Genomic DNA, 55,912 nt, shown 5'->3' with positions numbered 1-55,912 from the left:
TCACGCCCATCGGATTGGTCTTGCAGGGCACGTTGTGGGTCTCGAACACGAAGGCCGGCCCGTCCGCCGCGCGCGGCAGCGCATAGTCCATGAAGGTCGCGGTGATGAGCTGCCCGTCGGTCGGTCCATACACCACCTGCTCCATCAAGGCCTGGCCGATGCCCTGCATGGCGCCGCCATGCACCTGGCCGGCCAAGAGCAGCGGATTGAGCGTCTTGCCGAAATCGTCGACGATCACGTAGTTGACGATTTTGATGATGCCGGTCGCCGGATCGATCTCGACCTCGGCAACATGGGTGCCGTTGGGATAAGTGCCGTCGGCGCTGGCAAAGGTCGCGCTGCCGTTCAGCTTCGACGGATCGGCCCCGGGCCGCTTGGCGAGATCGGCAAACGAGATCGAGCGGTCGGTGCCGGCGATCCGCACCACGCCTTCGGAGATTTCGAGGTCGCCCGCGCTGGCTTCCAGCGCCTGCGCCGCGATCTCCTTCAGCCTCGAACCGAGCTCGCGCGTGGCACGTTCGACACTGACGCCGCCGGAGGGGATCGAGGCCGAGCCGCCGGTGCCGAGGCCGGTTGCGATCTCGTCGGTGTCGCCCTGCCGGACATGCACGCGCTCGGGCGCCACGCCGAACTGTTCGGCGACGATCTGCGCATAGGCGGTCTGATGGCCCTGCCCGCTCGATTGCGTGCCGATCAGCACGGTGACGTCGCCATTGGCATCGAGGCGGACGTTGGCCGTCTCTTCACCCATCACGCCGCAAATCTCGACATAGCTCGCAAGCCCGATGCCGCGGATCAGGCCGCCCTTCTTGGCCGCCTTGGCGCGCTTGGGGAATTCCTTCCATTCCGCTATCTCCATCGCGCGCTTCAGGTGCGCGGCGAAGTCGCCGGAATCGTAGACCTTGCCGGTCGCGGTCTTGTAGGGCAGCGCTTTCGGCGGGATGAAATTCTTGCGGCGGATCGCATCCGGCGTCATGTCGAGCTTCCGCGCGCAGGCATCGACGAGGCGCTCGATGACATAGGCAGCTTCGGGCCGGCCCGCGCCGCGATAGGCGTCGACCGGCACGCTGTGGGTGAAGATCGTGCGGACCCGGCAATGGAAGGCCTGGATGTCGTAGAGGCCCGGCAGCATGCCGGCGCCGCCATGCGGGATGTAGGGCCCGAAGGTTGACAGATACGCGCCCATGTCGCCCATGAGGTCGCAATCCATCGCGAGGAACTTGCCGTCCTCGGCCAGAGCCATCTTGGCGGTGGTGACGTTGTCGCGGCCCTGCGCATCGCCCATGAAATGCTCGGAGCGATCGGCCGCCCACTTCACCGCCTTCTTCAGCTTTCGTGCGGCGACCGCCATCAGGGCATATTCCCGATACGGAAACAGCTTTGTGCCGAACCCGCCGCCGACGTCGGGGCAGATCACCCGCATCTTGTCGGTGGGGATGTTGAGCACGTTCTGGCAGAGGATGTCGCGCAGGCGGTGGCTGCCCTGGCTGCCGACCGTTAGCGTCAGATGGTCGCGCTTGGAATCGTATTCGCAGACGGCAGCGCGGGTCTCCAAGAAGCTTGCAACCACGCGCGGATTGACGATGGAGATCTCGGCGACCGCATGCGCTTTCGCGAAGGCAGCTTCCGTCGCCGCTTTGTCGCCGATCGAGACGTCGAACAGCACGTTGCCCGGCTTGTCCGGCCAGACCAAGGCTGCGCCTTTCTTCACGGCGTTGACGACGCCGGTCACCGCGGGCAGCGGCGACCATTTGACCTCGATCGCCTCGATCGCGTCGCGAGCCTGGTCGATGGTCTCGGCGACCACGAAGGCGATGGCGTCGCCGACATGGCGCACCTCGTCCTTGGCCAGGATCGGGTAAGGCGGGCCGGTGAACGGATCGGTCTCGAGGTTGAACAGGCAGGGCAGATTGCCGAGATCCCCGACGTCGTCGGCCGTCAGGATCAGCGCAACGCCCGGCAGGCCGAGCGCGCGGCTCGCATCGATGCTGTATTTGGCATGCGCATGCGGCGAGCGCAGCACCAGGCAGCGGAGCGCGGCCTGCGGCGCGTAATCGTCGGTATAGCGGCCCTTGCCGCGGATGAGCGCGTCATCCTCCTTGCGCAGCACGCTTTGGCCAACGCCGAACTTGATGGGAGCCGCCATTTTATCTTCCCGTTCTCATGGTTGTTTTGTGGGCATATTGCCGTGGAAAAACTGGCAAGGCAAACGGGTTTAGGCGGGCGCAGGGGTCGCAGGTTCAATCGCGCCACGCGTGCCTCACGGGAATGCTCGGCAAGGTCCCAGCGTGATCGTGTGACGTTGACGGCGAGAGCCAAGCGCTCCCACTTAGCTGTTCTCGTGCTCACCCCGAGCTTCAAATAGCTGATGAGCATCGGAGGCCGTGAGCGTCAGCCCGTACAAATCTTTCAGCGTCGAAATGCGTTGCAGCGTCGCAGGCTCGAACGGAGTCTTGCCTTCGAACGAATGCAGGAGAACGCCCTCCAGCAAATCACCGAGGCTCATATCCAGGTATTCGGCGAGGCCCTTCGCGACCTTGAGAATGCGCTTCTCGATCCGAACTCCCGTCTGTACGCGTTGGACTGAATGTTTGTGAGCTTCTGAGTTCATAATGTGTGACCTCGATCGGAAGACGGGGGTTTAGTCGCATCATGCCATTGCCGGACTTGCTCGGGCATCGGTCTCCAGCCCTGCAACTCACGTCCTCAGAGACCAGGTGAATCTTGGATTCGTTCGGACGCCTGCGGGGGTCGACGCTCTGACCGAGGAACGATTGTTGTCACAGAGGCAGAGCCTGGGCGGCCGAGTTGACCGATCCCAATTTGCCTTTTCCGTTCTAGAATGTTACCTTGGTACCACGGTAACATGGGACGCCACCATGAGCAACAGACGTAGCTGCACGGATGCTGCAGAGGTCGCCGAACTGAGCGAGGGCTTCCTCGCGCGTACACTTCCGGGGGCACGTTTCAGCCATCGTGAACATCTGATCGTGACGAGCTACTTGCTCGCCACTGATCCGGCTCGGGACTGGCGGGTCGAACTCCCCGAGATGATCCGCGCCTACAATGTTGCCGCTGGCGGCGTGAACGACGATGTGCGTGGCTATCACCACACGATTACGATGGCTTTCTTGATGATCATCGAAGGAATTCTTGCGGAGGTCGGCCGCCGCGACATTGTCGCCGCCTGCAACGCGGTGCTGGCGTCCCCGGCAACCGAAAAGGATGTACTCTTACGTTTCTGGAGCCGCGAAGCGCTGTTCTCGCGGGAGGCCCGGCACGGCTGGATTGAGCCAGACCTTGCCGAGTTCAACCCGCGCGCGGCAGGTCATATGCCGGCGTGAGGATCGTCGATTACTCACATCCCGCGGCTCAACAGATACCTCGTACTATCTCTGAGCGCATCGATCTCCCGCCCAGGTGCGAGATAGTTGATCTCGGCGCGCGTCAGGCCGATGTCCATCAGCTCCCTGTCGCTCAGATCCAGCAAACTGCACCGCGGGTGCAGGCGCCACTTCCCAAGAGCAGACCAATATCGCTTGAGCAGGCCCAGGAGGCTTTGCGCCGGCGCGGCTGCGGCAGCTTCTCTCCCCGACAAGGCTTGGCCCGGCGTTGCAACGGACACGTTGAGACGAGCCGCTGCCGCCAGAACCTCGTCCATGGCCTGCTTCGCGAGCGCAATGGATCGATCGAGGCGAAGCACTGCGGCATCGTGCTCGGCCTCGGATGAAATGCTGGTCAGTTGTGGTGGCATCGGACGCTCCTGCTGTTGAGCCGGCAGGGAGCGTGGCCAAACAAAAGGCCCCGTCCGATGCCGGCGGGGCCTGGTGGAAAAGATGTCGTCGAAATCCTAGCGCACGACTCCTCCCACCGCCCAGCCGAAGCGGGTGATGTGATTGCTGGAGACTTTGCGCGAGCATTTGATCATGAGCGACTCCTACCACCGCAATCGCGCAAAATCAAGAGATGTGCCGATGTTGGCTGCAGCCTGGAGGCGAATGCCGTGCTCTCTAGCCACGCAGCAGCGAGACCAGCCACTTGCGGCCGAACAGCACGAGGATCGCGAGCGCGTAGACGATCGTGCCGCCGACGGCGAGCAGGACCAGCATCAACTCATCCCGGAAGTGCATCGCGCCCAACCAGGGGCCGCTGAAACGTGCAATCAGCCAGAACGCGGCGGCGAGGATGAGGCCGCTTAGCAAGAACTTGGCGAGCGACAGCAGCCAGGCGCGGTCGAGCACGAGAAAGCCGCGCCGCACAGCGAAGAACAGCACCAGCAAGAGATTGGTCCAGACGCCGACGGCGGTCGCCAGCGCGAGACCGATCTGGGCGAGCGATCCCATCAAGGCAACCTTCAGCGCGACGTTGACGGCGATGCCGGTCAGCGACGCGCGGACCGGCGTTGCGGTATCCTTGCGGGCATAGAAGGTCGCGACCGCACTGCGGATCAGCACGAACGGGATGAGGCCGATGGCATAGGCCGCGAGCGTCGCACCGGCGGCGGCGGCATCGGCCTTGGAGAACGCACCGCGGGCGAACAGTGCGCGCATGATCGCATCGGGCACGGTGAGGAAGGCCGCGACGAACGGGATCGAGAACAGCAGCGTGAAATCGAAGGCACGGCGCTGCGCGCTCAGCGCACCGTCGTGGTCGTTTGCGGTGATCCGCCGCGACATCTCCGGCAGCAGCACCGTGCCGATGGCGATGCCGATGACGCCGATCGGCAGCTGGTTGAGCCGGTCGGCATAATAGAGCGCCGACAGCGCACCGGCGGGCAGGAACGTCGCAATGATGGTGTCGGCGAACAGCGCGAGCTGCGTGCCCATCGAGCCCAGCGTCGCAGGTCCGAGCGCTTTGAAGAAGCCGCGAACGTCCTCATCAAGCTTCAAGGGCGCAAAGCGCGGCAGGCCGCCATGGCGGGCGAGATCGCCCGCGAGCAGGAAATATTGCAGGAAGCCGGAGATCAGCACGCCCCAGGCCGCGGCATGGCCTGCGGTCGGAAACCAGACGGCAACCGCCAGCGTCATCATCATCGCGACGTTGAGGAAGATCGAAGCGGCCGCGGCGCTGGCAAAGCGCTGCATCACGTTGAGCATGCCGCCATAGAGCGTCACCAGCGTGATCAAGAGCAGATAGGGAAAGGTGATGCGGGTCAACTCGATCGCGAGCTTGCGCTGCTCGGCATCCTCACCAAAGCCTGGCGCCAGGATGCTCATGGCCTGCGGCATGAACAGCCAGGCGGCGATCAGCAGCACCACCTGCGAGGCCAGGAGCAGCGTGAAGATGCGGTCGGCGAATAGCTTTGCCGCCGCCTCCCCCTTCTCGCCATGGACATGGGCATAGGCCGGCACCCAGGCGGCGTTGAAGGCGCCCTCGGCGAAGATCGCGCGGAAATGGTTGGGAAGCCGCAGCGCCACGAAAAAGGCGTCGGCCACCGGCCCGGCACCGAGGATCGCCGCGAGCATGATGTCGCGGGCAAACCCCGTCAGCCGCGACAGCAGCGTGTAACCACCGACCGTGAAGATGCGTCCGAGCATGCGGATTGTTGTAGAGACTTATCGGACGGAGGTCGATGCATCTTGCGATGCGCATTACTGCGCCCTCTCCCCTTGCGGGAGAGGGCAGCACCGCAGGCAGATACAGACTCAATCGGGTGAGGGGTATCTCTCAGCGCATGCCGTGCGGAGAGAGACCCCTCACCCGGCTTCGCTTCGCGAAGTCACCCTCTCCCGCAAGGGGAGAGGATAAGAAATTAGCCCGCCAGCGCGCCGCTGATAGCGGCGATGATTCGCTCCTGGTCGGCCTCGGTCAGGTAGGCATGCATCGGCAGGCTGATGACGTCCTGCGACAGGCTCTCGCAACCGGGCAATCCGCCCTCGGCGACCGGGTACTGTTTGTAGGCGGTCTGCTGGTGCATCGACTTGCCGTAATAGATCGCGGTCGGCACTCCCTGGGCTTTTAGCGCGGCAGCGAAGCCGTCGCGGTCGATACCCTTGGGAAGACGAATGGTGTACTGCGCCCAGACTGAGGTATTGCCCGGCGCGATGCGCGGCACGGTGACGACATTGGACAGGCCGCGCGCATAGCGCTCGGCGACCCTGTTGCGGGCGGCGATCTCGTCGTCAAAGATCTTCAGCTTCTCGATCAGGACCGCGGCCTGCATAGTGTCGAGCCGGCCGGTCAGGCCGAGGCGGACGTTGTCGTATTTGTCGACGCCCTGCCCGTGCACGCGGATGCTGCGCAAGGTGGCGGCGAGCTCGTCGTCATCGGTGAAGATGGCGCCGCCGTCGCCGAAGCAGCCGAGCGGCTTTGCCGGGAAGAAGCTGGTCGCAGTGGCGTGGCCGAGGGTGCCGAGCTTGCGCCCCTTGTAGCTCGCGCCAAAGCCTTGCGCGGCGTCGTCGAGCACGAACAGGCCCTCGGCCCTGGCGATCTCGGCGATGGCATCGTGATCGGCGGGCTGGCCGAACAAATCGACCGGAATCACCGCGACGGGCTTGAGACCGGCCTTGCGGGCGGTGGCGATGCCGCGCTTGAGCGATTCCGGGCTCATGTTGAAGGTGGTCTCGTCGACGTCGACATAGACCGGCGTCGCGCCGGTCCGCGCCACCGGCGAAGCGGTCGCGATGAAGGTGAAGGACGGACACAGCACGGCATCGCCGGGCCCGACATTCCTGGCCATCATCACCATCAGGATGGCGTCGGTGCCGCTGGCGCAGCCGATCACGTGCTTGGCGCCTGAGTAGGCCGCAAGCTGCTTCTCGAGCTCGAAGACCTCCGGCCCGTTGACGAACTGGCAATGGTCCATCACGCGCTTCACGGCGGCATCGAGCGAGGCGCCGAGCCGGCGGCGCTGCGAGGCGACGTCGATGAAGGGAATGGGTTCGGAACGCAAGTGCTGGTTCATGACGCCTTGTGACGTTTGAGCGGTCGACATGGAAGGGATCAGCCGGCGACGCGGCGCGGCCCCTTGCGCGCGGGTGACGTCGCCGCAGGACGCGAGGGCCTCTCCAGGCATTGCGTGGCGATCTCGAGGCTGGCGACGCCCTCGTCGCCCGTCACTGCCGGCGTCTCGCCGTTGCGCACCGCCTTAAGGAATGCGATCAGCTCGGCGCGAAGCGGCTCGTCATGGCCGACCGGCAGATGCCGCATCGAGTAGCTGCCGTCCGGCTTGAAGCCGAAGCATTCGGTGACCTGGCGCGTCAAGAGATCGCCCATCACGTATTTGCCGCGCGTTGCGACCGTGACGCTGCGCGCCTTGAACGGCGTCAGCCAGTTGGTGTTGATGTGGGCGAGCACGCCGCTCTCGGTGCGGAACTGCAAGAGCGCGATGTCCTCGCGCTCGGCGACCGCGCTCGACAATTGCGGCTGCACCTCGACGATGTCGGATTCGGTGAACCAGCGGATCAAATCGATGTCGTGCACGGCAAGATCGATGACGACGCCGACATTGGACATGCGCGGCGGGAACGGGCCGACGCGGGTGATCGCGATGGAGAGAATGTCCTCGCCCGCGATCGCCTGCTTGACCGCGGCGACCGCCGGATTGAAGCGCTCGACATGGCCGATCATCAGCGTGACGCCCGCCTTGTGCGCGGCGGCGACGATCTCGCGGCCCTCTTCCACCGTGGATGCGATCGGCTTCTCGACCAGCACGTGGATGTTCTTGGCGATGCATGCGAGCGCGACCTCGTGATGCAGATGGGTCGGTGCCGCGATGGTGACGGCATCGACGCCTTCGGCGAACAGCTGGTCAAGCGTCTCGAAGCTTTCGCAATTGGCGAGCTCCGTGGCCCGCGCACGATGTGCCGGCGAGGGATCGACGACGCCGACGAGGCTGACGCCGGGCAGGCCGCTGAGCACGCGCGCATGGTTGCTGCCCATCACGCCGGCGCCAATGACACCGACGCGCAAGCCGGCCTTTGCCGGTGCAGATCCCCTGGAAGTCATCTGAGCAAACCCCGATTCAACGCAAATCCCCGGGCCGCTTCTAGCACGGACGCCACATTTGTGGCGAATGCCGCCCTGGCGGGCCGGACACGATTTGATTCAAAAAGTTACACGTTCCCCGGGCCTTAGGCCGAAAAAGATACCGCTTCTCGGCCCGGGTCGCGTGATTCGGAGTTTGCTGGTTACGACCTTTGATAGTCGTCTTCAATCCGGATGATGTCGTCTTCCCCCAGATAGCTTCCAGTCTGGACCTCGATCAGCTCCAGCTGGATCTTGCCGGGATTCTCCATCCGGTGGACGGCGCCCATCGGGATGTAGATCGACTCGTTCTCGTGCACCGTCTTCACGGTCTCGTTGACGGTGACCTGCGCCGTGCCGCGGACCACGATCCAGTGCTCGGCACGATGATGGTGCTTTTGCAGCGACAGCCGCCCGCCCGGCTTCACCACGATGCGCTTGACCTGGTGGCGCTCGCCATTGTCGACGGATTGATAGCTGCCCCAGGGCCGGTGCACCTTGAGATGCTCTTCGGTGACTTTCGGCGCGACCGACTTCAATTTCGTCACCAGGCGCTTCAGCCCGTTGGCATCCTTCTGCCGCGAGACCAGCACCGCGTCCGCGGTCGCGACGACGACGAGATCGTCGACGCCTTCGAGCGCGACCAGCGCGGAATCCGTGGTGACGTTGCAATTGCGGGAATCCTCGAACACGGCGGTGCCGTGCGCGGCATTGCCTTGCGCGTCCTTCTCCGACAGCTCCCACACCGCATGCCATGAGCCGACGTCGGACCAGCCGCACGACACCGGCACGACGGCGGCGCGCGAGGTCTTCTCCATCACCGCATAGTCGATCGAGATCGCCTTGGCCGCGCCGAACGCCTCGGGCTCCAGCGTGACGAAGCCGAGATCGCGGCCGGCATTGTTGACGGCATTGGTGACGGCCTCGACGCTTGCCGCATCGACCCTGCGATATTCGTCGAGCAGCACGCTCGCCGGGAACATGAAGTTGCCGCTGTTCCAGAGATAGCCCGAATTGACGTAGTCGGAGGCCTTCACCGCATCCGGCTTCTCGACGAAGCGCGCAACCGCCTGCACCTCGCCCGCGATCACGTCGCCCGGATTGATGTAGCCATATTCCGTTGCCGGCCGCTCCGGCTTGACGCCGAAGGTGACGATGCGCCCGGCATTCGCGGCGGTGAGGCCCTCGCGACAGGCGGCGACGAAGGCGGCATTATTCTGCACGACGTGATCGGCGGCGAGCGCGAGCACGATCGCCTCGCTGGCGCGGTTCTGCGCGAACACCGCGCCGGCCGCGATCGCAGGGCCGGAATCGCGCCGCATCGGCTCGAGGATTACGTCGGCCTCGATGCCGATCTCGGCGAGCTGCTCCAGCACCATGAAGCGGTAGGACGCGTTGGTGATGACGATCGGCCGGTCGAACAAAGAGGGATCGGACACGCGCAGCAGCGTGTCCTGGAACGTCGAGCGCGTGCCGAACAGCGGCAGGAACTGCTTGGGCCGAACCTCGCGCGAAGCGGGCCACAGCCGCGTGCCGGCACCGCCGCACATGATCAGGGGGATTATGCGTTTGTCCATCGTGATCTCAAACCTTGAAATGGTCCCGATACCAGGTGACGAAGTTATGAACCCCATGCTCGATCGGCGTTGACGGTGCAAAGCCGGTGTCGCGCGAGAGATCCTCGACATCCGCGAACGTTTCCAGCACATCTCCCGGCTGCATCGGCAGCAATTCTTTGATCGCCGTCCGGCCCAGCTCCCGCTCCAGAAGACCGACGACGTGCATCAGTTCCTCCGGATGATGATTGCCGACATTGTAGAGCTTTGACGGCGCATTTGCGGCAGCCGGATCGTCCGCAGGCACGAGATCGATCAGCTTGGACACGACGCGCGTCACATCGTCGATATAGGTGAAATCGCGGCGCATTTTGCCATGGTTGAAGAGCCGGATCGGCTTGCCGGCCATGATGGCGCTCGCGAACAGAAACATGGCCATGTCGGGGCGGCCCCATGGCCCGTAGATGGTGAAGAACCGCAGCCCCGTGACCGGCAGACGATAGAGATGGCAGTAGGACTGCGCCATCACCTCGTTCGCCTTCTTGGTCGCGGCGTAGAAGCTGACCGGATGGTCGGTGCGGTCCGCAACCGCAAATGGCAGTTTTGTGTTGGCGCCGTAAACGGAGGATGACGAGGCGTAGACCAGATGACGGCAGCCATTGTTGCGGCAGCCCTCCAGCACATTGAGAAAGCCGACGAGATTGGAATCGGCGTAGGTCTGCGGCTGCTCGATCGAGTAGCGCACGCCGGCTTGCGCGGCCAGATGCACCACTTTGGCAAAACGATGTTGCGCGAACAGCGCCGCCATGGTCTCGCGGTCGGCGAGATCGGCCTCGACGAACGAGAAGCGCGGCTGGTCCCGGAGCAGAGCAAGGCGCGCTTTCTTCAGCGCCGGATCGTAATAGCTGTTGAGATTGTCGAGCCCGACGACGGCGCGACCTTCGCCCAGGAGCTGCCGGGCGACGTGGAAGCCGATGAAGCCGGCCGCACCCGTGACCAAAATCGCCCGATCCGTCATCCTGTTCCCTGGGTGATCCCTCGCCCGATCCTGTCTAGCCGCCACCTCGACGGGGTCGCAATAGGCTCCCCGTTCCTTCACGCGATCTCCTCATGGCGTCCTTAACGACGGCTCCTCAACGACGCCTCAACGACGCGTCCTTAACGACGGCTATTGCAAGATCGGCGCCAAAACCATACCAAAGCGGCCGAATTCGGCGCCTCGCGTCGGGTTGCCTCAAATCTTAGCAAACCCTGTTCATGCGGACGAGATGCGCCGAATCCTGTTGTCGACGGCCAAGATCCTGATTTCCGCGGCGCTGCTCTATCTGGCGCTGCGCAAGGTCGACCTGTCCGAGCTGTTTTCCCGATTCACCCTGACCAGCCTGTTCTGGCTCGGTGTGGCGATCGCGGTCACGTTCCTGCAGATCTTCGTCGGCGTGCTGCGCTGGCGCGAGATCAGCGCCGCCTGCGGCGCGCCGCTCGAGCTCGGCCGCGCCATGCGATACAACGTGATCGGCTCGTTCTTCAACCAGACGCTGCCGTCGGCGATCGGCGGCGATGCCGTGCGCCTGTGGCTGGTCGCCCGCGCCGGCGCCGGCTGGCGCACGGCGACCTACTCGATCTTTGTCGACCGCGCCATTGGCCTGGTCGCGCTCGCGATCTTGATCGTCGCCAGCCTGCCCTGGAGCTACACCCTCATCACCGATCCGCACGGTCGCTCGGCACTGCTGCTCGTCGACCTCCTGGCGCTCGCCGGCGGCCTCGGCTTCCTGATCTTCGGCGCGCTGAAATGGCGCTGGCTGAAGACCTGGTGGGCAACGCATCACATCCACGCCTGCGCCGTCATCGCCAATCGCGTGATCTTCAGCGGCACAAGCGGCCCTGTCGTCGCGATCCTGTCGGTCCTCGTTCACGTGCTCGCCGTCGTCATCGCCTGGTGCGTCGTGCAGTCGATTGGGGCCCCGGTTCGCTTCAGCGACGTCTTTCTGCTCGTGCCGCCGGTGATGCTGATCACGATGATGCCGATCTCGATCGCCGGCTGGGGCGTGCGTGAGGCCACGATGAGCCTTGCGTTCGGCTTCGCGGGACTTTCCGCCAACGAGGGCGTCAACGTCTCGCTGCTGTTCGGCGCCGTGTTCTTCCTGGTCGGGGCAGTCGGCGGCCTGGTCTGGATCCTCAGCGCCGAGAAAGCCGCGCAAGGGTCGGCCGCGATCGGAGTGCCGGAGTGAATTCGGCTGCCGATGCGCTCGCCGGCGCGGTCCTGCTGCTTGCCGTTGCGGCGGCCGTGCTGATCTCGGCGCTCGTGACCTGGACCAGCCGTCCCCTGCTGCAGCGCTACGCGCTGGCGCGGCCGAATGCGCGGTCCTCCCATCGCGTGCCGACCCCGCAGGGCGCCGGCATCGCGGTGATCGCCGCGACGCTGATCGTTGCCTCGCTGTGGGGGGTCTCCGCCAATGTCGCGATCCCGCCGGCGCTGGTCGCTGCGACAATCGTGATCGCGCTGGTCGGCTTCGTCGACGACATCGTATCGCTGCCCGTGCTGGTGCGCCTGGTGCTGCAGGCCGCCTGCGTCGGCGCCGTGGTGTTCACCGCCCCCGACACCGAGCGCATCGTGCCGGCGCTGCCGCTCGCGCTGGAGCGCGGCCTCATCGTCCTTGCCGGCGTCTGGTTCGTGAACCTCGTCAACTTCATGGACGGGCTCGACCTGATGACGGTGGCGGAAGTCGTTCCGATCACCGCTGCGCTGCTGCTGCTGGGAATGCTCGGGGATCTCCCATGGCCGGCCGCGCTGATCGCCACCGCGCTGTGCGGCGCCATGCTCGGCTTCGCGCCGTTCAACCGTCCTGTCGCAAAAGTCTTCCTGGGCGATGTCGGCAGCCTGCCGATCGGCCTCCTGCTCGGCTGGTGCCTGCTCGAGCTCGCCTTGCACGGACAAGCGGCTGCGGCGCTGCTGCTGCCGGCCTACTACCTCGCCGATGCCACCATCACGCTGTTTCGGCGCATCGCGCGCCGCGAGCCGTTCTGGTCGGCGCACCGTTCGCATTTCTATCAGCGCGCGACCGACAACGGTTTCTCGGTGTCCCGGGTGAGCGGCGAAGTCTTCCTGCTTAACCTCGTGCTCGCAGGGCTGGCGATCCTCGCCGTTCGCGCCGCGACGGTGGTCGTCACGCTGCCCGCGCTGATTGCCGGCGCGATCGCGGTCGCCCTCCTGCTGCGCCGCTTCTCCCGCCCTCAGGCGTCCTGAGCCGACACGGCGAGCCGCAGCCCCTCATCGAGCGAAACCTCCGGCCGCCAGCCGGTCGCGAGCGCCTTCGAGACGTCGAGCTCGAGCGAGCCGATCAGGCTGTCATGCATGTCCTGCCGGCCGATCATTCGGAAAAGCCCGCTGAGCAGGCCCGGCGGCACGCCGAACAGTCGCGGGCGCTTGCCGGAGGCCTTAGCCAGACGCGCGATGAATTCGGGCGTCGAGAACTGCTCGCTGTCGGCGAGCAGGAATATCTCGAAATGGCCGGCCGCATCTGGATGAGTGAGCCGATGCAGGATGAAGGACGACAGGTTCTGCACGGCAAGGAAGGCGCGGCGATTGCGGATCGCGGCGAACGGCAACGGCACCCCAAGGTTCATCGCGCGCGTCAACAGAGCGAAACTTCCCTTGGCGCTCGCGCCATAGACCATGGGCGGCCTGATCACGGAGATCTTCATGTCGCTCTCGCCCGCGAGCGTCCTCAGGCCTGCCTCGGCCGCCGCCTTGGACGTCCCGTAGAGGCCGCGCGGCGTCGGGACGTCGTTCTCGCTGAACGGGGCCCTGCCCTCGTTGCTGCGGCCATGCACCAGCACGGTGCTGATGAAGATGAAATGGCGCACGCCCGCCCTCGCCGCGCAGCGCGCCAGGTGCACCGTGCCGGCGGTGTTGACGTCCTGGTAGAGCTGGGCTGCATGCTCCTCGCGCCTGTGATGCACGCGCGCGGCAAGGTGAACCACCGCCTCCACCCCCTCGAGCGCGGCCTGCCAGTCGGTGTCGCGGCCGATCGATTCGATCACGACCTCGCCGTCGATGCCCTGCCGCTTGCGGACGACGGGGCGGACCGACCATCCCTTGCGCACCAGCGCCTGCCCGAGGTGACGGCCGATGAAGCCGCTCGCTCCTGTCACCAGCACGACCGGTTTGCGTTCGCTCATCGTCGCTCCCCGAGCGCTGGATTGCGCAACAATGGTCAGGCCGCCGTGGATCCAAATTCCGGCACGGCATCCTTCAGGATGGTCCTGATGGTGGCGCGATCGTCGCGCGCGATCGCCTGCTCAAGCGCCGCATTCCATTTGCGCAGCGTCTGCATCGGCGGCTCGTTCGGCTGCGCGGCCATGATGCCGGGCACGCCGATCTCGCGGGTCGGCTCCTCCGAGGCAAACAGGATCTCGTGCAGGCGCTCGCCCGGCCGCATGCCGGTGAACACGATCTCGATGTCGTAGCCCGGCTGCAGCCCGGACAGGCGGATCATGCGCTCGGCGAGATCGACGATCTTCACCGGCTGGCCCATGTTGAGCACGTAGACCGAGACGTCGGGACGCTGCGTCCCAAGCGCATGCGTCGCCGCGGTGATGACGAGATCGCAGGCCTCGCGGATGGTCATGAAGTAACGGACCATGTCGGGATGAGTTACCGTCACCGGCCCGCCGGCCTCGATCTGGGCCTTGAACTTCGGCACCACCGACCCGTTCGAGGCCAGCACGTTGCCAAACCGGACCGAGATCAGCCGCATCGGCGGCTTGCTGCCGCTCGCTCCGGCTGCGAGGTCGCGATCGAGCGCCTGGCAGTACATTTCGGCAAAGCGCTTGGTGAGGCCGAGCATCGACACCGGCTCGATTGCCTTGTCGGTAGAGATCATCACCATCGCCTCGGCGCCGGCGGCAACGGCGGCGTCCGCGACGTTGATGGAACCGAAGATGTTGGTTTTGACGCCCTCACTCCAATCGCGCTCGAGGATCGGCACGTGCTTGAGCGCCGCGGCATGGAAGACGATGTCGGGCTTGAACTCGGCCATCAGGCGCATGACGCGCTCGCGGTCGCGAATGTCGGCAATCCGGCCTTCGATCTGTGCGGTGGCACCACGCGCGGCCAGCGCCTCGGTGACCGCGTAGAGAGCCGGCTCGGAATTTTCCACGATCAAGAGACGTGCCGCGCCGAAGGCGACCACACGCTCGCATATCTCGGATCCGATCGAGCCGCCGCCGCCGGTGACGATCACGGCCTTGCTCCTGATCAAGGCCTCCAGGCGAGCATAGTCGATCTTCTCGCTCGGACGCAGCAGGAGGTCCTCGACCGCAACCGCCGTGAGCCTTGGCGTATCGCCGCTCTCCAGCGAGGGCATCCGGCTCACGATCACACCCAGTTTGCGCGCCCGCATCAGGATCGATTCCGGATGCGACTCCGGCTCGAAAGCCGATGGTGTCATGATGAGGCGCGCGATGGGCTTGTCGCGCTTGGCGAAATCCGAGATCACATCCTCGACGTCGTCGATGCCGCCCAGCACCGGCACGTTGCGAATGAGCTGGCCCCGATCGGCAGGCGATGGTGACAAGACGCCGATCGGCCAGATGCGCTTGATCGCTCCGCTCTCGATGCCGCGCAGCAGCACTTCGGCATCCGCGGCGCGGCCGATCAGCAGCGTCGGCGCGGCCTCCCCGCCCCTCGCGTGACGCCGCACCCGCGTATAGCGGAAGTAGCGGTACGCCATGCGCAGCGCGCTGAGGAAGAAGATCTCGAGAAACCAGTAGAGGACGATCGTCACCTTGCCGAGAAAGAAGGCGCCGCGAACGTTGGGGGCAACGAGGATGTAGTCGAGCACGAGCAGCGCAACCGTGAGCACGGTCGCCGCGCGAATGATGTTCAGCGCGTCAGGCAGCGAGATGAAACGCCATTTCGTCGTGGTCAGATTGCAGAGGAAGAACACGACCACGCTGAAGGCGAGGAAGTAGGGCAGGATCTGGAACAGCAGCGGCAGGCGCTCGAAGAAATCGTCGCCACCCTCGAATCGCAGATAGAAGGCGGCAAAAAGCGCCGCCGTGGTCGCCAGCAGGTCGTGGAGCGCGATCAGGAAATTGCGCGAGGTGAGATGCGAAAGTCGCGTCATCCGCCGACCGATGAAAACCCAGTTAAATGCAACTTGACCGCGCTGATAGCCCATCTCGACAAGACTTGCCAGCCGCGTGGCCCCTCAGGAACCGGCTTCCCTCATCTTCGCCCCGAGCTGTTGTTCCCGGATCACCATTCCGCCGGCGACGCCGACGCCAATGACGTACATCCAGCCCTCGTGGAAGTCGAACAGATGCGAGTTGAACAGCGAGGTAAAGACGTTCTGCACCACGACTAGGAGTCCGATCCAACTGGCAAGCCCGTCGCCGCGAAACAACCGCAGATGCAATATCCAAATCGCGTAGAGAATGGCGACGCCGATCGCGCCCCATTGCACCGCAACGTTCAGCGTCTGGTTGTGCGGGTTGCCGATCACCTCGGCTGACGCCCGCCCCTGACTGGCGGGCGTCGCGACGCGTTCGAACAACCCGCGGGTCGAACCGGTGCCGTGCCCCAGGATCGGCGCCTCCGCGAAGAAGCCGAGCGACTTCCGCCAGAACTCGAGCCGCATGCCCATGGAGGTTGCCTCGCCCCGTTCCACATAGCCGGTGTAATCGGTGGTAAACCTCTCGGCGGTGTGGCGCAATTGCGGCGAGGCCTGCCAGGCGAGAACGGCGCCGACGAGCAGCGCGCCGGAGATGATCGCGATGCTGCGCCATTTGAGGTGAAGCAGTGCAAACACGCCGAACATGATCGGAATGGTGACGAGCGCGGTGCGCGACACCACCACGAAGGTCATATTGATGAAGAAGCTAAGCGCCAGCGCCGTCAGCAACGCGGCGAACCAGTATCGCTTCTCGCGCAACAGCATCACGATCGGATAGGCGAGCGCCACCGCGCAAAGCGCGAATTCCTGGCTCTGGTCAATGTAGTTCTTGACGAAGATGCCGCGCTCGGGCGGATCGGTCTTGAGCGCGAGGTTCGGGTAGAAGGCGACCAGCCAGGACATCACCGACAACAAGGCGCAGGACACCAGGAAGGCGATGAATATCCAGTGGCCACGCGGCGAGCGCTCGAAATGATAGAGCAGGACCGGCAGCACGAGCAGCTTGACGGTCGGATTAACCGCATAGAAGCGCGCGCCCCACAGGGCATCCGACCACAGCGTCCCCAGCAGCGCGAGAACGACCAGCGCGATCGGCGCAATGCAGATCGGACGCTTCAAGGACTGCAGGAAGTCGCGCAAATCGAGGAACGGCACCATGCAGATCAGCATCAGCGCGTTGAAGATCCCCGCAAGCGATGTCGACCAGGGCAGCGAGGCCGCGGTCAGGATCGCAAACAGATCGACGGTCTCGCGCCAGGCAGCGGGGCTGCGCAGACGGCGATGCAACATCTCGCTGGTCGTTTCGCGGGCGAGCGCCGTCACTTGCTCCCTCCCCTGGCGCGATGCACCAGCGCCGTCGTGCTGAAGCCCTGGAGGATGTCGACCAGCACGACCGCCCCGCCCGCGGCCTCGACCACCTCGTGCCCGACGACCTGTTCGCGTGTGTAGTCGCCGCCCTTCACCAGCACACCGGGCTTAATTCGGGTGATCAGGTCGATCGGCGTGTCTTCCGTGAAGATGACGACGAGATCGACGGCCTCCAGTGCGGCGAGCACCTCGGCACGCGCGCGCTCGTCCTGGACCGGACGATCGGCACCTTTCAGCCGCCGCACCGAGGCGTCGCTGTTGAGCCCCACGATCAGGCGGTCGCAGGCGGCGCGCGCCGCGGTCAGCACCTTGACGTGGCCGGGATGAAGGATGTCGAAACAGCCGTTGGTGAAGCCGACGCGCAGGCCCTGCCTGTTCCAATCGGCGAGCTGCGCGTCGAGTGCGGCCGGATCGAGCACGATCTTCTCCTCGGCCGCGAGCGTGGCTGGCGGCAGGATCTTGCGTCGCAGCTCGGCCACGCTGACGCTGGCGGTGCCCTGCTTGCCGACCGCGACGGCGGCGGCGGCATTGGCGATGCGCAGCGCCGTATCCCAATCCGCGCCGGCCGCGAGCGACACCGCAAGCGCAGCGGCGACGGTGTCGCCGGCGCCGGAGACGTCGCGCACCTTGACCGGGACGGCCGGCACGTGAACGGCACCGCCGTTGCGCGGCACCAAGGTCATGCCGTGCTCGCCCTGGGTGACCAGGATCGCCTCGCAATCGGCGAGCCGCATCACGTCCTCGCTGGCCTCGACGATGCTCTGCACCGTTTCGGCGCGGCTGCGGGTCGCTTCCGAGAATTCCTTGCGGTTGGGCGTGAGCAGCGTGGCGCCGCGATAGATCGCCCAGTTCAGGCTCTTGGGATCGACGATGACGGGCTTGCCGAGCTTGCGCGCGGCATCGATGGTGTGGCGGATCACGCGCGCCGTCAGCACGCCCTTGGCATAGTCGGACAGCAGCACGATGTCGGCGCACGCGATCTGCGGCAGGATCGCGTCGATCAACTTCGTTTCGACCTGGTCGGACGCAGCCAGCGCCTGCTCCCAGTCCGCGCGCAGCATGTGCGTGGAAAAATGTTCGGAGACGAAGCGGACCTTTCGCGTGGTCGGCCGCGAGGCGTCGCGCACCAGCACGCTCTCGATGCCGGCTTGATCGTTGAGCGCGGCCTCGAGCCGCGTACCGGCCTCGTCCTCGCCGACGAGGCCGACGAAGATGCAGCGCGCGCCGAGCGAAGCGACGTTGCGCGCGACGTTGCCGGCGCCGCCGACGTGGATCTCGCTGCGCTGGGCGGCGATGACCGGCGCCGGCGCTTCCGGCGAGATCCGCGACACCTCGCCGTAGACGAACTCGTCCAGCATGATGTCGCCGATGCACAGCACGGTGCGGCCTGAGATGGCTTGGGCGAGGGCATCGAAATCGAGAATGGGCGTCGACATGGTCGAAAGGGGCCTCAGCGAAAGCGGTCGGGCCGGTCGAGATAATCCCCGACATAGGCCTTCACCGCGTCCTCGAGCGTCGTGAAGCCGCCGTTATAGCCGGCACGGAGCAGCCGATCGACCTCGCTCTGGGTGAAATACTGGTAAGCGCCGCGGATCTGCTCGGGCATGTCGATGTATTCGATGTTGGGACTGGTGCCGAGCGCCGCATAGGCAGCCAGCATGAGGTCCTTGAAGCTGCGCGCCTTGCCGGTGCCGACGTTGAACAGGCCGGACACCGACGGCGTCGCGAGCAGCCAAAGAACCACGCGCGCGACATCGTCGACATAGATGAAATCGCGACGCTGATCGCCGTCGGCGATGCCCTCGCGATGCGACTTGAACAGCTGCACGACGCGGCCTGCCCTGACGTCGTCGAAGCGCCGCGCCAGCACGCTCATCATCGAGCCTTTGTGATATTCGTTCGGCCCGAACACGTTGAAGAATTTCAGGCCGGCCCATTGCGGCGGGAGCCGATCGCCGCGCGCCACACGTTCGGCGACAGCGAGATCGAACAGGTGCTTGCTCCAGCCGTAGAGATTCATAGGCCGCAACTTCTTCAGCGCCGGCAGCGAGGAATCGTCGTCGAAGCCTTCCGTGCCGTCGCCATAGGTCGCCGCCGAGGACGCGTAGATGAACGGCACGGCATTCATCGTGCACCAGTCCAGCAGGCGCATCGACAGGCGGAAATTGGTCTCGACGACGAGATCACCGTCGGTCGCCGTGGTCGCGGAAATCGCCCCGAGATGGATCATGGCCTCCAGCTTGCGGCCCTTCAGCCAGTCCATCAGCTCGGTCGGGGGAACGATATCCACAAGCTGCCGCTTGGCGAGATTGCGCCATTTGCCTTCGGTTCCGAGGAGATCGCAGATCACGACGTCGCTGCGACCGGCCTCGTTCAGCGCGGCCACGACATTCGATCCGATAAAACCGGCCCCGCCGGTCACCAGCAACATTCCACCTACCTGCCCGATTTTAGGTGCCCGATCCTGCCCTAGCGCATGATCCGCCAAAGTGTAAGCTGTTTTGGGATTGCTCTTCTGCCGCCTTTACCTGCCGGCCCGGAGCGGCTAACCGAGCCGCCATATCGGCACGTGGTCGGCCCTCATAACGAATGAATATTGATTCGCAACTTGGTAGTGATGCAGATCGGAGCGACACACGCCCGATCCTGATCGTCCCCTACATGTGGATCGGCGATTTCGTGCGGAATCACACCGTCGTGCGGGTCCTGAAGGAGCGCTGGCCGAACCGGCCGGTCGATCTCCTCACCACCTCCCTGTGCGCCCCGCTGGTGGACTACATGCCCGGGGTGCGCGCCGGCATCGTCTGGGATATGCCGCGCAGCCGGCTGGCCGTCGCACGCCAGTTCGGCTTGGCAGGGCTGCTGCGGAAACAGAATTACGGCACTGCCCTGGTGCTGCCCCGGACCTGGAAAGCGGCCATCGCGCCGGCACTCGCCGGTATTCCTGAACGGATCGGCTTCGTCGGCGAGTTCCGGTTCGGCCTGCTCAACCGCTGGCGCTGGGGTGAGAAGAAGCTGCCCCGCTTCATCGACAAGAACGCCGCCCTCGCCCAGCCCGACGGCGCGCCCCTGCCCGCGGAATGGCCGGTACCGCAACTGCGCGTCCCGGCCGAGGAGATCGCCCGGTGGCGCGAGGCCAATGGTCTCGGTGCCGGCGCTGCGGTGGCACTCGCCCCGGGCTCGGTCGGCGTCTCCAAGCGCTGGACCTCTTATCCCGAAGCCGCCCGCCTGCTGGTCGAGCGCGGCCTCGAGGTCTGGGTGGTCGGCGGTCCCGCCGAAAAGGAGCTCGCCCAGGAGATCGTCGCCGCCGGCGGCCCGGGCGTCCGCGATCTCACCGGCTCGGACTTGCGCAACGGCATCCTCGCCATGGCCGCCGCCGGCGTTGCCATCTCCAACGATTCCGGCCTGATGCACATCGCAGCCGCCCTGGGCACGCCGACCATGGGCATCTTCGGTCCCACCAGCCCCTATCTCTGGGCCCCGCTGAACGGCCTCGCCGCGACACTGGTGCAGGACAAGGAAAAGCTGTCCTGCCAGCCCTGCCAGAGCACGGTCTGCAAGGTGAACGACCACCGCTGCATGCGGAATATTGCGGCAAGCGAGGTGGTGGGGATTGCGGAGAGGGTGCTGGGGGAAGCGGGAAGCGGGTGACGAACTGAGGCGATCGTGGCTCGGGCCGATGATGACATCCTGCCACTGTTTTGCCCGACGAGTCAAAATTCGTTCGAAAAATCCGCAATCTCTCGAACTCTCCGCCAACTCCTTGATTTTGCTGACCCCGGCTACTGTGCATGGGGTTGTTTTCGCGGTTTTGTTTGCGACAGACGAAAACGGCCTCAGAGCAGCGGCCGATAGACCGCGCCGATCCGCGCCGCCTCGGCATCGAGGCTGAACTTCTCGAGCACCCGCGCCCGCCCGCGCTCACCCATCGCGGTCGCCGCAGCCACATCACGCATCAGCGGCTCGAGCGCCGCAGCGAGCGCGTCGGCATCTCCCGTCGGGATCAGCACGCCGGTGACACCATCCTCGACGACGAGCTCCGCCGCGCCGGCGCGTGCGGCCACGAGCGCGCTGCCGGCCGCCATCGCCTCGATCAGCGTCAGACCAAAGCCTTCGTTGCGCGAAGTGAAGGCGTAGATGGTCAGGCGCTGATACCAGCGCTGCACTGCTTCGATCGGCAGCTCGCCGGTGATGACGATGCGCGACTGCAGGTTTGCTGCCTCGATGCGCTTCTTCAGGTCGTTGGCAAAGGGCGTCTGCTCGGCCGTCACCTGCCCGACGATGACAGCGGTGAAATCCGGATAGCGCGGCAGCAGCCGGCACATCGCATCGACGAACAGGTCGGTGCCCTTCTGCGCCCGCACGCGGCCGAAACAGCCGATGGCGTAGCGGCCCGGCAGGCCGCTTTCGGCAAAGGCCGCAGCGCGGTCCTGGGGCGGCGCATAGACGTCGGTGTCGACGCCGTGCGGGATCACCGTCGCCGTCACCTTCAGGAACGAGGCCGAGATGTCGCTCGTCGCGATGATCGCATCCATCTGTCGGATCAGCCAGCGCGTGATCCAGCTATGGTGCCGCTGCGCCGCCGAGGTGAACACGAGCTTGAGCGGCCAGCCGAGCGCGCGCAAGCCAACGCCCGCGATCATCTCGTTGTTGCGGCGCGCATGCCAGATCACAGGCCGCTTGCGGCGCCAGAGCTTGAGGAGATCTCCGATGCTCAGGCGCGCGATCCCCGCCGGCGCGTCCGAGCCGAACCAGGCGGCGCGGTACAGCTTTGCCAGCCGCGGCGCTACCATCCGGTTGGTCGCGGTGACCCCGGAATAGCGCCTGTGCAGATTTGGCACGATCAATTCGAGATCGCCGGGGAAACCCGCCACGTCACACTCCATTTCGCAAAGTCCCTATACGCAACATTAAGCATAGTGACCAGTTCAGCCGCTCCGATACCCCCTCTTCACCACGCAAGCGCTAGCCTTGCGCGTTGATCGAAGACGGGTGAGATCATGACTGTGCTAGTCACCGGCGGCGCCGGCTATATTGGAAGTCATACGGTCCTGGCGCTGGCGGAAGCCGGCGAGGACGTCGTCGTGATCGACGATCTCTCCACCGGTTTCTCGGCCTACCTTCCCGAAGGCGTGCCGCTGTTCATCGGCGATGCCGGCGACGAGAACCTGCTCGAAGGCGTGATCGCCCAGCACGACATCGAGAGCATCATCCATTTCGCAGGCTCGGTGGTCGTGCCGGATTCGATGCGCGATCCGCTCGGCTATTACCGCAACAACTTCACCACCGCGCGCAACCTGCTCAACGTCGCGGTCAAGCGCGGCATTGGCCGTTTCATCTTTTCCTCGACCGCTGCGGTCTACGGCAATCCGGACCAGGTGCCGGTGCCCGAGCACGCGCCGACGCGGCCGCTGTCGCCTTACGGCTCCTCGAAGCTGATGACCGAGATCATGCTGCACGACGTTGCAGCCGCCTACGGCATGCAATACGTGACCTTGCGTTACTTCAACGTCGCCGGCGCCGATCCGCAGGCGCGCATTGGGCTAGCCACCGTCGGCGCCACGCACCTGCTCAAGATCGCGGTGGAAGCCGCCACCGGCCAGCGCGCCAAGATCGACGTGTTCGGCACCGACTATCCGACCCCGGACGGCAGCTGCATCCGCGACTTCATCCACGTCACGGACCTGTCGCAGGCCCATCGCTCGGCACTCGCTTATCTGCGCAATGGCGGCGCCTCGTCCACGCTCAATTGCGGCTATGGCCGCGGCTATTCGGTGCTGGAGACCATCGACGCGGTGCGCCGGGTTTCGGGCCGCAGCTTCGCCGTGCAATACGCCCCGCGCCGGCCCGGCGACATCATGACCATGGTCGCCGACACCAGCCGCATCCGCAGCCTGCTCGACTGGCGGCCGCAATACGACGACCTCGAGACCATCGCAGCCCATGCGCTGGCCTGGGAGGACAAGTTGTTCCGCGAGCGCCACGGCGAGCTCCGCCACGCCGCCTCCGCCTAGAATCATCCCAAGCGCAAGCCCTTAATTGGGCTTGAAAAACCCGGCTTGAGCGGGCACAGAGGCCCATCGATCCCTGACGCGCGGGCAGGCTTTTGTCCTGCGCCGTCAATGGACACCGGATGGCCCAGTTTCCAAAGAAAATCACCGACGATCCCTACGCGGCAGCGGTCCTGATTCGCCGCCTGATCACGGAACAGGGAATCATCTACTGGCGGCGCTACCTCGTGGCCTTCGCGCTGATGGCGCTGGCGGCCGGTGCGACCGCAGGCGCGACCTACGTGCTCGGCCAGGTCATCAACCAGGCCTATGTCGACAAGAACATCCCGGGCATCGCGATGTTTTCGGGGATCACGGTCGTTCTGCTCTTCATCAAAGGCGTGGCGACCTACGGCCACATGGTGATCCTGACCAAGATCAGCAACGCCATCCTCGCCACCAACCAGCGCCAGCTGTTCGCCAAGCTGATGCGCGAGAGCGTCGGCTTCTTTTCCGAGCGGCACTCCTCCGAATTCCTGGCGCGGCTGACCGCCGGCGCCAAGTCGATCACCGACGTCCTCAACATGCTGGTCAACGCCGTCGGGCGCGACCTCCTGATGCTGCTCGCCATGATCGGCGTGATGGTGTGGCAGGATCCGCTGATGTCGTTCATCGGCCTCGTCGCAGTGCCCCCGGCGATGCTGGTGCTGCGCAAGCTGGTCAAGCGCATCAAGGGCCTCGCCTTCAACCAGTTCACCGGCACCGCCGACATCATGGAGACGATGCAGGAATCGCTTCAGGGCATCCGCACCGTCAAGGCGTTCACGCTCGAAGAGACCATGCAGAGGCGCATCGACGAGAACATCGCGGTCGTCGAACGCAACGCCAACAAGATGGCCCGCGTCGCCAACCGCTCCAACCCGCTGATGGAGATGCTGGGCGGCTTCGCCGTCGCGGGCTGCCTGATGTATGGCGGCTATGCCGTGGTCGCGCTGAACGCCACGCCCGGCGCGTTCTTCTCCTTCATGACCGCATTCCTGATGGCGACCGAGCCGGCCAAGCGGCTGGCCCGGCTCAACATCGATCTCAACAGCCAGCTCGTCGGCGCCCGTATGCTGCTCGAGGTCGTCGACAGCCCCGCGAGCGAGCAGTCCGACGATGACAAGCCGGCGCTGAAGCTGACAGATGCCCGTATCGAGCTGCGCGATGTCAGTTTCTCCTATCGCTCGGGCGAGACGGTGCTCAACCGGATGAGCTTCGTCGCGGAGCCCGGCAAGGTGACTGCGCTGGTCGGCCCCTCCGGCGGCGGCAAGTCGACCGTGCTGGGCCTGCTCCTGCGCTTCTACGAGGTGACGCAGGGCGACATCGTGATCGACGGCCAGCCGATCTCGTCGGTCTCGCGCAAATCACTGCGCGCCCAGACCGCCTATGTCGGCCAGGACGTCTATCTGTTCCGCGACACCATTCGCAACAACATCGCCTTCGGCAAGCCGGACGCCAGCGAGGACGAGATCGTCGAGGCGGCGAAGGCGGCCTGCGCGCACGACTTCATCACGGGCTTTCCGCTCGGCTACGACACGCCCGTCGGCGAGCACGGCACCCAGCTCTCGGGCGGACAGCGCCAGCGCATTGCGGTCGCGCGCGCGCTGCTCAAGAACGCGCCGATCATCCTCCTGGACGAAGCCACTGCCGCGCTCGATTCCGAATCCGAGCGGCAGGTGCAGGAGGCGATCGAGCATCTCTGCCAGAACCGCACCACCATCGTGATCGCGCACCGCCTGCACACCATCATGCACGCAGACAGCATCCTGGTTGTCGAAGGCGGCGAGATCGTCGAGCAGGGCCGCCATGACGAGCTGCTCCGTCGCGGCGGCCGCTATGCCTCGTTCTTCCGCCTGCAGCATCACGACGCCGGCGCTCTGGCGCCGATCAGCGCAACCGCATAGAGTTCGTTCCACCTCAAGAGCAGCGAGACCCGCATGAACGCCGCCTCCTACGTCATCCCGCTTCCGCCCCAGGCTTCGCTTCCCGTCGTCGGCGAGAGCGGCCGTTATCCGGTACGCCGCATCTGGTGCGTCGGCCGCAACTATCTCGAGCACATCCGCGAGATGGGCAATGACGAGCGCGCACCGCCGTTCTTCTTCGCCAAGCATGCCGACATGCTGGTGCCCGACGGCGCCACCATTCCCTATCCGCCTCTGACCAAGGATCTGCATCACGAGGTCGAGCTGGTCGTCGCGATGAAGAGCGGTGGACTGAACATTCCCGCCGACAAGGCTCTGGACCACGTCTACGGCTACGCTGTCGGCATCGACCTCACCCGGCGCGATCTCCAGATCGCATCGCGCAAGAAGGAGCGCCCGTGGGAGATCGGCAAGTCGTTCGACTATTCGGCGCCCTGCTCCGCGCTGCAGCCGGCCTCGAAGATCGGCCATCCCTCCAAGGGCAAGATCTGGCTGACGGTCAACGGCAAGGAAGCGCAGAAGGGCGACCTCACCGAGTTGATTTGGAACGTGCCCGAGATCATCTGGCAGCTCTCCCAGCAGGTGAAGCTCGCCGCCGGCGACATCATCATGACCGGCACGCCCGCCGGCGTGTCGCAGCTCCAGCCTGGCGACAAGCTCGAATGCGGCGTCGACGGCATCGGCACGCTGAAGGTCAGCATCGGCCAGCCGGAATAAGGCTCGCTGCAGCTCGAACTCAAAAGGCCCCGGAATGGGGCCTTTTGCATGTCGATCGTGCACGCGGTCGAGCTACCAGGCCTTTACCGGCCGATTGGCGTGGCTCGCCTGCGGCACACCGCGATTGAGCGACATGTGCGAATGCACGCACAGCCAGCCATCGCCGTTCCTCGAAAACACCATCGTCGCGCGGCCTGGGCGCGCGAACGTGCTGCCATCGGGATGATAGCCCGTGCTCGTCCACGGCGCGACGACGGTTGCCATCATACCGTCCGGTGATGCCAGAACGGAGGTCTGATCGAGGACGAAACGGAAGTCGGTCGTCTTCGGCCAGACATTGTCCCATTGGGTTTTGACCCATTGATCGAGGCCGGGGATGACGTCGCTATGGGTGCCGAAGGCGAGCACGTCCGGATCGAAGAGCGGCCGCGCCGAGGCGTAATCGACCTCTCGGACATAACCCGCGAAGGTGTCCAGCCATCGGCGGAAGAACTGCGTGATCTCAGTATTCGCGGTCGGCAAAGAGGCCATCACCTGCTCCACATTCGGCAACTCAATCACGGCGATCTTTGTTGCCATGGGCCGGACGATCCAGCAAGATTTGTGCTCCGGGATCACTCGATCGCGACAGGTGTCACGTCACAGCCGGGTTCGATGCTTCGACATCGGCCGGCTCCATTTGGTGGGAGCCAGATTCATGAACCGCGTCCTTCTGCTTGCAGCCTCCCTCCTCCTCACGGGCAGCACAGCCGGCGCGCAGTCCAGTCAACCCTATGCCGGCCTTGAGAAGCGCCCCATCAAGGCGCTGTCACAGCAACAGATCGACGATCTCCGCGCCGGACGCGGTATGGGCCTGGCTCTCGCTGCGGAGCTCAATGGATATCCCGGTCCCAGCCACGTCCTCGAGCTCAGTGATCGTCTCGGCCTGACCGCCGATCAGCGCGCCGAGGTTCAACGGCTGTTCGATGCCATGAAACAGGAAGTCGTTCCGCTGGGTAACAAGCTCGTCGAGCAAGAGAGAGCGCTGGAAGACCTCTTCTCTTCCCGCAGGGTCACATCGGAAGCGCTCAAGACCAGCATTGGCGCCATTGCCGAAACTCAGGGGCAGCTCCGCGAGAGCCACCTCAAATACCACCTCTCAACCGCTGCCGTGCTCGATCAGAGCCAGATGCAGCGATATGCAGAGTTACGGGGCTATCAGCGTCCCGACGGCTCCGCAGGGCACAAGCACAAGCACCATCACTAGACAATGCCGACCGAGATCAGACGATCGCGCTAGGGCGGATCGAGATGAGGCAACGGCCGACCAAGCTTCGCTGATCCGCCCCGCGCATTTGCCTCAGTTCAGTGCCGAATACACGATGAGGCCGAGGATCAGCGCCGCCAGCGCGTATTTCAGCGTGTAGTAGACGTTGCGGTTCCACTCCTTCACCTTGCGGCTGGCGAGGTGGATCTCGTAGAGCTTGCCGAACACCTTGTTGAGCACGCCGACGTGCTCACCGTCGACATTCTGGGTCGCCGACGCCTTGACGATGTGATGGCTGACCCAGCGGTTGATCGCGGTCATGAAGCCGTACTTCATCGGGCGCTCGACGTCGCAGAACAGGATGATGCGGTTGACGTCGGTCGCATTCTCGGCGCTGTGGATGAAGGTCTCGTCGAACATGAAGGCCTCGCCATCACGCCAGACGCATTCGACGCCATCGACGAGGATCCGGCACTTGTTCGAGTTCGGCGTGACCAGGCCGAGGTGATAGCGCAGAGACCCGGCGAAGGGATCACGGTGAGCGCCGAGCTTGCCGCCGGGCGGCAGCATCGCGAACATCGCGCCATGCACGCTCGGGATCGATTTGAGTAGCTCCACCGTCTTCGGGCACAGCGTGTTCGCCGACGGCAGGAAGTCGTCGTACCATTTCAGGTAGAACCGCTTCCAGCCGCTCTTGAAGAACGAGTAGAAGCCCCAATCGTTGTTCTTCGCCGCCGCGCGGATAAAACCTTCATCGAACAGGCGCACAGCTTCGTCGCGGATGGTCTCCCAGTTCTCGCGGAGGGGCTTCAGCTCCGGAAACTGATCGACCGAGATCACCGGCTTGTTCGGCACCGCCGAGCCCGCATACATCAGCACATTGTAAGGTGCGAGATAGGTTGAGTGATCGCCGAGCTGGCGCGCGAAGCGCAGCCGCTGCTTGCCGCGGAAGTGGACGTAAATCGTCGAAGCCGCAAGCACGTACAAAATGACGAGCTGCGGCGCAAAAAGCTGTTTCAACATTTCCCCAATCCCCAAGTGACCCAGCCGGGGTGTCGTGTAGCCCGACCCGGCCGGAGCGGCAAGATATTCACCGCTGGGTTGCAATCACGCCGGGGAGAGCAAGGGGATGGACTGGGGTCCAAACCGGCCGAAACGAGCCGAATCAAGCCCGCGACAGCGCCTGCAGGCCCTTGAAGGTCAGGCGCTTGGGGTCGGTGACGCCGGCGAGATAGAGGCGGCGGATGAAGGCGATGACGGCGTCGCGGTCGCAATCGGTCAGCGCGACGACGGCGTCGACCGCTATTCTCTGGGCTTCCATTGGGCTCACCTCGGCCTTGCGAGTAACCCCGGCCGAGACAGGGTAGGACTCATCCGTTAAATCGGCGTTAACCGTTCAGGAACCATCGCCGATTCAGCCGCCCCGCCGTATACGCGAAAACGCGCATTGCGGGGGCATGAAGCGGCTCAACGCGCCTTGGTGCTCTGCTTCAGCAGCGCAAACTGCTTCTTCAGCCGGGGCACGGCGAAGTCGGTGAAGGCGCGCACCTTGGGCACCGAAAGCCGGCCCTGCGGGCAGATCAGATGCGCCGGCATCTCCGGATCCTCGTCGTCCGCCAGCACGATCTCGAGCTCGCGGCGCGAGACCTGCTCGGCCACTTGGTACGAATACATCCGCGCCACGCCGCGCCCGGCCACAGTGGAGGCCACTGCCGCATAGGTGCTGTTGACGACGAGCCGCGGGGTGAACTGCACGGTGCGCGGCGCCGATGAGCCCGGCTGCGGCGCAAAGGTCCAGGAATTGGGCAGATGCGCCATCGCGACGATCTGGTGTTTGGCGAGATCGCCCGGCTCGGTGATGCGCGGATGTTGTTTCAGGTAGCGGGGAGCTGCCACCACGACGCGGCTGATCCCGCCGACCCGCATCGCCACCATCGCCGAATCCGCCAGCGGACCGATGCGAAGCGCGATATCGACGCCTTCCTCGATCAGATTGACCGCACGGTCGAACAGCAGGAGTTTTGCCGATACGGTCGGATAGGCGTCGAGAAACGCGTCGAGGATCGGCCGCAGTACCATCTCGCCGGAGACCACCGGAGCGGTGATCGTGAGCAGACCACGCGGAGCCGTGCGCGGTCCGGCCGCGATGTCCTCGGCCTCCTCCAGATCGGTGAGCACGCGGCGGCAGATCGCGACATAACGCTCGCCTTCCTCGCTCAGCTTGATCGAGCGTGTCGTCCGGTGCAGCAGCTCGGCGCCGACCCGCTGCTCCAGAAAGGCGATGGCGCGGCTCACCGCAGCCGGCGATCGGCCGAGCTTGCGTCCTGCGGCAGCCAAGCTGCCCTCGTCCACCGCAAGGACAAACACCTTCATCGCGTCCAGACGATCCATGCGCTCGCCGCAGCCCCTGAGATTTCGGCTGAAAGCTAGGCGTTGCGCCGGCTGCGACAACCTCCGCAAGGATCGATCCGGCATTCGTTCGCGTCGCGAAAGAGTGTCTGCCGGGCAGCGGATATTCGCAAGCAAGCCGCTGCAGCGTACCTCAACGCCCAAGCCAGCCGCCGCTGGCGCAGGTTTTCAAGCCAACAACAGGAGCCCGTCATGGGTATCGAGCAGAAGGTCGCCATCATCACCGGTGCATCGCAGGGTATCGGCGCCGCCCTGGTCCAGGGTTTTCGCGATCGCAACTATCGCGTCGTCGCAACGGCGCGCTCCATCAAGCCGTCGGGTGATGACGACGTCCTCGCCGTTGCAGGCGACATCGCCGAGCGGTCCACCGCAGAGCGCGCGGTGTCGCAAGCGATCGCCCGCTTCGGCCGAGTCGACACGCTGGTCAACAACGCGGGCATCTTCGTCGCAAAACCGTTCACCCAGTACACGGCCGAGGACTATGCCGCAGTGATGGGCACCAATGTCGCGGGCTTCTTCAACATCACGCAGCTTGCCATCGCCGAAATGGAGAAGCAGGGGTCTGGCCACGTCGTCCAAATCACGACGACGCTGGTCGATCAGGCCAATTCGAATGTGCCCTCGGTGCTGGCCTCGCTGAGCAAGGGCGGGCTGAACGCCGCGACCAAGTCGCTCGCGATCGAATACGCCAGGCGCGGCATCCGCGTGAATGCGGTGTCGCCCGGCATCATCAAGTCGCCGATGCACCCGGTCGCGACGCACGCGCAGCTCGACGCGCTGCACCCGGTCGGCCACATGGGCGAGATGTCCGACATCGTCGATGCCGTGCTCTATCTCGAACGTGCCTCCTTCGTCACCGGCGAGATCCTGCATGTCGACGGCGGCCAGAGCGCCGGCCACTGAGCGAGGAGAACGACAATGCCCATCGTCACCATTCAAGTGACCCGCGAGGGAACGGCGCCGGTTGCGGCGTCGCTCACGGCGGAGGAGAAGGCCGCACTGATCAAGGGCTCGAGCGAGCTGCTGCGCGACGTGCTCGGCAAGCCGCTCGAGTCCACCTTCGTCGTGATCGAGGAAGTCGACACCGACAATTGGGGCTGGGGCGGCGTGCCCGTGCAGGAATTCCGCCGCCGCCGCGCCACGCAGACAGGATGATCTGCACGCCGTCGCGCGCAAGAGGATGACATGACCTCGGCACGATCGTCGGCCCGCTCGTCGCCGACCATCTCGGCGACCGCTCGGGTTTTGGTCCCGCCCTTCGCGCAGGCGAGCTGCATCACCTGGCACTGGGCTTTGTCATGCTTTGAGCAAGCGACCTCAGCAACTCGGTTTGCTTCAGGACCAACTCACATTGCTTTCGCGCATGCGTGCCCGACAGCTCAACCAACTCTGCCAGAGTCTTTGCACGCCCTAGCTCCCGCGCATACTCCAAGGTCGCGCCCGCATTAACCTTCATCAGTTCGAGCACGAGGGTGCGACACTCGGCTGCCGTCCCAATCGCGTCGATGAGATCGCTTTCCACGACGACGGTTTCATTGGCCTCTGATGTCACACTGGCCAGCCGTGATTTTGCGAGGTCGTTGGCGAAGTTGAGCGTAGCGCTCATGCCGTCCAAAGCGCGGGCTTGATACTCCTTGGCCATGGCCACGATGAGATCAGTGCTGCTCGGAGGTTCAGGTCTTGCAACATTGACGCTGGCCGCTTCTTGTGCCGGAACAGTCATAGGAGCAGGGGCTCCTTGCGCGACCTGCGGCGCATCTTGCGGGAAGACGGCGAATGAGCCCGGCGGCATGGCCAAGCCCTCGTCGACCGCACGGCTCACTTCCGCCGCCAGTTCCAGCAGCGAGCGACGCCCGGTGCGTGCAACGTCAGCAGGCAGCTTTGAGCGCGCCTTTCCCATAATCATCCGACTCCTCGGCCAAGTGCGCCGCGATCCAACCAACAAACTTACAATTTCGTCCGAAGCTTTTGCCCGCCGGTGCGAACTCCGTCACGCCCAACCCTGCTCCGAGTGCATCCTGGTGATCGTTACGCTGCGCAATAAACGGGAGTGCAAGCACGCCGAGCGAGCTTAGCGATGTGGCAGCTTCGCTCAGCCGGCACCCTCGCGTCGGTGTCTGATTGAGGATAAAGGCAAATCGGCGGTTGAGCCTGCGAATGGCGATCAGTGTAGGAATTGCGGCTTCGATATCGGCCGGGCTCGGGCGCGCCGGGATGAGACAGAGATCGGCGCAGGCGATGACGCGCATTGCCAAGCCGTTGGTCGTGGCAGCTGTGTCGATGATGGCAAGCGAGACGCCTTCGGCCTTCAGCCGCGCGATCAACGGTTCGATCTCGGCTGGATCGGCAACGCGCTCGACGCGGGGATAGGGATGATCGCGGCGCTCTTTCCATTTCGAGATCGTACCTTGCGCGTCCGCCTCAATGAGAGCGACGCGCTCAGCTTGCTGCATTGCTGCCACCGCCAGTCCAACGGACAGCGTACTCTTGCCGCTTCCGCCTTTTTGCGTGACCAGGGCAAGGACGTGCATGTCCCGCGCTCCCCTTCGACGGCAACGACGCGGAACTTAGACGTTGTCGGAAATAAACTTCTTGCAGCGCAAAAATACTACCGCAAGTCGCGATTCGTCTCAAGCGAACGCGAGGCTATCCCGGCATCCTACGTAGCAAGATCAGGAATACTGCATCACGCCATCGTCGATCCGACCGAAGCGCAACGAGACGATGTCGAGCGCGTAGTTCTGGTGGAGCCGCCAGGGCCGCTTCGAGCCCTGCTTCGGCATCCTGGCAATCGAGCGCTGCACGTAGCCCGAGGTGAAATCGAGCGAAGGCTGCGCGGTGATGGTGGGATCATCGTTGTGCGGCATGCACTGGCGGAAATTGTGCCGGTCCATGTAATTGATGAGGCGGCAGACATATTCGCAGGTGAGGTCGCATTTCAGCGTCCAGGACGCGTTGGTGTAGCCGAAGGCCGAGGCCATGTTCGGCACGTCGGCATACATCATGCCCTTGTAGGTCAGCGTGTTGGCGAAATCGACGGAGCGGCCGTCGACGCTGACCTCGAGGCCACCGGCGACCTGGAGCACCAGCCCGGTCGCCGTCACGATGATGTCGGCCGCCAGTTCGCGGCCGTCCTTCAGACGGATGCCATCATGCGTGAAGGTCTCGATCTCGCTGGTGACGACGCTGGCGCGCTGCTCGCGGATCGCCTTGAAGAGGTCGCCATCGGGCACGAGGCACAGCCGCTGGTCCCAGGGATTGTAGCGCGGCGTGAAGTGGGTCGCGACGTCGTAGTCCGGGCCGAGCGCGATCCTCACGCCCTTGAGGATGAGATCCTTCACCTTCGCCGGCCTGCGCCGGCTGAGCTGGAAGAAGAACATCCCCCACATCACGTTGCGCCAGCGGATCAGGTGATAGGCGAACTTCGCCGGCAGGTTGCGGCGCAGCTTGTTGGCGAGGATATCCTGCGCCGGCCGCGACACCACATAGGTCGGCGAGCGCTGCAGCATGGTGACCTGCTCCGCCTGCTTGGCGAGCTCCGGCACCAGCGTTACTGCTGTCGCGCCCGAGCCGATCACGACGACACGCTTGCCCGCGTAGTCGATGTCCTCGGTCCATTTCTGCGGATGCACGAGGCGGCCGGCGAAATCAGCGGCGCCCTTGAACTCCGGCGTATAGCCCGCTTCGTATTTGTAATAGCCTGAGCACATGAATAGAAAGTTGCAGGTGAAGCGCACCAGCTCGGTCGCGCCCTCGCCCGTGATACGCTCGGCCTCGACGGTCCAGCGCGCATCCGGCGTCGACCACGCCGCGCGCTTGACGCGGTGGTGGAAGCGGATGTGCTTGTCGATGCTGTTCTCGCTAGCAGTCTCGCGCACGTAGTTCAGGATCTGCGGCCCGTCGGCGATCGCCTTCGGATCGGTCCACGGCTTGAACGAATAGCCGAGGGTGAACATGTCGCTGTCGGAGCGGATGCCGGGATAGCGGAAGAGGTCCCAGGTGCCGCCGATGCAATCGCGTCCCTCGAGGATGACGTAGCTCTTGGCCGGACACTTGGTCTGCAGATGATAGCCGGCGCCGATGCCTGATAGCCCGGCGCCGACGATCAGCACGTCGAAATGTTCTTGTTGCATGGTTTCCTCCGCCGGGGCGGATTGTCCGCCTGCCTCTGCTGGCCGTCAATCGGCAATCAACGTGCCGCAACTGCAAAGCGAGTTGAATTCCATGCCCCGAAACAACAAAGCCCCGGATCGCTCCGGGGCTTTGCGTCGATGGTTGGTCGAACCGGTGGCTCAGTAGCGGTAGTGGTCCGATTTGTACGGGCCTTCCTGCTTCACGCCGATATAGTCGGCCTGGTCCTTGCGGAGCTCGGTGAGCTTGACGCCGATCTTGGAGAGGTGCAGGCGGGCGACCTTCTCGTCGAGCGTCTTGGGCAGCACGTAGACCTTCTTCTCGTACTTGCCGTCCTTGTTGTTGGCGAACAGCTCGATCTGCGCCAGCGTCTGGTTGGTGAAGGACGCCGACATCACGAAGGACGGATGGCCCATCGCATTGCCGAGGTTCACGAGGCGGCCCTCCGACAGCAGGATGATGCGGTGCTTGTCGGGGAACTCGATCTCGTCGACCTGCGGCTTGATGTTGGTCCACTTCAGATTGCGCAGAGACGCGATCTGAATTTCGTTGTCGAAGTGGCCGATGTTGCAGACGATGGCGCGATCCTTCATCGCGCGCATGTGTTCGATGGTGATGATGTCCTTGTTGCCGGTGGCGGTGACGAAGATGTCGGCCCGCGGCGCGGCGTCTTCCATGGTCACAACCTCGTAGCCTTCCATCGCCGCCTGCAGCGCGCAGATCGGATCGACCTCGGAGACCATGACGCGGCAGCCGGCCTGGCGCAGCGAGGCGGCCGAGCCCTTGCCGACGTCGCCGAAGCCGGCGACCATCGCTACCTTGCCCGACAGCATCACGTCGGTGCCGCGGCGGATGCCGTCGACCAGCGATTCACGGCAGCCATAGAGGTTGTCGAACTTCGACTTGGTGACGCTGTCGTTGACGTTGATGGCCGGCCACAGCAGCGTGCCCGCTTTCTGCATGTCATAGAGACGATGCACGCCGGTGGTGGTCTCTTCGGAGACGCCCTTGATGCTGTTGGCGATCCCCGCGAAGTAGCCCTTCGGCTTTTCCTTGAGCTGCTTCTTCAGAAGCGCGAAGAATACTTCCTCCTCCTCGGAGCCGGGCTTGTCGAGGAAGGCGGTGTCGCCGTTCTCCGCGCGCAGACCGAGATGGACATACATGGTGGCGTCACCGCCGTCATCGAGGATCATGTTCGGGTGACCGCCGCCGTGCCAGTCGAACAGCTTGGCGGTGTAGTCCCAGTACTCGGTCAGCGTCTCGCCCTTGACGGCGAAGACGGGAATGCCGGCGGCGGCGATCGCAGCGGCAGCGTGATCCTGCGTCGAATAGATGTTGCAGGAGACCCAGCGGATGTCGGCGCCGAGCGCGGCGAGCGTCTCGATCAACACGCCGGTCTGGATCGTCATGTGCAGCGAGCCGGCGATGCGCGCGCCCTTCAGCGGCTGCTTCGGGCCGTACTCCTCGCGGGTGGCCATCAGGCCGGGCATCTCGGTCTCGGCGAGCGAGAGCTCCTTGCGGCCGAAATCGGCGAGCGAAATGTCCTTGACGATGTAATCGGTGAAGCCGGGCTTCGCGTTCATGGCGAGTGTCCTGTTGTTGAACTCGTCATTCCGGGGCACTTCCAAGAGGCGAACCCGGAATCTCGACGTGATAGATGAGGATCCCGGGTTCGCTCGCGTACGCGCCCCGGGATGTCGCGTTTATTAGAGCGCGCGCTTGAGCTGCTCGACGAGGTCGGTCTTCTCCCAGGAGAAGCCGCCCTCGTTGTCGGGCGTGCGGCCGAAATGGCCGTAGGCCGAGGTGCGCGCGTAGATCGGCCGGTTGAGATCGAGATGAGTGCGGATGCCGCGCGGGGTGAGGTCCATCGCCTTGGCGGCGGCCTTCTCGAGCTGGTCTTCCGAAACCTTACCGGTGCCGTGGGTGTCAATGTAGATCGACAGCGGGCGCGCCACGCCGATGGCGTAGGCGAGCTGCAGGGTGCAGCGGTCGGCAAGACCGGCGGCGACGATGTTCTTGGCGACGTAGCGCGCAGCATAGGCCGCGGAGCGGTCGACCTTGGTCGGATCCTTGCCGGAGAACGCGCCGCCGCCGTGCGGGGCCGCACCGCCATAGGTGTCGACGATGATCTTGCGGCCGGTCAGGCCGGAATCGCCGTCGGGACCGCCGATGTAGAACTTGCCGGTGGGGTTGATGTGCCAGATCGTCTTCGCGGTGATCCAGTCCTTCGGCAGCGCCTCGCGCACATAGGGCTCGACGATCTCGCGAACCTGGTTCGAGCTGAGGTCGGGAACCAGATGCTGGTGCGACACGACGATCTCGCGCACGCCGACCGGCTTGCCGTTCTCGTACTGCACGGTGACCTGGCTCTTGGAGTCCGGACCCAGCACCTTCTCCTTGCCGGAGTGGCGGGCTTCCGAGATCAGGCGCAGGATCTTGTGGGCGTAGAAGATCGGCGCCGGCATCAGATCGGGCGTCTCGTTGGTGGCGTAGCCGAACATGATGCCCTGGTCGCCCGCGCCTTCTTCCTTGACCTCGCCCGGCTGCAGCGCATCGACGCCCTGGGCGATGTCGGCCGATTGCGGATGCAGGAGGATCTCGATGTCGCAGGTCTTCCAGTGGAAGCCTTCCTGCTCGTAGCCGATGTCCTTGATCGCGCCGCGCACGACGCTCTCGATCTGCTCGTTGGTCACCGACTTCGGGCCGCGGGTCTCGCCGGCGATCACCACCTTGTTGGTGGTCGCGAGCGTCTCGCAGGCGGCGCGGATTTGCCAGGGGTCGATGCCCGCCTTAGGCCCTTCACGGTAGAACAGGTCGACGATCTCATCGGAGATCCGGTCACAGACCTTGTCCGGATGGCCCTCGGACACGGACTCGCTGGTGAAGAGATAGGACGCGCGCATCAGTAACCCCTTGTTCCGCCGCTAGCTGGCGGGCGTTTGCGATGTTTACTTTTGATGATGTCAATCACGCCGGCGCGAGATGACGTAGGATTCGTCGAGAAACCAGAGCCCGTTGTACTTCCGCAGCACATCCCTGGCGGCATCCAGAGTGCGGCCGTTTTGAGTCATTTCTGTCAATCGGTCGTCCTCAATCTGAGCGACATACACCGCCGCATTCCACGCTGCAAAGGCCGTCGAGGTTCCGATGGTGCCGGTGACCTCGTTGGGCAGAGCTTCCATATCATACCTGAAGATCGAACGATTGTCCGCGTATGCATTAAAATTTAAGTCGCGGCCCACCGATCCAAGTTCATACTTAACGGCACGCAGTAGCTCATGACGGCTGACTGAGAAAGGATTTTCTCCCGGCCAGATCGCCCGGATCATTTCCATGCCCGGATCCTGCCCATGGGAGTGGATACCGATCAGCCTGCCGCCCGGCCGCAGCGCCCGCGCCAGAGGTGCAATGATCCGCTTGGCCCGGAAATTGACCGATGACAGGGCCCGGTACGGCTGGGATGCGATGACGAGGTCGAAATTGGCCTCAGTCTGGCCTGGCCGCGGAATGGTCGAATCGAGCAGGAACCTGTGGTCCTCGCGATAGAGCACGAGGACGACCGGCCGCTCGTAGAGCGGCATGGCCGTGCGTGGGCTGATCGCAGCGCGCCAGTTCTGCTCCAGAAACGGCCTCAGCTCCGCGATCTGCTGCTCGAACTCGCCCGACGAAGCGCCGCGGAGCGGCACCTCGTGCCAGACGGTGGCGGCCGCCGCCGCGGGCGACGCTGGCGTCAGCCAGGGCGCCTCGGCGTAGAACATGTTGGTGAACACGAACACCGATGCCGGGTGCTCGAAAATGCGGTCCGGCACCTTCTCCAGCGTCAGGCGCAAATCCTCCAGGCTGAGTTCCTTGCCCGCGACGTAGAACGGCATGTGCGGAAAGCGCTGGTGCGTGGCGCGCAGCACCCGCGCCAGCACCGTTCCGTCGCCGACGCCGGCGTCGAACAGGCGCAGCGCCGGCGGGCGCGGATGGATGGAGGCAAGCTCCAGCGCGACGCGGTCCGCGATCACCCGCTTTTCGCTGCAGGTGTGGACGAACAGCAGGTATTTCTGGCGGTTCTCGAAGAAGCGGAAATTGCCGCGTGGATCGCGCTTCTCGGGCGGCACCTGAAGTCCCCGCGGCGGCGGCACGCCGCCGGCCATCGACGCCGCCATATAGGCCTGGATCCGCTCCAGCGTGTCGATGGTGATGCGCTTTCCCTCGCGCAGGCGGTGCACCAGCTTCCCATCGTTCACCGCGCGCCGGCCGAACGTCGATTCCGCCATGTCCGCCTTGCGGCAGAAGTCGGTGATCTGGCTCAGGATTTCGTCGTTCTTCATGAGTGGGAAATCGGTGGGCAGACGGATTGGGACCAATCTCCTAGCAAAATCTGCCCACTGAGGGAATAGCGGATCCAAGCGCCTCCTTCACAGTTTGCTCCGGCCGCGAGCCGCGCCCCACTCTGGCCCCGCCGAGCAACAACTGGCGCTTCTCCTCTGATCGCCTCCTTACCGTGCGCGCCTGCCCGGTCGCCCTGCTCGCCGCGATCCTGTGGTCCGCCCGCGGTCGCGCAGGCACGCGCAATCAGCTCGAGCCGAGCTGCACGGCGGACACGACGCCGGCAGACAAGATGATCAATGCCTGCGAAGGAATCATCACGTGGGAGGTGCAGGGGCACGGCCCGCCGAGCGGCACGAGCTCAATCGCGGCAAAGCCAGGCGCGGCAAGGTGATCTCGACCCCGAAGAACAAGCACGTGCCCATGGTCGAACTCCTCTCTGTGGGGGTCTATCTGGCGGAGAAGTGACTCGTGCCCGGACGCAGCGCAGCGCTTCTCAGCGGTGCGCTGCAGAGGTGAGGCCTATAGCTCCGCGCAGCAAGTCGAGCAGCATGGGCCCCGGCTCTGCGCAGCAACGCTGGAGCGTTGCTGCGCGTCCGGGACACGGGTGAGCCTTAACGGCGGAGCCTTACTGCCCCCACACTTCCTTCGCGATCTCGACCGCGAGGCTGAGCTTGGCCCACTGCTCCTCCTCGGAGAGGATGTTGCCCTCTTCCGTCGAGGCAAAGCCACATTGCGGCGACAGCGCGAGCTGCTCCAAGGGCGCGAACTTGGCGGCTTCTTCCAGGCGTCGCTTGATGTCGTCCTTCTTCTCGAGCTCGCCGAACTTCGAGGTGATGACGCCGACCACGACAACCTTGTTGCCCTTGGGCAGGAAGCGCAGCGGCTCGAAACCGCCGGCGCGGTCGCTGTCGTACTCCAGGAAGTAGCCGTCGTAATTGGTGCCGGCGAGCATGGTCTCGGCCACCGGCTCGTAGCCACCCGAGGAAATCCAGGTCGAGCGGAAATTACCGCGGCAGACGTGGGTCGTCACCACCATGTCGGCCGGCTTCTCCGCCAGCGCGTAGTTGATGATGCGCGCATAGATCTGTTGCAGCCCATCCGGATTATCGCCGCGCTCGCGTGCCTTCTGCAATTCGTCCTGCGAGCAGAGATAGGCCCAGACGGTGTCGTCGAACTGGAGATAGCGGCAGCCGGCGTCGTAGAACGCCTTCACGGCCTTGCGGTAGGTCTTGCCGAGATCTTCGTAGAAGGCGTCGAGATCGGGATAGACGTCCTTGGAGATCGACTTGCGTCCGCCGCGGAAGTGGAGCACTGCCGGCGAAGGGATCGTCATCTTGGCGGTGACGTGAGCCTGGTCGGCGACCTTCCTCAGGAAGCGGAAGTGGTCCAGCATCGGGTGGCTGTCTGGAAAGTCGAGCTTGCCGATGACGCGGACCGCATCGTGACGGGTCTGCACGCCCGTGAACTGGATGCCGGTGTCGGGGTGAAACAGCTCGCAGCCGGTGAGCTTGGCCAGGAAGTCGAAATGCCACCAGGAGCGGCGGAATTCGCCGTCGGTCGCGAGCTTCAGCCCGATCGAGGCCTGCTTGTGCACGACCTTCTCGATCTCCATGTCCTCGATCTTGCGCAGATCGTCGGCCGAGATCTCGCCCTTCTCCAGCCGGCTACGGGCTTCCTTGATCTTGAGCGGACGCAGGAGGCTGCCGACCTCGTCGGCGCGGAAGGGGGCTGTGGTTCGCTGCATGTGTTACTCCCTGGACATCTTAGTGGGCCGCCGCCCCGGCGACGCCGAGATGGCGCTCCAGGACAGAGGGGTCGGTCTTCAGCGCGGCGCTCGGAGCGTCGTGGACGATCGTTCCGCGCTCCAATATCACAACGCGATCGGCGAGCCCCAGAATCTTTTGGGCATTCTGCTCTACGATGATCGAGCAGATACCTCCGGACCGGGTGATGGTCCCGATCGCCTTCAAGAGTTCCTCGACGATGATGGGCGCAAGGCCCTCCATCGGCTCGTCCAGCAGCAGGACTTTCGGATTGAGGGTAAGTGCGCGACCGATCGCCAGCATCTGCTGCTCGCCGCCGGAGAGCTGGTTGCCGAAATTGCTCCGCCGCTCCTTCAGCCGCGGGAACATCTCGTACACCTTCTCGACCGTCCAGGGACCGGGCTGCGCTACGGCGGTCATGTTCTCTTCCACCGTCAGCGAGCGGAAGATGTTGCGCTCCTGCGGCACCCAGCCGATGCCGGCGCGCGCCCGCTGGTCGGGCCGCATCGCCGTCACATCGGTGCCGGCCAGCGCAATGGAGCCTGCGAAGCGGCGCGTGACGCCGACGATGGAGTTGATCAGCGTGGTCTTGCCGGTGCCGTTGCGCCCGAGCAGCGCCAGCACCTGTCCTTCGGCGAGGCGGAGCGTCATCTTCGGCAGCACCACCGCCTCGCCGTAGCCGGCGCGAAGCGAATCGATCGCGAGCAGGTCAGACATCGACCGCCTCCTCGCCGAGATAGACCGCCTTCACCTGCGGATCGCGCGCGACCTCTTCGGGCGGGCCTTCGGTCAGCAGCGCGCCCGAGACCAGCACCGAGATGCGATCAGCAAAGGAGAACACGAGGTCCATGTCGTGCTCGATCAGGAGCACGGTGACGTCCCGCGGCAGGCTGCCCACGACGGCGAGAATGTCGTGGCGCTCGCTCTCGGGCACGCCGGCGGCGGGCTCGTCGAGCAGCAGCACGCGCGGCTTGGCCGCAATGGCCACCGCGATCTCGAGCAGGCGCTGCTTACCGTAGGGCAGCGTCACGGTCTCTTCGTTCATGACGTCGAGCAGATGGAAGCGGGAGAGCAGATCGGCGGTCTCGCCATTGACGTCACTGCGCGTGCCCATCCGTCGCCACCAGTCGCCGCCATGGCCGAGGCGCTCGGAGACCGCGAGCCCGATGGTCTCCAGGGGAGTCAGGTCCGGGTAGAGCTGGTTGATCTGGAACGTGCGCGACAACCCGCGCAGCACGCGCTTGTGCACCGGCAGATCGGTGATGTCCTGCCCTTCGAGCAGGATGCGGCCCGAGTTCGGCTTCAGCACGCCCGTGAGCTGGTTGATGACCGTGGTCTTGCCGGCACCGTTCGGACCGATCAGCGCGTGGCGGGCGCCCTGCTCGACCTTCAAGGACAGATCGCGGGTGACGCGCAGGCCGCCGAACTGCTTTTCGAGATTCTGGGTTTCGAGCGCGATGGTCATGAATCGCTCTCCGGCACGGCAACGATCGCCTTGCGCCCCGCAATCCGCCTGATGATCAGGTTCGGCACATACAGCACCCAGCGATGCAGGCGCTGGCGGCCGACCAGCACGATCACGACCAGCACGAGGCCGATCCAGAACTGCCAGTATTGCGGCGTGATGGTCGAGAACAATTCCTGGAGCAGGCGGAAGATCACCGCGCCGACCAGCCCGCCGTAGAGATAGCCGGTACCGCCGATCACCAGCACCAGCATCAGGTCCGCGGAGCGCTCGAAGGCGAACACGTCGAGCGAGGCGATCGCGGTCGTCTGGGTGAACAGCGCGCCCGCAATGCCGGCATAGAACGCAGCCAGCGTATAGATCGCGACCAGGCGGCGGTTGACCGGAATGCCAATGGCGGCGGCGCGGAGAGGATTGTTCTTGATGGCGCGCAGCGACAGGCCGAACGGGGAATTTACGACGCGGCGGGCCAACAGGAACAGCAGGAACAACACGGCGAGCGAATAGAAGAAGCCGGCCTTGCCGAACATGTCGAACGGGATCTCGCCGAAGATCGGCTGCATCTCGATGCCCTGCAGGCCGTCGGTCCCACCGGTGATATTGGAGAAGCGCTCGGCGAGCGCTTCCAGCAGCAACGCAATGCCGAGCGTCACCATCAGGCGCGTCAGGTCGACGCCGCGGATCACCAGAAAGCTGGTGGCAAAGCCGAGCACCATGGCGGCAAGGCCGGCGACGATCAGCGCCAGCACGGGCTCCTTGACGATGCCGTGCAGCGCCAGCAGCCCCGCGGCATAGGCGCCGACGCCGAAGAAGGCGGCATGGCCCAGCGAAACGATGCCGGCATAGCCGAGGATGAGATCGAGCGACATCGCGAACAGCGCGAGGCGCAGGATGTCGGTCATGATCAGATAGCGCGACGGAAATGCGAAACCGCAGGCCAGCACGATCAGCCAGAAGGCGATTTCGCCGTAGTGCCAGCGCGCCTGGCGCTGGGCATGGTAGCCGACGTCGGAAGCAGCGCTCATTGGTGAACTCAACGCGCGGCCGTTCGGCCGAACAGGCCGTTCGGGCGCCAGATCAGGATCACGATCATGATGGTGTAGATCACGAAGGGGCCCATCTTCGGCACGTAATATTTGCCGGCGACGTCGCCGATGCCGAGCAGCAGCGAGGCGAGGAACGGGCCCGTTATCGAGGAGGAGCCGCCGACGGTGACCACGATCAGGAAGTAGATCATGAACTTCAGCGGGAAATACGGATCGAGGCCGAGGATCTCGGCGCTGAGCGCGCCGCCGAGGCCGGCGAGCCCGCAACCGAAGGCAAATGTGAAGGCGAATACCTGCGGCACGTTGATGCCGAGACCGCTCGCGGCGCGGGGGTCATCGACCGCCGCCCGCAGGCGGCTGCCGAAACGCGTCTTCGCCAGCACCATTTGAAGCGCGATGGTCAGCAGGCCGCAGATCACGATGATCATCAGCCGGTAGCGGCCGATGCCGACGCCGAACAGATCGAACTGGCCTTGGAGCGCGGCGGGCAAATTGATGAAGACCCGCGAGGATCCCTGGATGTAATCGACGGCTGCCACCGACATGAAGGTCAGGCCGATCGTGAACAGCACCTGGTCGAGATGGCTGCGGGCGTAGAGATGACGGTACAGCGTCCTTTCGAGCGCGATGCCGATTGCAGCCGAGGACACGAAAGCGAGCGGCAAAGCGGCGAAAAACGGCCAGCCCATCCGGTTGACCAGCACCATGCAGATATAGCCCCCCGCCATCGCGAAGGCGCCGTGGGCGAGATTGACGAAGTTCATCAGGCCGAGCGTGACCGCGAGCCCGCAGGCGAGCACGAACAGCAGCATGCCGTAAGCGACGCCATCGAACAGGTTGGTGAGGATTGCGGTCATTGTCTCAGCTTGAGTAATCCGCCATGGCCGGGCTTGTCCCGGCCATCCACGTTCTTGTCTGGGCCGCCGCGTTGATGCCCGGGTCAAGCCCGGGCATGACGCTGGAGAGAGATCCCCGGGGTTCGCGCTCATGCGCGCCCCGGATGACGCGCTTTCGCGCGTCACTTCTTGGTCTTGCCGAGATCTTTGACAGCCTCGAAGGTCGCGAACTCGACATTGTAGAGTTCGCCATCCACTTTCTCGACCTTGCGGATGTAGATGTTCTGCACGATGTCGCGGGTCTCGGGGTCGATCGAGATCGGACCGCGCGGGCTCTCCCACTTCTGGCCCTTCATGGCCTCGATCAGCTTGTCGCCGTTGGTGTCGCCACCTGTCTTCTTCAGCGCCTCGTAGATCAGGTGGATGCCGTCATAGCCGCCCACGGCCATGAAGCCCGGACGGTTGCCGAAGGCCTTCTTGTAGGCCGCGACGAAATCCTTGTTCATCTGCGAGGGGTGCGCCGCGGAATAGAGATGCGCGGTGACCGTGCCGAGCACGGCGTCGCCCATGTTGTTGAGCAGATCGTCGTCGGTGACGTCGCCCGGCCCGATCACCTTGATGCCGGCCTTGTCGAGGCCACGCTCGGCATATTGCTTCATGAAGTTGCCGCCCTGGCCCGCCGGCACGAACACGAAGATCGCGTCCGGCTTTGCGTCCTTCATGCGCTGCAGGAACGGAGCGAAGTCGGGGTTCTGCAGCGGCACCTTGACTTCTTCGACCACCTCACCGCCGCCGGCCGTGAAATGCTGCTTGAAGAAGTTGAGGGCGTCATTGCCCGGCGCGTAGTCCGAGGTCAGCGTCGCGACCTTCTTGATGCCGTTCTTCACCGCCCAATCGCCGATGATGGTCGAGGACTGCGCCAGCGTGAAGCTGGTGCGCACGATATAGGGCGAACGTTCGGTGATAATGGAGGTGCCGGCCGCCATCACGACTTCAGGAATCTTGGCCTGAGTGGCCAGCGGCGCGGCGGCGAGCGCGGCCGGCGTCACGCCGAAGCCGGCGATGAAGTTGACCTTGTCGTTGACGATCAGCTCCTGCGCGGCAGTCTTGGTCTTATCCGGGATCGCCGCGTCGTCCTTGACGATGATTTCGATCTTCTTGCCGGCGACGGTGTCGCCCTTCTGCTGCATGTAGAGCTTGATCGCGTTCTCGATCTGCTTGCCGGTCGAGGCCTGGCCGCCGGTCATCGGCAGGATCAGCCCGATCTTGACCGTGTCTTGCGCCTTGGCAGGCGCGACGGCCGCGAGGCCCGCGATCGCAACGACCGCTGCGGTGCGTAAAAAAATCCTGCGTTCGAACATCAGATGTCCCTCCCCTTCATTCCTCACCTCTTGTGCGGCGGACCGAGTACCCGGTCCTTGCCGCGCTTCACTCACGGACAAGCCATGCCGTGCGGCCACATGGCGTCCTCTGTAACCCCGTTGTCAATCGAACGTCGGGCGACCATTCGGCGCAAGCCGCGCAATCTGCCTCAACAACGGCGGAGAGCTATTTGTACGATTGTACAAATGAAATGGTCCTGTCAACGAAAAAGCCCTGTGACACTGGGCCGGAGGGCGATGGCCTTGCCACCCTACGAGGGCCGCACCACACCGGGGATGGAGGATTCAGTCTCTCATTTGCAGAATCCGGACATCTTAAGTGCGTCCGTGGCATGCCCCGTCCTACGATCCGTCCAATGACAAATACCCGGTGTATACCGTACCAACAGCGGCGACCTCATCAAGTACAAACTATGCCTATTATAATACCTTCTCTGTATACAGCTTTGCCCTCCCTCGAATAGGCCAATTTTACCTATTGAGAGATTGGTTGCCGCTAACGCCTATGGCGCTCCACCATCCGCGCCCCGTCGGGGGCACGACCAGAGATATTCATGCGTTCTCGCTCGCTTTCGATCGCCGCCGCACTCGCCCTGCTCAATCTCGCAGGCTGCGGGACGGTCAACGAGAAGCTCTCCGCCGGGATGGGCGACTACGTCCCGCAATGGGCCGGCGGCCTGCCCGCTGATGCGCCGCCGCGGCCCGGCACGCCGCAATACGATGCCTACATGAAGGAGCGCGAGCGCAAGCGGCTGATGCCGGCGACCGATCGCGAGAAGGAAGAACAGGCCCAGAAGGGCGCGACGGGGACGACGTCGGCTGGCGCGGGGCGCTGAGGAAGCGAATGGCGAACAGGGAGTAGCGAATAGGGCGCGCTCCCCCTCCACTCACCATTCGTCCCCCATTCGCTAATCCACGAACACCACGGTCTTGCGGCCGTTGAGGATGACGCGGTCGTCGAGATGGTAGCGGATGGCCCGGGCCAACACGCGGCGCTCGATGTCACGGCCTTTGCGGACCAGATCTTCCGGCGTGTCGCGATGGCTGATGCGCTCGACGTCCTGGTCGATGATCGGGCCCTCGTCGAGGTCGCGCGTGACGTAATGCGCGGTGGCGCCGATCAGCTTGACGCCGCGCTCATGGGCCTGGTGATAGGGCTTGGCACCCTTGAAGCCCGGCAGGAATGAGTGGTGGATGTTGATGCAGCGCCCCGACAGCTTTGCCGAGAGATCGTCGGACAGGATCTGCATGTAACGGGCGAGCACCACCAGATCGGTCTTCGTCTTGCCGACGAGGTCCATGATCTGTGTCTCCTGCTCGCGCTTGGTCTCCTTGGTGACGGGCAAATGGTGGAAGGGGATGCCGCCGAAATCGAGCCCGGCATAGACCTCGCGCGGGTGATTGGAGACGATCGCGGTCGGAATCATCGGCAATTCGCCGGTTCGCCAGCGATAGAGGATGTCGACCAGGCAGTGATCGGACTTCGAGACCAGCAGCATCACCTTGCGATGCGCAGCGCGGTCGCGCATCTGCCATTCCATGCCGAAACGCTCGGCGATCGCGGCGAAGCCGGTCTGCAGTGCCGCGAGTTCCACGGCAAGATCGGCCGCTGTGAACACCACCCGCATGAAGAACTTCTTGGTCTCGACGTCGTCGAACTGCTGGGCGTCGAGGATGTTCTGTCCGTTATGAGCGAGAAACGTCGAGACCGCCGAGACGATGCCTGGGCGATCCGGACAGGACAGGGTCAGGACGTATTGATGGTCGGGCAAGGCTCGGCTCTTGATGAAGGTTTGTGCAGCGGAACGATCCAGCGGATTGCGCCCTGCTCTAGCACCGACCCGCCCTTGCGCCAATCCCAACCGCGGAGTCAGGATGAACGGACAATTGCGAATTCTCAACGGAGCATACCCATGGCCGACCGCTTGAACGGCTACCGCATCCTGATCCTGGAAACGCGCGAGGAGGCGCAGTTTTCCAAGCTTCTGGCCGAGCAAGGCGCCGAGGTCGTGCAATGCCCGATGTTCACCATCCATGATGCGCCGGACCCGGCTCCAGTCGAGGCCTGGATCCGCCGCGCCATCGACAAGCCCTTCGACGATCTCGTGCTGATGACCGGCGAAGGCCTGCGCCGCATCATGAAGCTCGCCCGTGCCCGCGACCTCGACGCCGCCCTTGTCGCGGTGCTCGCCAAAGCGCAAAAATTCACCCGCGGCCCGAAGCCGGGCAAGGCACTGCGCGAGATGGGCCTCGAGGCGCAGCAGACCACGGAGAAGCCGACCACCGAAGGCGTGATCGAGATGCTGGCCAGACTCGACCTGAAGGGGCGGCGCCTCGGTCTGCAGCTCTATCCCGACAAGGATCATAGCGCGCTGACCGGCGCGCTGGCCGCGCAAGGCGCCGACGTCGATACGGTGCTGCCCTACGTCTACGATTCCAAGGCTGCCGATGCCAACATCGTCGCCGCCATTGACGACATGGCAGAGGGACGCATCGACTCGATCGCCCTGACCAATCTCGGCCAGGTCCGCCGGCTGATCGAGGTTGCCAAGGCGCGCGGCAGCGAGACGAAGCTGCGCGCAGGTCTCGAACGCACGCTGATCGCATCGGTCGGCCCGGCCGTTTCCGGCGAGCTAGCAGCGCATGGCTTGCGCACGGACGTCTCGCCCGCCGACGAAGCCTATTTCATGCGTCCTCTGATCTCGGCCATGGCAAGTGCGTTGGCCGACAGGAAAGCGGCCAGCGCGGCGAGGTAAGAGCCGAGCGCGGGGGCGGCCTGCGGCGACTGCGATTGACACCGGCATCGCCAGCGTTAGGTTGCGCCACAGCAAGAAGAAACAACAAGGTTAAGGAAATCGCCGTGACACGCGTCATCGCGTCGTGAGCGCCACTGCACGACCTTCGGCGCTCGCGCCATTCCGCATCCGCAACTACCGCTTCCAGTGGCCGTCCGATCTGCTCACCTCCTGGGCCTTCGAGGTCGAGACGCTGGTGCTCGGCTGGTACGTCATCGTCGAGACCGGCTCGGTGCTGCTGCTCACGCTGCTGGCTTCACTCCAGTTCGTCGGAACATTGGTCGCGCCCGTGTTCGGCATGATCGGCGACCGGATCGGCCATCGCGATCTCCTGGTCGTCATGCGCCTTGCCTATACGGCGCTGTCGTCGACCATCATGGTCCTCGCGCTGAGCGGTCATCTGTCGCCGCTGAGCGTCATGATCATCGTCACGATCATGGGCTTGATCCGCCCCTCCGATCTCGGCGTTCGCGGCGCGCTGCTCGCCGATATCATGCCGGCCGAGCAGCTGGTGGGCGCCATCAGTGTTGCGCGCACGACCCAGGACAGCGCGCGCATTGCCGGAGCGTTGACGGGGGCCGGGCTGTTCGCCGTGCTCGGTATCGGCCTCGTTTATGTGGCGATCGCCTGCCTTTACTTCACGGCAGCGCTTCTCATGCTCTGCCTGACCCAGCCGAAAAGGACCGTCACCACGAGCGATCTTCCCGCAAGCAGCCACACCGTTTCGCGGCTGCTTGGCGACCTCAAAGAGGGGATCGTCTATGCCTGGAACGGGCCGGCAATGCGCGCGGCGCTGTGCGTCGCTTTTCTGGCGAATCTCACCGCATTTCCTTTCACGGGCGGATTGTTGCCCTACATCGCGCGGGAGATCTTTCACACGGATCAGACCGGCCTCGGATATCTCTCGGCGAGCTTCGCCGTCGGCTCGCTAATCGGCTCCATCACGCTCAGCCTGGTCAGTGGCGTACGCATTGCCCGGCTCCTGATCGGCGCAACGCTGGCCTGGTACGCAATGCTGCTGGTGTTCGTCGAGGTCAGGACGATGCCGGTGGCGATGGCCTGCCTCGTCCTCGCCGGTATCGCCCAGAGCATGTCGATGATCTCGGCTGCCGTCATCCTGATGCGCACCGCGAGCGCACATCTGCGCGGCCGTGTCATGGGCGTGCGCATGATGGTGATCTATGGATTGCCGATCGGACTGCTCGCGGCCGGCAGCCTGATCGACGTCATCGGCTATTCCGCGACGGGCTCGCTCTATGCCGGCGCAGGATTCGTCGCGATGCTGGCAATCGCGATCCGCTGGCGCGCCGATCTGTGGCCGGCGCACGCGCCGGCCAATGCGCGATGACGGCGTCGCCGTAACGACGTCAGACCTCCGCCGGTGGCGATCGCAGAGGAAGCAACGCCGCCACCCGCGAATCGCGCAAATAGAGACCGCCCCAGGCAAGACCAGCAAGATAGACGCCGAACAGCATATGGCTGAAGAGCGGGTTGCCGACCCGCAAGTGAACCGCCACCGTGCCGCCCATATAGGCGGTCAGCAGGATCGCACCGAGCACGGCCGTTCGCGGGAGGGCATAGAGCGCGGTGCAGGCCAGCGCCACCACGCCCAGCGCGCGCGCCAGATCGGCCGAGGGGGGATAGCCGAGCTCGGCGGTCGCGTTGATCACGACGTCCAGCGGGACGAGCTTCATCCCGGCATCAAACAGCATGAAGGCAATCACGAGCCCGCTCATGACCCAGCCGGCCACATGTCTCGACTTGGACATCGTCATCACCTACGACGCCTTCCCCTTGAGAAGGGCGACGATGGCCATCGCATGGCCGTGGCCAAGGCCGAACTCGTCCTTGAGCGCGGCCACGATGGCACCCGCTTTCACGCCGGCGGCCAATCCCGCCCCGGTCGAAAAACCCCGGTCCTTGCCCCATTTGCGAAACTGGTCCGGGCTCTTGCCGGTCTTGGCCTGGATATTGTCGAGATAGGCCTTAAAACTCACCGCAGCGCTCCTCCGATGTTTGCTCCACCAGCGCGGCCGGAGCGATCCAGGCATGTTGCGATCAGGACGTAGTCGTCTTGTATGAAAACGACAATTGCGGCCGCTCGCGCGAGAGGCGCGCAGGCGTCATGCCGATCAGTTGCCTGACCGAGCGGGTAAGATGGGCCTGATCGAAATAGCCAGCGCCCGATGTCGCGTCCAGAACGGAGCTGCCGCTCACCAGCAAGGCCGCGGCGCGACGCGCCCGCTCGATCTGCTGATGGCTGCTGAACGTCATGCCCGTAACGCGGCGAAAGTGGCGCTGAACCGAACGCCGGCTCATCCAGTCGACGTCGCCGTCGATCGCCGCATCGGTCGCGTGGCTGCGTGCGATGACACCCGCGCGCGCCATGCGAGCGACGAGACTCTCCGCATCGTCGTAGCCTGGAATGTCCCAGCTTAGACCCGAAAACAGAAAACGGCCGTTGAGCAGCACCGGCAACTGCATGTTTTGATGGTCGATCAGTGCGCTCGTCGGTATCTCCGGCAGGTAGGTTCCCAGCCGAAACCGGATCGCGAGCCATTCGCCGTTCGCGGGACATTCGACGAGTGTCCCGCGGGTGACCGGCCCTCGGAGCGACACCGCCAGAAACTCCGGGAGCCTGGTGACCACAAGCTCGATATTTCCCTCGGCCATCGACAGGAACGAGCCGCCACGCCGGCTCCGGCTGCGCCATACCCGCTCGACGTAAGGCGAGTCCGACGCGCGATGGTCGAACTCTATGAGCACGGAAGCACCGGGAATGCGCAGATCATCGCTCCTCCCCGTAGCTCCCGAGCCGCGCGATATCGAGGATCGTGACCCCGCCATATTCCAGCCGCAGCAGCCCCTCCTTCTCCAGCCGGTTCAGCGCGCGGTTGGCGTTCTGGCGGGACATGCCGGAGAGCGCGCCGATCTCCTCCTGGGTGATCTCCAGATGCGCGGTCGATTCCGGATAGAGGATCGGGTTGAACAGCGAGGCGATGCTGCGGGCGAGGCGCGCGGTGGCATCGAGCGTGCGGTTGACCTCGAGCATGCCGATGAACTGGCCCAGCCGCTCGTTGAGCTGGCGCACCAGGAAGCGGTTGAAGCCGACGCTGTTCTCGAACAGCCACATGAAGGCGCTGCGTTCCATCAGCGCGATGCGGCTGTCGCGCAGCGCGACCACGTCGTAGCGGCGCGGCTCGTTCTTGAGCACGCTGCCCTCGCCGAACCAGGCCCCTGCCGTCAGCCCGGCAAGGCTGGTCTCCTTGCCGTCGCGCGAGACCCCGCCCATACGGGCAAGGCCGCCCACCATGCCGGCCCAATAGGCAAAAATATCACCGCGCATGAACACGCTCTCGCCGGTGCCGTAGGACCGTTCCGTAATTCCGGCGCGCGCGACCTCGATCTCGGCTGGTGTGAGCTCACGCGACCAGGCGGCAATGCGCTTCAGATGATCCTCTGAAATCATGATCTCGAAGCCAGCCGCACCGTTCAGTCACCCCATGCTCCTGTTGCACTGCAACAGAATCGCTTCGGCCATCCATCCGACGAAAGATGAAGACCCGCTCGGCCCGACAACTTTGTCGCAGAATTGTCAGGCCGGAGACATTTCAAAATAGCGCTTTCCCCTATTGAGGACCACCTCGGGCGATGCGGCTTTTGATCCCTCACGGGAACGAAGGTGGCGCTGGTGCGGTCGAGACCAATAGCTGCATGGTCTGGCCGGCACGACCGTACTAGGATCGCCTGACAGGAACGGAAGAGCGCCAATCAAGCGCCATCACCGGGAGGGATTCGTTTGGTGGCTACCAGTCTCGAAGTGCGCGGCGTGTCCTTACGATTCGGCGGCGTCCGCGCGCTGACCGACGTCAGCTTCGCCATCAGGGAAGGCGAGCTGTTCTCGATCATCGGCCCCAACGGCGCCGGCAAGACCTCGATCGTGAACTGTATTTCCGGTCGCTATAAGCCGACCGAAGGCCAGCTGTTCTATCAGGACCGCGACATCACCGGCTTGACGCCGAATGCCCGCGCCTCACTCGGCGTCGGCCGCACCTTCCAGAATCTCGCGCTATTCCACCACATGAGCGTGCTCGACAACATCATGGTCGGCCGCCATCACCTCTTGAAGAACAATTTCCTCACGGGCTCGCTGTACTGGCTCACCGGCGCGCGCAAGGAGGAGCTCGAGCACCGTCGCAAGGTGGAAGAGATCATCGACTTCCTCGATCTGCAGCCGGTGCGCAAGGCCACCGCCGGCACCCTCCCCTACGGCCTGCGCAAGCGCGTGGAGCTCGCCCGCGCTATGGCGCTGGAGCCGCGCCTGATCCTCCTCGACGAACCGATGGCCGGCATGAATTTCGAGGAGAAGGAAGACATGGCCCGCTACATCGTCGATCTCAACGAGGAGTTCGGGATGACGGTGGTGATGATCGAGCACGACATGGGCGTGGTGATGGATATCTCGCATCGCGTCATGGTGCTGGATTTCGGCAAGAAGATCGCCGAGGGCGATCCGGCGAAAGTGCTCGCCGATCCGCACGTCAGGCGTGCCTATCTCGGCGAAGAGGACGAGGTGCTTGTCGATCCCGATGATGCCTCTCCGGCGCAGGAGAGCGCGGCATGATGGATTATGCGGGCCGCGTCGCGCAGGCCGACACCTATCCGAAGATGCTCCGGCTCAATGCCAGGGAGCACGGCAACGAGATCGCAATGCGCGAGAAGGATCTCGGGCTCTGGCGCATCTTCACCTGGAACGACTATCAGGCCCGCGTGCGCGATTTCGCGCTCGGGCTCGTCGAACTCGGGCTCGGCCGCGGCGATGTCATCGGCATTATCGGCGACAATCGGCCAGACTGGATCGCGGCGGAAGTGGCGACACACGCCATTGGCGGCCTCAGCCTCGGGCTCTATCGCGACGTGCTGGACGAGGAAGCCTCCTATCTCCTCAACTATGGCGAGGCGCAGCTAGTCTTCGCCGAGGACGAGGAGCAAGTCGACAAGCTGCTCATCCTCGCCGAGCGCGTGCCGAAGCTGAAGCACATCATCTATTCCGATCCGCGCGGGATGCGAAAATACGACGACCCGCGTCTGATGTCGGCGGAGAAGTTTGCCGCGCTTGGCCGTGCCCGCGCCGCGCGCGAGCCGGAGCTCTACGACAAGCTGGTCGATGCCACCCAGGGCGAGGACGTCGCGATCCTCTGCACCACGTCCGGCACCACCTCGCATCCGAAACTCGCGATGCTCGCCGCCGGCCGCGTGCTCGGCCATTGCGCGACCTATCTCGCCTTCGACCCCAAGGGTCCCGACGACGAATATGTCTCGGTGCTGCCGCTGCCCTGGATCATGGAACAGGTCTACGTGCTCGGCAAAGGTCTGCTCTGCCGGATGAAGATCAATTTCGTCGAAGAGCCCGACACGATGATGAATGATCTGCGCGAGATCGCACCGACCTTCGTACTGTTCGCCCCTCGGGTCTGGGAATCCATTGCCGCGGACGTCCGTGCCAGGGTGATGGACGCAACGCCCTTCAAGCAGCGCCTGTTCGACATCGGCATGAAGTCGGGACTCGCCGCGCTGGAACAGGGCAAACGCTCCGGCTTTGCCGATGCGATCCTGTTTCGCGCGCTGCGCGATCGCCTCGGCTTCACCCGGTTGCGCTCGGCCGCGACCGGCGGCGCGGCGCTCGGGCCTGACACCTTCAAGTTCTTCCAGGCCATGGGCGTGCCGCTGCGCACGCTCTACGGTCAGACCGAGCTGCTCGGGGCCTACACGCTGCATCCCGAGGGCAAGGTCGATCCTGATACCACCGGCGTACCGATGGCCGACAATGTCGAGATCCGTATCGACAATGCCGACGTCCACGGCGTCGGCGAGATCGTCGTGCGGCACCCCAACATGTTCCTCGGCTACTACAAGAACCCCGAGGCCAGCGTCGCCGACATCAAGGACGGCTGGATGTGCTCGGGCGACGCCGGCTATTTCAACGCCAACCACCAGCTCGTCGTGATCGACCGCATCAAGGATCTCGCCGAGACCTCCCGCGGCGAGCGCTTCTCGCCGCAATTCATCGAGAACAAGCTGAAATTCTCGCCCTATATCGCCGAAGCCGTGGTGCTTGGGGCCGGCCGCGACGCGCTCGCGGCAATGATCTGCATCCGCTACTCCATCATCTCGAAATGGGCGGAAAAGAACCGCCTCTCCTTCACGACCTACAGCGACCTCGCCTCACGGCCGGAGGTCTACGCGCTGCTGCAGAAGGAGGTCGAGACCGTCAACGCCACGCTGCCGCCGGCCCAGCGCATCTCGCGCTTCCTGCTGCTCTACAAGGAGCTCGACGCCGACGACGGCGAGCTCACCCGGACGCGAAAGGTGCGCCGCGGCGTCATCAACGAGAAATACGCCGGCATCATCGATGCCATCTACCGCGGCGATTCCGACATCCCCGTCGACACCGTGATCCGCTTCCAGGACGGCATCACGCAGCGGGTGCGAACGACGCTGCGCGTGGTGGACCTCGGCGGGCACGGGCACATGGCGGAGGCTGCGGAGTGATACAGATCCTCGTCATGCGCGGGCTTGACCCGCACATCCATCCTCTTCCGAACAGTCTTCCTTCCTCATCGATGGATTGCCGGGTCAAGCCCGGCAATGACGGGCTGAGTCACCCAACATGAACACCGCCTTCCTCATCCAGCTCCTGGTCAACGGCCTCGTGGTCGGCACGCTCTATGGCGTAGTCGCGATGTCGTTCGTGCTGATCTACAAGGCGACGCAGGTCGTCAACTTCGCGCAAGGTGAATTGCTGCTGGTCGGCGCCTGGGTGTGCTGGGCCTTGCTGGCGAAATACCAGGTGCCGTTCTGGATCGGCATGCCGATCACGCTGGTGTTCATGTTCGTGTTCGGCATCGCGGTGCAGGTGCTGATCCTGCGGCCGATGATCGGCGAGCCCATCATCTCGGTGATCATGGTGACGATCGGCCTCTCCACCGTGCTGCAGGCGACGCTGAAATGGATGTTCGGCGTCAATCCGCAGCCGTTCCCGCGCGTGTTCGAGAGCCAGTCGGTCGACCTGTTCGGACTGCAGATCCAGACCGTCTACGTCATGAGCCTCGTGGTGTCGGTCGCGATGATGATCGGCATGGCCTGGTTCTTCCGCGCGTCGAAGTACGGCCTTGCGATGCGCGCCACCGCGTTCAACCAGCAGGTGGCGCAGTCGCTCGGCATTTCCGTCAAGAGCGTGTTCGCGATGGCCTGGGCGATCTCGGCGACCGTCTCGGCGGTCGCCGGCGTCGTCGTCGCCGTCGTCAATGGCGTGTCCTCGGGCCTTGCTGCCTACGGCATCAAGGTGTTTCCGGCGGCGATCCTCGGCGGGCTCGATTCCGTCGGCGGCGCGGTGCTCGGCGGCATCATCATCGGGCTTTTGGAGAACGTCGCCCAATATGTCGACAGCGAGTATCTGCACTGGGGCAATCTCTACGAGATCGCGCCGTTCTACGTTCTCATCATCGTGCTGATGATCAAGCCCTACGGCCTGTTCGGCACCCACGACATCGAGCGGATCTGATCCATGGCCGGCCCTGCCCTCATTCCCGCTGGTGATTTCCGCACCACTTACGCCGCGGACACCACGATCTTCCCGACCACCACCAGCCGCAACTTCGCGATTCTGGGCGTCGCGCTGCTCTGCCTCGCGCCGCAACTCTTCAGCGGCTACTGGCTCAGCATTTTGATCCAGATCGGCATCTTCTCGATCGCGGCGCTCGGCCTCAATATCCTGGTCGGCTTCACCGGCCAGATCTCGATCGGACACGCGGCCTTCTTCCTGCTCGGCGCCTTCACCTCGGCCTACATCTCCAATAATGCGCCGATCCCGGTGTTCTTCGCGATCCCGCTCGCGGGACTCGTGACGGCGCTGGTTGGGTTGATCTTCGGCATCCCCGCGGCGCGGCTGAAGGGACTCTACCTCGTCATTGCAACGCTGGCCGCGCAATACATCCTGCTCGACTTCTTCTCGCGCGCCGAGTGGTTCTCCGGCGGCTCGGTGCCGGCGAGCGCCGAGCCGTTCTCGATCTTCGGCTACACGCTGCGGGGCGACCGGCAATATTTCTACGTCGTGCTGGCCTATGTGCTCTTGAGCTACATCCTCGTCACCAACCTGATGCGCACGCGCGATGGCCGCGCGCTGGTGGCGATCCGCGACCATTATCTCTCCGCCGAGATCATGGGCATCAACCTCACCAGGTACCGCACGCTGTCGTTCGGTCTCGCCGCCTTCTTCGCCGGCATCGCGGGCGCGCTCTACGCGCACTATCAGCTCGTGGTCTCCCAGGAAGGCTTCGGCATCGAGCGCTCAATACTGTTCCTGGCCATGATCATCATCGGCGGCACCGGCTCGATCATGGGCACGCTGATGGGCACCGCCTTCGTGGTGCTGCTGCCCGAGGCGATGGAGTTCATCAGCCATCATTTGAAGGGCGGCGCGATCGACAAGGCGCTCTCGCTCAACACCAACATCACCTTTCTGCGCGAGATCGCGATCGGGGTGATCATCATCGCATTCCTGATGTTCGAGCCCGATGGGCTCGCGCATCGCTGGCGACAGATCAAGGCGTATTGGAAACTCTACCCGTTCTCGCATTGAGCACGGCTACTTCACTTAAACGATAACAGGAGGAACCAACCCATGAAGACCAAATCGCTTTTAAGCACCGCGTCGCTCGCGTTTGCGATCGCTGGTTTTGCGGCCAGTGCGCAGGCCCAGATCGCCGTCGGCCATCTCGCCG

General features: G+C 64.4%; 54 protein-coding genes (2 of these 54 running past the window's edge). 19 read left to right on the top strand and 35 right to left on the bottom strand.

Going from position 1 to position 55,912, the window contains the following annotated elements; genetic code table 11:
• Window positions 1-2,146: the 5' portion of a xanthine dehydrogenase family protein molybdopterin-binding subunit gene (locus I6F31_RS12390; RefSeq protein ID WP_225148288.1), read on the bottom strand. The gene continues 164 nt to the left of window position 1, outside the view; only the first 2,146 of its 2,310 coding nucleotides appear in the window; it begins with the start codon at window positions 2,144-2,146; its stop codon lies beyond the left edge, outside the window.
• A 183-nt stretch (window positions 2,147-2,329) separates the two neighbouring features.
• On the bottom strand, window positions 2,330-2,611 hold the full coding sequence (locus I6F31_RS12385; RefSeq protein ID WP_036015526.1) for a hypothetical protein: 282 nt from the start codon (window positions 2,609-2,611) through the stop codon (window positions 2,330-2,332).
• A gap of 268 nt (window positions 2,612-2,879) precedes the next feature.
• Between I6F31_RS12385 and I6F31_RS12380 the strand changes: the two genes are divergently transcribed.
• Window positions 2,880-3,344: a hypothetical protein gene (locus I6F31_RS12380; protein ID WP_225142551.1), complete on the top strand. Its 465-nt coding sequence runs from the start codon at window positions 2,880-2,882 to the stop codon at window positions 3,342-3,344.
• 14 nt (window positions 3,345-3,358) lie between these two features.
• Here the strand turns inward: I6F31_RS12380 and I6F31_RS12375 are convergent, their stop codons facing one another.
• From I6F31_RS12375 to I6F31_RS12350, 6 genes are all read right to left on the bottom strand, one after another.
• Window positions 3,359-3,754, bottom strand: coding sequence for a DUF1127 domain-containing protein (locus I6F31_RS12375; protein WP_225148287.1), 396 nt, complete (start codon window positions 3,752-3,754; stop codon window positions 3,359-3,361).
• Window positions 3,755-4,010: 256 nt separating this feature from the next.
• Window positions 4,011-5,537, bottom strand: a complete 1,527-nt coding sequence (gene murJ / locus I6F31_RS12370) for a murein biosynthesis integral membrane protein MurJ (protein WP_225148286.1) — start codon at window positions 5,535-5,537, stop codon at window positions 4,011-4,013.
• Window positions 5,538-5,752: 215 nt separating this feature from the next.
• Window positions 5,753-6,904: a DegT/DnrJ/EryC1/StrS family aminotransferase gene (locus I6F31_RS12365; RefSeq protein ID WP_225185648.1), complete on the bottom strand. Its 1,152-nt coding sequence runs from the start codon at window positions 6,902-6,904 to the stop codon at window positions 5,753-5,755.
• Window positions 6,905-6,942: 38 nt separating this feature from the next.
• On the bottom strand, window positions 6,943-7,947 hold the full coding sequence (locus I6F31_RS12360; protein WP_036032059.1) for a Gfo/Idh/MocA family oxidoreductase: 1,005 nt from the start codon (window positions 7,945-7,947) through the stop codon (window positions 6,943-6,945).
• A gap of 182 nt (window positions 7,948-8,129) precedes the next feature.
• The gene (locus I6F31_RS12355; protein WP_057028743.1) at window positions 8,130-9,542 is read right to left on the bottom strand and encodes a mannose-1-phosphate guanylyltransferase/mannose-6-phosphate isomerase; all 1,413 of its coding nucleotides are present in this window, start codon (window positions 9,540-9,542) and stop codon (window positions 8,130-8,132) included.
• A gap of 7 nt (window positions 9,543-9,549) precedes the next feature.
• Complete coding sequence (locus I6F31_RS12350) at window positions 9,550-10,539, bottom strand: SDR family NAD(P)-dependent oxidoreductase (RefSeq protein ID WP_225185463.1); 990 nt, start codon at window positions 10,537-10,539, stop codon at window positions 9,550-9,552.
• A 250-nt stretch (window positions 10,540-10,789) separates the two neighbouring features.
• Between I6F31_RS12350 and I6F31_RS12345 the strand changes: the two genes are divergently transcribed.
• Window positions 10,790-11,749, top strand: coding sequence for a lysylphosphatidylglycerol synthase transmembrane domain-containing protein (locus tag I6F31_RS12345; RefSeq protein ID WP_057028741.1), 960 nt, complete (start codon window positions 10,790-10,792; stop codon window positions 11,747-11,749).
• On the top strand, window positions 11,746-12,765 hold the full coding sequence (locus I6F31_RS12340) for a glycosyltransferase family 4 protein (RefSeq protein WP_225185462.1): 1,020 nt from the start codon (window positions 11,746-11,748) through the stop codon (window positions 12,763-12,765). The genes I6F31_RS12345 and I6F31_RS12340 overlap by 4 nt, the downstream gene beginning before the upstream one ends.
• On the opposite strand, the gene I6F31_RS12335 is transcribed toward I6F31_RS12340, so the two are convergent.
• From I6F31_RS12335 to rfaD, 5 genes are all read right to left on the bottom strand, one after another.
• Window positions 12,753-13,700, bottom strand: a complete 948-nt coding sequence (locus I6F31_RS12335; RefSeq protein ID WP_225185461.1) for an NAD-dependent epimerase/dehydratase family protein — start codon at window positions 13,698-13,700, stop codon at window positions 12,753-12,755. The genes I6F31_RS12340 and I6F31_RS12335 overlap by 13 nt on opposite strands.
• A gap of 35 nt (window positions 13,701-13,735) precedes the next feature.
• Entirely contained in the window at window positions 13,736-15,649 is a 1,914-nt protein-coding gene (locus I6F31_RS12330) for an SDR family NAD(P)-dependent oxidoreductase (protein ID WP_193760751.1), read from the bottom strand.
• A gap of 84 nt (window positions 15,650-15,733) precedes the next feature.
• Window positions 15,734-17,020, bottom strand: a complete 1,287-nt coding sequence (locus I6F31_RS12325) for an O-antigen ligase family protein (protein ID WP_225185460.1) — start codon at window positions 17,018-17,020, stop codon at window positions 15,734-15,736.
• Entirely contained in the window at window positions 17,017-18,501 is a 1,485-nt protein-coding gene (gene rfaE1 / locus I6F31_RS12320; protein ID WP_225185459.1) for a D-glycero-beta-D-manno-heptose-7-phosphate kinase, read from the bottom strand. The genes I6F31_RS12325 and rfaE1 overlap by 4 nt, the downstream gene beginning before the upstream one ends.
• Window positions 18,502-18,515: 14 nt before the next feature.
• Window positions 18,516-19,496: an ADP-glyceromanno-heptose 6-epimerase gene (rfaD, locus tag I6F31_RS12315; RefSeq protein WP_036029948.1), complete on the bottom strand. Its 981-nt coding sequence runs from the start codon at window positions 19,494-19,496 to the stop codon at window positions 18,516-18,518.
• Window positions 19,497-19,654: 158 nt separating this feature from the next.
• Here rfaD and waaF point away from each other — a divergent pair, with 158 nt between their 5' ends.
• Window positions 19,655-20,716: a lipopolysaccharide heptosyltransferase II gene (gene waaF, locus I6F31_RS12310; RefSeq protein ID WP_036029947.1), complete on the top strand. Its 1,062-nt coding sequence runs from the start codon at window positions 19,655-19,657 to the stop codon at window positions 20,714-20,716.
• A gap of 185 nt (window positions 20,717-20,901) precedes the next feature.
• On the opposite strand, the gene I6F31_RS12305 is transcribed toward waaF, so the two are convergent.
• Window positions 20,902-21,939 carry a glycosyltransferase family 4 protein gene (locus tag I6F31_RS12305; RefSeq protein ID WP_225148278.1) on the bottom strand — a complete coding sequence of 346 codons (1,038 nt, stop codon included), beginning with the start codon at window positions 21,937-21,939 and terminating at the stop codon, window positions 20,902-20,904.
• Between the two features lie 126 nt (window positions 21,940-22,065).
• Between I6F31_RS12305 and galE the strand changes: the two genes are divergently transcribed.
• The 3 genes from galE (at window position 22,066) to I6F31_RS12290 (ending at window position 25,736) form a co-directional block, all read left to right on the top strand.
• A complete protein-coding gene (gene galE / locus I6F31_RS12300; RefSeq protein ID WP_036015779.1) occupies window positions 22,066-23,079 on the top strand; it encodes a UDP-glucose 4-epimerase GalE in 1,014 nt (337 codons plus the stop codon).
• Between the two features lie 119 nt (window positions 23,080-23,198).
• Window positions 23,199-25,001: an ABC transporter ATP-binding protein gene (locus tag I6F31_RS12295; RefSeq protein WP_036015777.1), complete on the top strand. Its 1,803-nt coding sequence runs from the start codon at window positions 23,199-23,201 to the stop codon at window positions 24,999-25,001.
• Between the two features lie 33 nt (window positions 25,002-25,034).
• Window positions 25,035-25,736 carry a fumarylacetoacetate hydrolase family protein gene (locus I6F31_RS12290; RefSeq protein WP_036029941.1) on the top strand — a complete coding sequence of 234 codons (702 nt, stop codon included), beginning with the start codon at window positions 25,035-25,037 and terminating at the stop codon, window positions 25,734-25,736.
• Window positions 25,737-25,808: 72 nt separating this feature from the next.
• Here I6F31_RS12290 and I6F31_RS12285 read toward each other — a convergent pair whose 3' ends face one another.
• A complete protein-coding gene (locus tag I6F31_RS12285; protein WP_036015790.1) occupies window positions 25,809-26,267 on the bottom strand; it encodes a nuclear transport factor 2 family protein in 459 nt (152 codons plus the stop codon).
• 166 nt (window positions 26,268-26,433) lie between these two features.
• Between I6F31_RS12285 and I6F31_RS12280 the strand changes: the two genes are divergently transcribed.
• Window positions 26,434-26,982 carry a periplasmic heavy metal sensor gene (locus I6F31_RS12280; protein ID WP_225185458.1) on the top strand — a complete coding sequence of 183 codons (549 nt, stop codon included), beginning with the start codon at window positions 26,434-26,436 and terminating at the stop codon, window positions 26,980-26,982.
• Window positions 26,983-27,075: 93 nt separating this feature from the next.
• Here the strand turns inward: I6F31_RS12280 and I6F31_RS12275 are convergent, their stop codons facing one another.
• The 3 genes from I6F31_RS12275 to I6F31_RS12265 form a co-directional block, all read right to left on the bottom strand.
• Window positions 27,076-28,005 carry an aspartyl/asparaginyl beta-hydroxylase domain-containing protein gene (locus I6F31_RS12275; protein ID WP_225152463.1) on the bottom strand — a complete coding sequence of 310 codons (930 nt, stop codon included), beginning with the start codon at window positions 28,003-28,005 and terminating at the stop codon, window positions 27,076-27,078.
• A 142-nt stretch (window positions 28,006-28,147) separates the two neighbouring features.
• The gene (locus I6F31_RS12270; protein WP_007612486.1) at window positions 28,148-28,303 is read right to left on the bottom strand and encodes a hypothetical protein; all 156 of its coding nucleotides are present in this window, start codon (window positions 28,301-28,303) and stop codon (window positions 28,148-28,150) included.
• Window positions 28,304-28,449: 146 nt separating this feature from the next.
• Window positions 28,450-29,373 carry a LysR family transcriptional regulator gene (locus I6F31_RS12265; RefSeq protein WP_109143126.1) on the bottom strand — a complete coding sequence of 308 codons (924 nt, stop codon included), beginning with the start codon at window positions 29,371-29,373 and terminating at the stop codon, window positions 28,450-28,452.
• A 210-nt stretch (window positions 29,374-29,583) separates the two neighbouring features.
• On the opposite strand from I6F31_RS12265, the gene I6F31_RS12260 reads away from it, so the two are divergent.
• The gene (locus I6F31_RS12260) at window positions 29,584-30,294 is read left to right on the top strand and encodes an SDR family oxidoreductase (RefSeq protein WP_225185457.1); all 711 of its coding nucleotides are present in this window, start codon (window positions 29,584-29,586) and stop codon (window positions 30,292-30,294) included.
• 15 nt (window positions 30,295-30,309) lie between these two features.
• Complete coding sequence (locus I6F31_RS12255) at window positions 30,310-30,546, top strand: 4-oxalocrotonate tautomerase family protein (RefSeq protein ID WP_225185456.1); 237 nt, start codon at window positions 30,310-30,312, stop codon at window positions 30,544-30,546.
• 121 nt (window positions 30,547-30,667) lie between these two features.
• Here the strand turns inward: I6F31_RS12255 and I6F31_RS12250 are convergent, their stop codons facing one another.
• From I6F31_RS12250 to I6F31_RS12225, 6 genes are all read right to left on the bottom strand, one after another.
• Window positions 30,668-31,297, bottom strand: a complete 630-nt coding sequence (locus I6F31_RS12250) for a phasin family protein (RefSeq protein ID WP_225185455.1) — start codon at window positions 31,295-31,297, stop codon at window positions 30,668-30,670.
• Window positions 31,260-31,922: a ParA family protein gene (locus I6F31_RS12245; protein ID WP_225185454.1), complete on the bottom strand. Its 663-nt coding sequence runs from the start codon at window positions 31,920-31,922 to the stop codon at window positions 31,260-31,262. The genes I6F31_RS12250 and I6F31_RS12245 overlap by 38 nt, the downstream gene beginning before the upstream one ends.
• Window positions 31,923-32,063: 141 nt before the next feature.
• Complete coding sequence (locus tag I6F31_RS12240; RefSeq protein ID WP_225185453.1) at window positions 32,064-33,524, bottom strand: NAD(P)/FAD-dependent oxidoreductase; 1,461 nt, start codon at window positions 33,522-33,524, stop codon at window positions 32,064-32,066.
• Window positions 33,525-33,683: 159 nt separating this feature from the next.
• The gene (ahcY, locus tag I6F31_RS12235) at window positions 33,684-35,105 is read right to left on the bottom strand and encodes an adenosylhomocysteinase (protein ID WP_036015760.1); all 1,422 of its coding nucleotides are present in this window, start codon (window positions 35,103-35,105) and stop codon (window positions 33,684-33,686) included.
• Between the two features lie 123 nt (window positions 35,106-35,228).
• Window positions 35,229-36,425 carry a methionine adenosyltransferase gene (gene metK / locus I6F31_RS12230; RefSeq protein WP_128266405.1) on the bottom strand — a complete coding sequence of 399 codons (1,197 nt, stop codon included), beginning with the start codon at window positions 36,423-36,425 and terminating at the stop codon, window positions 35,229-35,231.
• A 60-nt stretch (window positions 36,426-36,485) separates the two neighbouring features.
• Window positions 36,486-37,841: a hypothetical protein gene (locus I6F31_RS12225; protein ID WP_225150705.1), complete on the bottom strand. Its 1,356-nt coding sequence runs from the start codon at window positions 37,839-37,841 to the stop codon at window positions 36,486-36,488.
• Between the two features lie 319 nt (window positions 37,842-38,160).
• On the opposite strand from I6F31_RS12225, the gene I6F31_RS12220 reads away from it, so the two are divergent.
• Window positions 38,161-38,307, top strand: coding sequence for a hypothetical protein (locus I6F31_RS12220; RefSeq protein ID WP_157784118.1), 147 nt, complete (start codon window positions 38,161-38,163; stop codon window positions 38,305-38,307).
• Between the two features lie 160 nt (window positions 38,308-38,467).
• Here the strand turns inward: I6F31_RS12220 and I6F31_RS12215 are convergent, their stop codons facing one another.
• The 6 genes from I6F31_RS12215 to I6F31_RS12190 form a co-directional block, all read right to left on the bottom strand.
• A complete protein-coding gene (locus I6F31_RS12215; RefSeq protein WP_225185452.1) occupies window positions 38,468-39,586 on the bottom strand; it encodes a cobalamin-independent methionine synthase II family protein in 1,119 nt (372 codons plus the stop codon).
• Window positions 39,587-39,605: 19 nt separating this feature from the next.
• Window positions 39,606-40,322 (bottom strand): ABC transporter ATP-binding protein, encoded by a 717-nt coding sequence (locus I6F31_RS12210; protein ID WP_036029900.1) that lies wholly within the window; start codon window positions 40,320-40,322, stop codon window positions 39,606-39,608.
• Window positions 40,315-41,070: an ABC transporter ATP-binding protein gene (locus I6F31_RS12205; protein ID WP_036015732.1), complete on the bottom strand. Its 756-nt coding sequence runs from the start codon at window positions 41,068-41,070 to the stop codon at window positions 40,315-40,317. Before I6F31_RS12205 ends, I6F31_RS12210 begins: the two co-directional genes overlap by 8 nt.
• On the bottom strand, window positions 41,067-42,095 hold the full coding sequence (locus I6F31_RS12200) for a branched-chain amino acid ABC transporter permease (protein WP_036029893.1): 1,029 nt from the start codon (window positions 42,093-42,095) through the stop codon (window positions 41,067-41,069). The genes I6F31_RS12205 and I6F31_RS12200 overlap by 4 nt, the downstream gene beginning before the upstream one ends.
• Before the next feature lie 8 nt (window positions 42,096-42,103).
• The gene (locus I6F31_RS12195; protein ID WP_036015727.1) at window positions 42,104-42,973 is read right to left on the bottom strand and encodes a branched-chain amino acid ABC transporter permease; all 870 of its coding nucleotides are present in this window, start codon (window positions 42,971-42,973) and stop codon (window positions 42,104-42,106) included.
• A 161-nt stretch (window positions 42,974-43,134) separates the two neighbouring features.
• Window positions 43,135-44,313: an ABC transporter substrate-binding protein gene (locus tag I6F31_RS12190; RefSeq protein WP_036015725.1), complete on the bottom strand. Its 1,179-nt coding sequence runs from the start codon at window positions 44,311-44,313 to the stop codon at window positions 43,135-43,137.
• A 575-nt stretch (window positions 44,314-44,888) separates the two neighbouring features.
• Between I6F31_RS12190 and I6F31_RS12185 the strand changes: the two genes are divergently transcribed.
• Window positions 44,889-45,170, top strand: coding sequence for a hypothetical protein (locus I6F31_RS12185; protein WP_036015722.1), 282 nt, complete (start codon window positions 44,889-44,891; stop codon window positions 45,168-45,170).
• 72 nt (window positions 45,171-45,242) lie between these two features.
• Here the strand turns inward: I6F31_RS12185 and purU are convergent, their stop codons facing one another.
• The gene (purU, locus tag I6F31_RS12180) at window positions 45,243-46,106 is read right to left on the bottom strand and encodes a formyltetrahydrofolate deformylase (RefSeq protein WP_036015720.1); all 864 of its coding nucleotides are present in this window, start codon (window positions 46,104-46,106) and stop codon (window positions 45,243-45,245) included.
• Between the two features lie 141 nt (window positions 46,107-46,247).
• On the opposite strand from purU, the gene I6F31_RS12175 reads away from it, so the two are divergent.
• The gene (locus I6F31_RS12175) at window positions 46,248-47,090 is read left to right on the top strand and encodes a uroporphyrinogen-III synthase (protein ID WP_225185451.1); all 843 of its coding nucleotides are present in this window, start codon (window positions 46,248-46,250) and stop codon (window positions 47,088-47,090) included.
• 124 nt (window positions 47,091-47,214) lie between these two features.
• Window positions 47,215-48,477, top strand: coding sequence for an MFS transporter (locus tag I6F31_RS12170; RefSeq protein ID WP_057028719.1), 1,263 nt, complete (start codon window positions 47,215-47,217; stop codon window positions 48,475-48,477).
• A 19-nt stretch (window positions 48,478-48,496) separates the two neighbouring features.
• Here I6F31_RS12170 and I6F31_RS12165 read toward each other — a convergent pair whose 3' ends face one another.
• From I6F31_RS12165 to I6F31_RS12150, 4 genes are all read right to left on the bottom strand, one after another.
• A complete protein-coding gene (locus I6F31_RS12165) occupies window positions 48,497-48,904 on the bottom strand; it encodes a DoxX family protein (RefSeq protein ID WP_225185450.1) in 408 nt (135 codons plus the stop codon).
• Between the two features lie 3 nt (window positions 48,905-48,907).
• A complete protein-coding gene (locus I6F31_RS12160; protein ID WP_036015710.1) occupies window positions 48,908-49,126 on the bottom strand; it encodes a DUF4287 domain-containing protein in 219 nt (72 codons plus the stop codon).
• A 61-nt stretch (window positions 49,127-49,187) separates the two neighbouring features.
• On the bottom strand, window positions 49,188-49,895 hold the full coding sequence (locus I6F31_RS36695) for a helix-turn-helix domain-containing protein (RefSeq protein WP_225185449.1): 708 nt from the start codon (window positions 49,893-49,895) through the stop codon (window positions 49,188-49,190).
• Between the two features lie 22 nt (window positions 49,896-49,917).
• The gene (locus I6F31_RS12150; protein WP_036015705.1) at window positions 49,918-50,598 is read right to left on the bottom strand and encodes a Crp/Fnr family transcriptional regulator; all 681 of its coding nucleotides are present in this window, start codon (window positions 50,596-50,598) and stop codon (window positions 49,918-49,920) included.
• 333 nt (window positions 50,599-50,931) lie between these two features.
• Here I6F31_RS12150 and I6F31_RS12145 point away from each other — a divergent pair, with 333 nt between their 5' ends.
• The 5 genes from I6F31_RS12145 to I6F31_RS12125 all read left to right on the top strand — a co-directional run.
• The gene (locus I6F31_RS12145; RefSeq protein WP_225148269.1) at window positions 50,932-51,753 is read left to right on the top strand and encodes an ABC transporter ATP-binding protein; all 822 of its coding nucleotides are present in this window, start codon (window positions 50,932-50,934) and stop codon (window positions 51,751-51,753) included.
• The gene (locus tag I6F31_RS12140; protein ID WP_225185448.1) at window positions 51,750-53,681 is read left to right on the top strand and encodes a long-chain fatty acid--CoA ligase; all 1,932 of its coding nucleotides are present in this window, start codon (window positions 51,750-51,752) and stop codon (window positions 53,679-53,681) included. The genes I6F31_RS12145 and I6F31_RS12140 overlap by 4 nt, the downstream gene beginning before the upstream one ends.
• A gap of 118 nt (window positions 53,682-53,799) precedes the next feature.
• A complete protein-coding gene (locus I6F31_RS12135) occupies window positions 53,800-54,693 on the top strand; it encodes a branched-chain amino acid ABC transporter permease (RefSeq protein WP_036029874.1) in 894 nt (297 codons plus the stop codon).
• A gap of 3 nt (window positions 54,694-54,696) precedes the next feature.
• On the top strand, window positions 54,697-55,770 hold the full coding sequence (locus I6F31_RS12130; RefSeq protein ID WP_036015700.1) for a branched-chain amino acid ABC transporter permease: 1,074 nt from the start codon (window positions 54,697-54,699) through the stop codon (window positions 55,768-55,770).
• A gap of 42 nt (window positions 55,771-55,812) precedes the next feature.
• Window positions 55,813-55,912, top strand: the beginning of a protein-coding gene (locus I6F31_RS12125) for an ABC transporter substrate-binding protein (protein ID WP_225148267.1). Its footprint extends 1,184 nt past the window's final position; 100 of the gene's 1,284 nt are visible here — the first part of the coding sequence; the start codon lies at window positions 55,813-55,815; the stop codon falls past the right edge of the window.

Origin of the sequence: Bradyrhizobium sp. NBAIM01 (genome assembly GCF_020194115.1) — a bacterium.
Classification (GTDB): Bacteria; Pseudomonadota; Alphaproteobacteria; order Rhizobiales; family Xanthobacteraceae; genus Bradyrhizobium; species Bradyrhizobium yuanmingense.
This window is presented reverse-complemented; position numbering and strand designations above follow the sequence as displayed.

Bases quoted from the DNA above. Each gene is read 5' to 3' on its own strand.
- I6F31_RS12385 (WP_036015526.1), bottom strand. From the start codon at position 2,611: ATGAACTCAGAAGCTCACAAACATTCAGTCCAACGCGTACAGACGGGA.
- I6F31_RS12380 (WP_225142551.1), top strand. From the start codon at position 2,880: ATGAGCAACAGACGTAGCTGCACGGATGCTGCAGAGGTCGCCGAACTG.
- I6F31_RS12375 (WP_225148287.1), bottom strand. From the start codon at position 3,754: ATGCCACCACAACTGACCAGCATTTCATCCGAGGCCGAGCACGATGCC.
- murJ (WP_225148286.1), bottom strand. From the start codon at position 5,537: ATGCTCGGACGCATCTTCACGGTCGGTGGTTACACGCTGCTGTCGCGG.
- I6F31_RS12365 (WP_225185648.1), bottom strand. From the start codon at position 6,904: ATGAACCAGCACTTGCGTTCCGAACCCATTCCCTTCATCGACGTCGCC.
- I6F31_RS12360 (WP_036032059.1), bottom strand. From the start codon at position 7,947: ATGACTTCCAGGGGATCTGCACCGGCAAAGGCCGGCTTGCGCGTCGGT.
- I6F31_RS12355 (WP_057028743.1), bottom strand. From the start codon at position 9,542: ATGGACAAACGCATAATCCCCCTGATCATGTGCGGCGGTGCCGGCACG.
- I6F31_RS12350 (WP_225185463.1), bottom strand. From the start codon at position 10,539: ATGACGGATCGGGCGATTTTGGTCACGGGTGCGGCCGGCTTCATCGGC.
- I6F31_RS12345 (WP_057028741.1), top strand. From the start codon at position 10,790: ATGCGCCGAATCCTGTTGTCGACGGCCAAGATCCTGATTTCCGCGGCG.
- I6F31_RS12335 (WP_225185461.1), bottom strand. From the start codon at position 13,700: ATGAGCGAACGCAAACCGGTCGTGCTGGTGACAGGAGCGAGCGGCTTC.
- I6F31_RS12330 (WP_193760751.1), bottom strand. From the start codon at position 15,649: ATGACGCGACTTTCGCATCTCACCTCGCGCAATTTCCTGATCGCGCTC.
- rfaE1 (WP_225185459.1), bottom strand. From the start codon at position 18,501: ATGTCGACGCCCATTCTCGATTTCGATGCCCTCGCCCAAGCCATCTCA.
- rfaD (WP_036029948.1), bottom strand. From the start codon at position 19,496: ATGTTGCTGGTGACCGGCGGGGCCGGTTTTATCGGATCGAATGTCGTG.
- waaF (WP_036029947.1), top strand. From the start codon at position 19,655: ATGAATATTGATTCGCAACTTGGTAGTGATGCAGATCGGAGCGACACA.
- galE (WP_036015779.1), top strand. From the start codon at position 22,066: ATGACTGTGCTAGTCACCGGCGGCGCCGGCTATATTGGAAGTCATACG.
- I6F31_RS12295 (WP_036015777.1), top strand. From the start codon at position 23,199: ATGGCCCAGTTTCCAAAGAAAATCACCGACGATCCCTACGCGGCAGCG.
- I6F31_RS12290 (WP_036029941.1), top strand. From the start codon at position 25,035: ATGAACGCCGCCTCCTACGTCATCCCGCTTCCGCCCCAGGCTTCGCTT.
- I6F31_RS12285 (WP_036015790.1), bottom strand. From the start codon at position 26,267: ATGGCCTCTTTGCCGACCGCGAATACTGAGATCACGCAGTTCTTCCGC.
- I6F31_RS12280 (WP_225185458.1), top strand. From the start codon at position 26,434: ATGAACCGCGTCCTTCTGCTTGCAGCCTCCCTCCTCCTCACGGGCAGC.
- I6F31_RS12275 (WP_225152463.1), bottom strand. From the start codon at position 28,005: ATGTTGAAACAGCTTTTTGCGCCGCAGCTCGTCATTTTGTACGTGCTT.
- I6F31_RS12270 (WP_007612486.1), bottom strand. From the start codon at position 28,303: ATGGAAGCCCAGAGAATAGCGGTCGACGCCGTCGTCGCGCTGACCGAT.
- I6F31_RS12265 (WP_109143126.1), bottom strand. From the start codon at position 29,373: ATGGATCGTCTGGACGCGATGAAGGTGTTTGTCCTTGCGGTGGACGAG.
- I6F31_RS12260 (WP_225185457.1), top strand. From the start codon at position 29,584: ATGGGTATCGAGCAGAAGGTCGCCATCATCACCGGTGCATCGCAGGGT.
- I6F31_RS12255 (WP_225185456.1), top strand. From the start codon at position 30,310: ATGCCCATCGTCACCATTCAAGTGACCCGCGAGGGAACGGCGCCGGTT.
- I6F31_RS12250 (WP_225185455.1), bottom strand. From the start codon at position 31,297: ATGATTATGGGAAAGGCGCGCTCAAAGCTGCCTGCTGACGTTGCACGC.
- I6F31_RS12245 (WP_225185454.1), bottom strand. From the start codon at position 31,922: ATGCACGTCCTTGCCCTGGTCACGCAAAAAGGCGGAAGCGGCAAGAGT.
- I6F31_RS12240 (WP_225185453.1), bottom strand. From the start codon at position 33,524: ATGCAACAAGAACATTTCGACGTGCTGATCGTCGGCGCCGGGCTATCA.
- ahcY (WP_036015760.1), bottom strand. From the start codon at position 35,105: ATGAACGCGAAGCCCGGCTTCACCGATTACATCGTCAAGGACATTTCG.
- metK (WP_128266405.1), bottom strand. From the start codon at position 36,425: ATGCGCGCGTCCTATCTCTTCACCAGCGAGTCCGTGTCCGAGGGCCAT.
- I6F31_RS12225 (WP_225150705.1), bottom strand. From the start codon at position 37,841: ATGAAGAACGACGAAATCCTGAGCCAGATCACCGACTTCTGCCGCAAG.
- I6F31_RS12215 (WP_225185452.1), bottom strand. From the start codon at position 39,586: ATGCAGCGAACCACAGCCCCCTTCCGCGCCGACGAGGTCGGCAGCCTC.
- I6F31_RS12210 (WP_036029900.1), bottom strand. From the start codon at position 40,322: ATGTCTGACCTGCTCGCGATCGATTCGCTTCGCGCCGGCTACGGCGAG.
- I6F31_RS12205 (WP_036015732.1), bottom strand. From the start codon at position 41,070: ATGACCATCGCGCTCGAAACCCAGAATCTCGAAAAGCAGTTCGGCGGC.
- I6F31_RS12200 (WP_036029893.1), bottom strand. From the start codon at position 42,095: ATGAGCGCTGCTTCCGACGTCGGCTACCATGCCCAGCGCCAGGCGCGC.
- I6F31_RS12195 (WP_036015727.1), bottom strand. From the start codon at position 42,973: ATGACCGCAATCCTCACCAACCTGTTCGATGGCGTCGCTTACGGCATG.
- I6F31_RS12190 (WP_036015725.1), bottom strand. From the start codon at position 44,313: ATGTTCGAACGCAGGATTTTTTTACGCACCGCAGCGGTCGTTGCGATC.
- I6F31_RS12185 (WP_036015722.1), top strand. From the start codon at position 44,889: ATGCGTTCTCGCTCGCTTTCGATCGCCGCCGCACTCGCCCTGCTCAAT.
- I6F31_RS12175 (WP_225185451.1), top strand. From the start codon at position 46,248: ATGGCCGACCGCTTGAACGGCTACCGCATCCTGATCCTGGAAACGCGC.
- I6F31_RS12165 (WP_225185450.1), bottom strand. From the start codon at position 48,904: ATGACGATGTCCAAGTCGAGACATGTGGCCGGCTGGGTCATGAGCGGG.
- I6F31_RS12150 (WP_036015705.1), bottom strand. From the start codon at position 50,598: ATGATTTCAGAGGATCATCTGAAGCGCATTGCCGCCTGGTCGCGTGAG.
- I6F31_RS12140 (WP_225185448.1), top strand. From the start codon at position 51,750: ATGATGGATTATGCGGGCCGCGTCGCGCAGGCCGACACCTATCCGAAG.
- I6F31_RS12135 (WP_036029874.1), top strand. From the start codon at position 53,800: ATGAACACCGCCTTCCTCATCCAGCTCCTGGTCAACGGCCTCGTGGTC.
- I6F31_RS12130 (WP_036015700.1), top strand. From the start codon at position 54,697: ATGGCCGGCCCTGCCCTCATTCCCGCTGGTGATTTCCGCACCACTTAC.